Source organism: Marinimicrobium locisalis, from assembly GCF_039822625.1.
GTDB lineage: Bacteria > Pseudomonadota > Gammaproteobacteria > Pseudomonadales > Cellvibrionaceae > Marinimicrobium > Marinimicrobium locisalis.
Genome location: NZ_JBDLLG010000006.1, coordinates 1 through 57,671, shown reverse-complemented (window position 1 = coordinate 57,671; position 57,671 = coordinate 1). Strand labels below are relative to the sequence as shown.

The window sequence follows — 57,671 nt, the reverse complement described above, 5'->3', positions numbered from 1 at the left end:
CGTAGACTTTGCCAAACACTCCGGCGTAGGGAATGGCGATGGCCAACACCCCGGTGAGCGGGTGCAGCCCGAAGAACTGCAAGAAAATCAGTGCCCAGAAAAGCTCGTGAATGGCCCGGATAAATGCGCAAAATGTGCGCACAATGCGAGAGCCAAAGACCATGGCCAACAGAAACCCGCTTATTGCGCCCAGCCCAACGCCGACAAACGCGAAAGCCAGCGTCCGTATGAGCGCCTCGACCAGATAATCGCTTTGGGTGAAGTCGGGGGTCACCAAGCCGGAGAACAAACGGGCGAGCTCGCCCCAGGGGTCGTGAGCGCTGATCGTCAGGTCGGCGAAAAAAACACACACCACGGCCAGGGCGACAAACCACAGGCTGGTACGTACGCTGGCCGAGCCCCTCATATCACCTCTGATCAGTACAGTGCCAGCAGGTCGGATGCCTGCACGCGGTGGGTGGGCTGGTCCAGCGCAATGCCGCCATTGGCGATGCCGACCACGCGGTCGGAAAAGCGTAGGGCCAATTCGACATCGTGCATGGCTAGCACGGCCGTGTCGTAGGCCTGGGTGAGCGTTGCCAGCACGGTTTCGGCCATGGGCCCGTCCAGAGCCGAGGCGGGCTCATCGGCGAGTAAAATGTCACCGGCCTGAAAAATTGCCCGGGCGGCGGCCACCCGTTGGCGTTGCCCACCGGAGAGCTCGCCCGCCGCACTCCAGCATTTATGCTCGATCTCGAGCGTCTTGAGCAAGGGGCGAACTTGCTCCACATCCCGCCGGTAGGGCCGTGCAAGCGTGACCAGGTTGTGCCAGCGGGAATACCGGGCCAGGCCGCCCATATATACGTTGTGATAAACACTCAGGTTCGGCACCAGCCCCAGGTCCTGGGGCATGAGCGCGACCCCGTGGGTGCGCCAACGCTGGTGCATCAGGCTTAAAAGGGTCGACTTGCCGGCGCCGCTTTTACCGACCAGCGCCACGGTTTGCCCTCGCACCAGCTCCAGGCTTAGCGGGCCGAGTACTTCCAAGTCGCCATAACGGGCGACAACCTCGTCCAGTGCCAGTGCTGTCATTCGTCGATTAGACCAATCTGTTTGGCGACATTTTCGATGGTCTCGTAGTCGCTGTTGTCGGCGGGAATAAACTTGGAGCGTGGGAAGCTCTCCAGCAGCTCGGGGTCATCCATATTAAGCAACGCCTGGCGAACCTTGTCGGTGAAGCCTTTGCCGAAGCGCTTGTCCACATCACCGCGAATGGTCCATTGGTAATCCGGGTAGGGCGGTGTTTCCCAAATAACATTGACCTCTTCGGTATCGATGTTGCCGGCTTCCACCTCATTCTCCCACACCGTATAGTTCAGCGCGCCCAGTTGATAGGCACCGGTGGCCACGAGTGAGGCGGTACGGCTATGGTTGCCACTGAAGCCGACTTTCTCGAACACCTCATCCGGTGCGGCGTCGTAGGTTTTGCGGAGGTAATACTCGGGCATCAAGCGCCCCGAGGTGGAACCCTTGGAGCCGAAAGTAAAAGTCATGCCCTTCAGTTTGTCGGTCAACCCCGAACCTGGCTTCAGGCCGGTGCTCTTGTGGGCGATAAAGTAGGTGACGAACTCGGCATCCTCCGCGCCCTGAGCCAGGGCTTGTGAGCCGGGCACCCGAGCTCGGGCCTGCACTCCGGAGAGCCCGCCGAACCAGGCCAGTTGAACCTGATCGTTGCGAAAGGCACTGACGGCGGCGGCGTAAGACTTAACCGGCACGAACCGAACCTCGACGTCCAGTTCCGTTTCCAGATAGTCCGCCACGGCCTGAAAACGTTCACGCAAGCGGGTCTCGTCCTCGTCCGGGATGGCGGTGAATACGAACGTTTGGGCGCTGGCGCCGAGGGCGGCCAGGCAGAGTGTTAAGCAAAATGCAATGCGTCCCAACATAGTATGTCCTCTGTTATTACAATGAAAACTCGGCGAATATGGTAACGGATTTCGTCGATCCATGTTCACGGTCGGGCCGGTATGCCGTTGTTTTGGATCGTGCTAATCTTTTTGGGCCGGCAACATCGGCGCCAGAAGGCTCCTTAAGAAAGGCCCCTTAAGAAAGGCTTCTTAAAATGGGCCCGCTGAGTTTACAGATTTATGAAGGAGAGGCCGTGCCCCACAAACCTCACATCGTGTTGATTACGCCAGCCGCCGCGGGTTCTCGCGCCGGTAACCGGGCAACCGCCACGCGCTGGGCCGGCCTTTTGCGCTCCCAAGGCTATCGCGTTTCGGTCCGCCTTCCGGACGCTGCGCCCAGCGGGGCCCCCGAGCTGATCCTCGCGCTTCACGCTTGGCGCTGCCACGGCGCCCTTAAAGCGTGGAAGCAAGCCTTCCCTCTGTGCCCAGTGGTTCTGGCCCTGACAGGGACCGACGTGTATCGGTTCCAGTATAGCCATCCGACCACCGTATACGACAGTATGGACGAGGCGGATGTGTTGATTGGTCTGCACGATTGCCTGGAGGAAAACCTACCGGAGCGCTATGTGAGTCGCTTGAGGGTGGTGCACCAATCGGCTCGGCCATTGCCGCCCCAGGTCTCAAAGCCCGGGCGGCGGCGTTTCGAGGTCCTGGTGGCCGGGCATCTGCGAGAGGAGAAAGACTCTCTGCGTGCCGCCTATGCGGTGCGTGACTTGCCACGGGCCTCTCGTTTGCAGATTATTCAAATGGGCGGGGCCCACAGCGAAGCGTGGGCCCGGGCCGCTCGCGAGGAGATGGAAGGCAACCCGAACTACCGATGGTTGGGCGACCAGCCGCAGTGGCGTGTTCGCCAGGCCATGGGCCGGGCGCGGTTGATGGTGATCAGCTCCCTTATGGAGGGGGGCGCAAACGTGGTTAGCGAAGCTTGCGTGGCGGGCTTGCCGATTATCGCCTCTGATATTCCGGGCAATCGAGGGCTGTTGGGGGCCGATTACGAGGGCTACTATCCGGTGGAAAGCACCGAAGCACTGCGCGCTTGCCTACTGAGGGCCGAAGGCTCCCCGGATTGGCTGGAAGACCTGGGCCGACAGGTCTCCGCCCGCGCCCCTTTATTCTCGCCCGAGCGCGAAGCGGCACACTTGGCGGCGGTGGTGGCCTCGGCAATGGAGACAGGCAGCTCCTCGGAACACGCCTAGGCTACCGTAGATACCACTCGGGGCGGCGCTCCGAACCCAGGATGGTCTTCAGCGAATAGCGTTCGGCGTCCGCCTCGGTTAGCTGGTGTGACCAAGAGACCCGTTCAGTGGAAGCGGCGCCGGGGCCCAGGCTGTTGTGCTCGGCGTAAAAGCTTTGCCGTTCGGCCTCGGGGTTGGACCAGTTGTGCCAGCCTTCGGGGCGTATATGCTCCCCCATCTGGGTGTTGATAAACACGATTTGCGCGTAGGCCCGCCAGGGGCGGCCCAGGTATACGGACTCCACGTCGGTGTTGGCGGTCAGAGTCGCATCGAAGAATACCAGGCCGTGGTCTACGTCCTGTGGTGTGGAAGCGGCGGTAATGTAGGAATCCGCCAGGGAGTGGAGTTGGCAACCCTCGAACACCGCGGTGGCCCGCCCGAAAATGAAATCGGTCGTGCCTTCAATGTAACAGTCCTTGAAGTACTGCTTTTTCCCTTCGCCGGTGACGTACACTGTGTCCTGATGACCGAGAAACCGGCTGTTATAAAAACTGACCCGGTCGGCGTTGATCGCCAGAGCGATGGCCTGTCCGATGGGGCCGGCGGTGTTGCGGATAGTCAGATTCTCCCCGTGAAAATCGTCGCCGTTAACCTGTACCGTCGGCGTATGAAAGGTACTGTTGCGCCCTTTGTTGATTTGCTTGAAATGGCTGCCCCAGGTAATCACCGTGCCTTCCGCGCTCTCGCCAATGAGGGAGACCATCGGGTTCCACTCGTATACCTTCACCGGCTCGTGGTAGATGCCATTTTTCACGTGAATGGTGATGCGTTTGTCCGGAAAGGCCTTGGTGGCATCAATGGCGGCCTGAATGCTTTCAAAGTCGCCGCTGCCGTCCTGGGCGACGGTCATTTCATAGACAACCTGAGCATGGCCGGTAAACGGTAGCGCCACTAGCAGGGCGAAGAGCAGAACAGTTCTCATAGCGTGAAAGTCCTTGGTTGATATTGTTCTCAACGCGTAGTGTAGGACATTCAGTATACGGGTGCTTCGCTCGCTCAGTTTTCCAGTCAGTCGCTCAATCCTTCGCCCGCGCCTTCGTCTCGGCTCAGCCAAACAGCTTAACGGCCAAGCTCAGGGATACGAGCGCGAGAATAAGAGAGGTACCTTTCCAAAACAACACCGGGTCACGCTCCAGCAGCGGGGGTTGGGTTTTCTGAACGTAGCGGGGGTTGGGGTGCTCCAGGTCGTAGACGAACTCCGAGAGCGCCTCATAGCGCTTGAACGGGTCGACGTTCAAGGCCCGTTTGAGCGTTTCATCCACCCAGGGCGGTAGGGTCGGGTTGTGGGTCAGCGCGGATTGGTAGCGCAGCCTGTGTTGCTCGGCTCGGGTTCGAGCCTTGGCCACCTGGGTGCCGTAAGGCAGCTCCCCGGTGAGCAGCTGGTAGGCAATCACCGCCAGGGAAAACTGGTCGGCCCTGGGGGTGGGCGGCTCGCCCACAAAATACTCGGGAGCGGTGTAGGCCGCCGTGCCCAATATCTCATTCGTTTGGGTTCTTAGCTCCGTGAGTCCAGCCACGCGGGTGGAGCCGAAGTCGATAATTTTTGCCGTGCCCGTGTTATCGATCATGATATTCGCTGGGCGCAGGTCCTGATGCAGCATTTCCAAACGGTGGAACGCTCTTACGCCCTTGGCAATCTGAGCCACCAGGTCTCGCACCTGAGGCAGGGACGGGGCTGGGTTGTCATACGGCCACTGCTGCAGCGTTTGGCCTTCGATGTATTCCGTGACCGTATACAAATGCTGGCGAGCTCGGTTGGGCAAGCAGGGTTTAACCACATGAGGGTTGTCGATGCGCCGGGCGATCCACTCCTCCATCAGGAAGCGTTCCTGGTGGGCGTCTTCGTGTTGTAGCTCGGTCGCCAGGGTTTTTAGCACTAGCGGTTGCTCGGTTTCCAGGTCCTTGGCCAAATACACATGGCTGCGGCTGCTGGCGTGAAGCTGGCGCACAATGAGGTAACCCTCGAACCGCATGCGGGCGCTCAGCGGTGGGGGAAAGGGCAGGTGTTTCAGGTCCCGAACCATCTCGGTTTGCTCACCGCCGGGCAGCCCCTCCACCCGGACCAGCTGCGCGGTAATGTTGTCATCACTGCCGTTGTCGTAGGCCAATTCGCCAAGGCGGCGCGCCGCCTTATCCAAGTCTTCGCCACAGGCATCGAGTGTCTCAAGCACCGCCTGCTCGCTGACAAATTCGTAAACCCCGTCCGTGGCCAGCAGGAAGGTGTCCCCTTCTTCCAGAGCCAGAGTCCGGTAATCCATTTCCAGATGGTGGTTAATGCCCAGTGCCCGGCTCAGGTAACTCACCTCCTTTGACACCCACAGCCGATGGTCTTCCGTCAGCTGCTCCAGACGCCCACCACTGAGGCGGTAGATGCGGCTGTCGCCGATATGAAACAGGTGGGCCGTGGTGGATTTGAGAATCAACGCGCTGAACGTACAGACATAGCCCCGGTCCATGTCATAGCGATATTGGCTCTGCCGCGTCTGGGCGTGGAGCCAGGAGTTGGTGGCCATCAACACCCGTTGAGCGGACTGTTTGACCGACCAAGTTTCCGAGGTGCAGTAATAGTCCGCCAGGAAACTGCTGACGGCCGACTCGCTCGCGACCTGACTGACATCACTGCTGCTGATGCCATCGGCCAGCGCGATCACCACGCCCTTGCTGGTTCGATAGGGTTCCTTGGCCAGGTAGGCCCCGTGGAAATCCTGATTAAGTGCCTTGCGGCCCTGGTGGGAATATTGCCCCAGGCGAATCGTTAGTGAGTCGGCCATAGAAAAAACCACCGCCCCGGCGCGAAGGCGCCGGGGCGGTTGGCGTCAGCTCCTTAGGGTATCAGGACAGAGCCCGTTGCGGCGCGGTGCGCACATGAGTGGTGTACAGTGTCAGCCCCGTTAGCGACAGACCGCCGATTAGGTTGCCCAGCACTACCGGAATCTCGTTCCAGAGCAGATAATCCATGATGGAGAAGTTGCCCCCCATAATCAGCCCCGAGGGAAACAAAAACATATTCACCACCGAGTGCTCAAAACCCATGGCAAAGAACAGCATGATCGGCATCCACATGGCGATGACCTTACCACTGACCGTGGTGGAAATCATCGCCCCCACTACGCCGAGCGACACCATCCAGTTACACAGTACCCCGCGAATAAAAATAGTCGCCATGCCACCCACGCCAAACTCCTTGTAGCCAACGGTCCGGCCTTCGCCAATATCCCCGATAATCTGACCGACTTTATCCGGTTCCGTGGAAAACCCGTAGGTGAACACAATGGCCATCAAAAAGGCCACCGTCAGCGCGCCCGCAAAGTTACCGGCAAAGACCACGCCCCAATGTTTGAGAATTCTGGGCCAGGTAATGCCCGGACGCCGGTCAAACCGCGCCAGCGGCGTCAGCACAAACACCCCGGTGAGCAAATCGAAACCCATCAAATAAAGAATACAGAACCCCACCGGAAAAAGCGCCGCCCCCACAATGGGGTAGCCGGTCTGCACCGTGATGGTGACCGCAAACACAGCCGCAATGGCCAAAATGGCCCCGGCCATATAAGCCCGAATCAACGCATCCCGGGTAGACATGTAAAGCTTAGCTTCACCGGCATCCACCATCTTAGTGGCGAACTCCGAAGGCAATAAATAAGACATAGCGAGCCCTGATTTCAATCAATGAATAGAAATGGCACTCCAGAAGAGCGTCCTGTGTGTTGTGGTTAGGGCTAACGCAAAAAGTGAACCAGATGCCCCCTTTTTGTTGTAAGTGTTTGAAATAAATGTACTTTCATATGGTTTGGTGCAGGGCGAGCATTCGTGCCGGCCAGTTCCGGGGCTTACATTTGGTGCATTTAAAATTTGAGGGTGATCACTATTGGGGCAAAAACACACCATCGCTCGCGGCCGGGCAGCACCGCGGCGTAGCGTCATAACAGGGCGCGCGGCCCAACAGTGGTGCAACACCGGCTTCAACGCTGCTATTCTTGCGTTGCTCACCACCAACCGGACAAACCGAGAGCCAACGCGCGAATGCAACCGCAAAAACGGCACACAGAACAAACCGCCCCCATCGGCATCGTCCTGGCCGCCGGCCAATCCAAACGCTACGGCAGCGACAAACGCCAAGCTCGCCTCCCAGGAGGCCAAACCCTATTACAAACCACGCTGAGCAAAGCCCAACGCCACTTCACCCAGCTCATCCTCGTACTCGGCCACAATGACAAAGCCCTTGACTTGAACATTCCAGCTGCCATTACCATCGTTCACGCCCCTGAGGCCCACACTGGTCTGGGCACCAGCATCGCCAGCGCCTTCCAATACCTGCTCGACACACAAAATGACGCCTCGACCGCCGCCGTCCTGCTGGGAGACATGCCGTGGGTTCAAGGCGACACCGTTGAACAGTTAAAACAGAACGCCCGTGCATCGACCATCGTAAGGCCGATACACCAAGGCCACGCTGGGCACCCGGTGTTTTTCGGCAACGCCTTTTGGACGGAATTGTCAGGTCTTTCAGGGGATGACGGTGCAAAGTCAGTGGTGCAACGACACCGAGAGAAGTGTGAGTTTATCCAGGTTGATGATGAAGGGGTTTTGAAAGACGTGGATCGGCCGGGGGATTTGGAACGTTGATTGTTGGGTTTATATAAGGTGTGGTTTACAGGTTTAAAGGAAGCCTTGTGCCGGATGCGGCTGGGCCTTATCCGGCCTACGCGGTAGTGTGCTACAACGTGAGGAGGGCCGGTGTGGGGTGGACCTTTCACAGACCGTGGAGCGGGGGACCCGCGATTCGAGCCTACACGGATGTATTTACGGCGTGTCTGTGAAAGGTCCACCCCACATCGGGCCGGACGCGATGCGACAACTAAAGGTGAATAAAACCTCAAACAAAACCCAAAAAATGATTACGCTTTCAGCGCTTTCAAAACCTCCTCGGACCGAATCGGTATATCCCGCATCCGAATTCCTACCGCCGCAAAAATCGCATTCGCAATCGCAGGCCCCACCACCGTCGTCGCCGGCTCACCCAATCCGACCGACGTCTCAGTACTCTCCACAAACTCCAACTCCATCGCCGGCACATCCCGCATCCGCATTGGCGTATAACCGTTCAAATTCTGATCCCTCACCTCACCATTCTCCAACATCGTCCCCTCATGCAACGCCATACTCGCACCCCACAAAGCCGCCCCCTCAACCTGAGCGCGAGCACCATCGGGATGCACCACCGTGCCAGCGTCCGTCACCAACGTCAGCTTCTGCAGCGTCACCTTCCCCGTCTCCCGGCTCACATGCACCTGCGCCACACAAGCCGTCCAAGTGGGCATATTCCGCTCCTGGCCGTAAGAGGTCGCCACACCCAGCCCGGTATCCGCCGGCATCGACTGCTCCCAGTTGGAAAGCGTTCGGACCCGGCGCAACACATTCGCCTGCCGGGATGCACCGCCCACCGAATTGGGCGCCGAGCCGGCATTCTTTCCTTCGGCCTTCAACAGCGCCAGGCGAAACTCAATCGGGTCCTTGCCCACTTGGTGGGCCGCCTCATCCATAAATGACTCCAGCGCCCAATTCACCCAGCCGGAACCGACCGAACGTAACCATCCGGGGCGGAACGTCTCATTCGCCAAATCATTGGAAATGGCCCGTAACCGATGGGCACCCACCGAATACCAATGGGCCGAGCCCTGAATGGCAAAAGGATCAAACTTTACCCCGTTGGATGCCTCCGGCATAAACGCGGGCACCATCACCTGGGTGGGCCAGCCCGCCGTGGCGTGGTGCTCCATGCCGGTGGGGTTGCCCTCGGCATCAAAGGCCATGCGTACCCGCTGATAGGCGGGGGAGCGAATCGAATCAAAGCGGCAGTCGTCCTCCCGGGTAAACACCAGCTTCACTGGCCGGCCGACAGCCTTGGCCGTCAGGGCCGCCGGCACGGCGTAGTCCCCATTAAGACGACGGCCAAAACCGCCACCGAGCATATAAGTGCGCATCACAATATTTTTTTCGGGCACATCCAGCGCGGTGGCCAGCACCGGCAGAATCAAGGACTGCCACTGGTTGCCCGTATGAATTTCCCACTGCCCGTCTTTTTCAAACGCGAGGGCGTTGACCGGTTCGAGCTGAAAGTGCAGCACACTGTGGGCGATATAGTCCTGCTCCAAAGTGGTGTCCGCATTGCTAAAAGCCTCGTCCACTCCGTCTTCATTGACCACCAGCGCGCCTTTGTCCGGGGTTTCGATCAGCTCCCGGCCGTGCTCGAGAATATCCCGTTCACTCACATTAGCCGTTTTGCCGGGACTCCAGTCCACCTTTACTTTCTGCGCGGCTTTGTTTGCCGCGTGGAAAGAGGTGGCCACCACCACGGCCCAGCCGGGCACGGTGCCGCTGGGGTCATCGAGTGTCACTGTCTGTAAATAACCGTCAATGTCTTTGGCGGCGCTGTCGTCGATGCTATTAATGGACGACCCCAAGCGGGTGGGGGGAATCAGCGGCCGGGCATAGACCATGTTCTCCACAGATGCATCCAGGCCATATTGGCTGGCCCCGGTGGTTTTGTCGGGAATGTCCAGGGCCTGGGTTTCCTTGCCGATCAAGCGTCGCTCCGAGGGCGGCTTGATGGGCATTTCCTTAAGCTGCTCTTCGCTAAATGTACGGCTGAGCTTGCCTTGTTGCACAATCTCGCCATAGCTAATGGAACGTTCTCCGGCGGTCACCCGGCTGTTGCGCGCGCGACACTGGCTGGGCGACACGCCCAACAGCTTGGCCCCCTCTTCGATTAGGGCCATGCGCCCGGCGGCGCCGGCGCGGCTAAGCGGATCGAAATTCTGCCACACCGACCAGCTGCCGCCGGTGACCATCATGCCCCACTTGGGATCGCTGTCCACGTGATGCAGCTCGACCATGGACCAGTCCGCCTCGAGCTCATCGGCCACGATACGGGCCAGGGCCGTGCCCACGTGTTGGCCCATTTCCGCCTCGGCGATGTTCACCACAATGCGGCCGTCCGGATGAATGTGATACCAGATGGTGGGCTCGAAGGTCTGGTTTTCCACTGCCTCTTCCGGCTGGGCGAAACTCAGTCCGGGGGTGAAAAACGCCATGGTAAAACCGCCTGCGGCGGCGCCGATCAAAAAGCCGCGCCGGCTTATCTTCGGCGGCTCGGCCGGGGTGCCCTGCTCTGGGTTTAGGAGGGAACGAAACAGTTTATTCATGAGGCCGCTCCTTCGGTGGCATTCGCACCGTCGTCATTCTGACCGTCACTTTTCTCATCGCCTTGAGCGTTGTCGCGCATCTCGGCTGCGGCCATTTTGATGGCTTCGCGAATGCGCACGTACGCCATGCACCGGCAGAGGTTGCCGCTCATCACCTGGTTGATCTGCTCATCCGTCGGGTCGGGAAAGTCCTTTAGCATCGCCGCTGCCTGCATGATCTGGCCCGACTGGCAGTAACCGCACTGGGGGGTCTGGGTTTTGACCCAGGCTGTTTGCAATGGGTGTTCGCCATTCGGGTCCAGCCCTTCGATGGTCGTGACCGCCGTGCCGGCCACCTGTTTCGTCGGTGTAATACACGAGCGCGTGGCCCGGCCGTTGATCAATACGGTGCAGGCGCCGCACATGCCGATGCCGCAACCGTACTTGGTCCCGGTCATACGCGCGTCATCGCGCAGGCTCCACAGCAGCGGAGTGTCGTCGGCCACCTCCAGCGTGACCTTTTGGCCGTTGAGGGTAAACGTGGTGCTCATTGTTCAGACTCCGTATTGGTCGCGACCTTTTGGCGCTGCCGTTCGATCTCATCTTCCAGGTTGTCCCAGGCTGGCCGGTCGGTGTGCGTCGCGCGCAAAAAGTGCAAAAGGGCGCTGATATCGGCGTTGCTCAATTCGGCAAAACCCGGCATGACCACGCCCGGTAAGCCTTCTTCATTGCCGACGCCTTCGAGGGTGACGCGGATCAGGTTCATCGGGTTGTCCGCCCGCAGCGCTGTGTTCAGGCTCAGATCCGGCCGAAGGGCGCGGGGGTTGTCCGGGTCGTTGTAGTGGCAGGAAGCGCAGGCGTAGGTAAACACTTTCTCGCCGTAGCCGAGTGTGTCGGCGGTGCGCCGCTGTGCGCTTTGAATTGTGGCGGTGGCCGTTTGCCGAGCCTGTTCGTCGCTTCCCGGCTCCGCCATGGCGCTAAAATAACTGGCCAGCGCGCGAATGTCCCGGTTCTCCGCCTCTCCCAGGCCCCGGTGTACCACATCCGCCATGGAGCCCACGGCCACGCCGTGGTAGGTGGAACCCCCGGAGCGCAGGTAATCGTAAAGCGACGCTTCGGTCCAGGCCACCGGCGCCCGGCTGTCGGTGTTCAGAGCAGGCGCATACCAATTGTCGATGACCGCCCCCTCGTAGGCGAGGTCGGTCCGTTCCGCTCCGAATTTATTGCGCGGGGTGTGGCATGCCGAGCAGTGCCCCAGCCCCTGCGCTAAATAAGCACCCCGGTTCCACAGCTCGGGGCGGGCGTCTTCCGGCTGATAGCGTTCCTCTTCAAAAAACAGCAGCTTCCACCCCGCCTGCAATAGCCGAACGTTAAACGGAAAGCGCAACTGGTTGTCCGGCGGCTCGGCGTTCACCGGCTCGCGAGTCATCAGGTAGGCGTAGAGCGCATCCAGATCCTCGTCCCTGACTAGGGTGTAGTGGGTATACGGAAAGGCGGGAAAGAGATGAGCCCCATTGCGGGCGACGCCCTGGCGCATGCCCCGGTGAAAGGCCTCCCGGGACCAGGTGCCGATGCCGGTGGCAGGGTCCGGGGTAATATTGGTGGAGTAGAGGGTGCCGAAGTCCGTGGGGAAAGGCCGGCCCCCCGCCAGCGGCCGCTCCGGGTCCACCGTATGGCAGCTCTGGCAGTTGCCGATGCCCGCCAGCGCACGGCCCTGCTCAATCATCGCCTCGGAGAAATCCCCTGGGGAGGGCGGCTCCTGCTCCGGTATCGAAGGTTCCCAGGCGTAAATGAGAAACACCGCCAGTACCAGAATACCCAGGCCGACGAGAATGGCCGTTATGCGCTTGGTCACCTTGCATCTCCTTCGTCATACTGCCTCAAGCTGTACGCTCAACCGGCAAGTGAGTGGCTATACGGGTGCTGTGTTTTTGGGTTGGGCACTCAATACTACCCGCCGGTTTCTACGGCGGGTGTCGGCGCTCTGATTTTGTTATTTCTCCATTGTAGACCAGCAAAGGCGACATGTCGTACAAAGCCGCACAGTGAAGCTATTTCTTTACAACCTTTGCCAGAATCCCCATGTGGTCGGTGTAGGCCGCCGCCCGGCTTGCGGTAAAGGAAAATTGCGTGAAGTATTTCACCTCAATGGATTTTACGGTACTGGTGTTGTAAACGGCGACATCGAATTTTTTATTATTGGCGGAGTTTGTTCCCTTGTGAATCACCGCTCCGCTTCCCACCCAACTGTCGGCGGGGCTGGTATAGGCTTTGTCGGAGTCGGCATCCCGGAAGGCCTTGCCCAGCGCCTTACTGATAACTTCCGGGCTAAATTCCTCCCTGGACTGGTTGGTGTCGCCCATTATTAGGTCAATCACACCGCCTCCCTCAGTGTTAAGCAGGGCCGTTTGAATTTTCTGATAAAACTGCTCCATATTGGCCGTCTGCTTTGCGATGCGGTTGGGCACATGGACAAACACTGTCAGCACGCCGTTACATCGGGCCGCGCACCATCCTTCTCCCTCTCCCAGCACGGTCATCGTCCCTTGTTGGCGGGAGCTGTGCAGGCTAAAGCAGTTGCAGGCTCGTGTTTTCATTCCCCCGACGGCTTTTAGCTGCTTTCCGGCGGAGGCTGGGATCGAGTTCCATTCCGGGTGAGCCGAGTCCAGTTCTCCAAACACGATCAGGTCGCAGCTCAAAGAGAGCTCCCGGTGGGCTTGTTGATAAATCTGCAGCGACTTGCTTTTGACCATTTCGAGCGTTCTGTCGAGGGCTTCGGCGTACTCGGGTTCGGCCTCGGAGCGTTTTCGTTTGAGCGACTGCTTGGGCTTTTTAACGTTCACGGCGTCGGCATCGGCAACCGACACCAACTCCGCGGGGCCCTGTATTGCCTCGTGAGGTTCGGCCTTTGGGGTGGTGGGGTATTTCAGCGCGCCGCTGTTGCCTTCATACAACGGTGCCAATGTCTTTTGCGCGTGACGTAGGTGCGTTTGGGAGGTACTGGCTGCGAGCCCATGCTCCAGGCTGGAACTGGAATTCAATGATTGGTAAGCGATAACGGCCACCATATAACTTCCTCGCTGTTTTTGAACAAAACCGATTTTCAATCAGGTTGGTTTTCACCCTCCCTGACTGGAAAGACATTGTTGATTCTGATGCTTTCTAACACATTGAGTACGATAACCCAGTGAAGTAAGTCGCAAAGTCAGAAGAGGTAATCTGGAATGGCATTTATATTCGCATAAGGTGGCGCCTCTTAAGCACTCATTGTGCAGAGCTTAGCGATCCGCACCTGAACCGGTTCACTCCGGCAACACTCGCACAATCACCCGTCCCCAGCGCCCGCAATGCCAGAGCACAGGGCTGGAGCCGATCGGCCCGCACGTTGGCCAAAAGACCCCAGGGCTTTCTGCAAGATTCCCTGCGCACCCAGCAGTTCAATGAGCGTTTCGCCCAGTCCGCCTTTGAGCTTGCTAGCCTCAGACTTAAGCGTCTTCAAGTTTTGTCGGAGCGTAGGGGCGCGCTTGATGCGGTGAGTTTTCTGGTGGCCTAAGCTAGTGCGGTGGCAATGGCTGAAGCTAATTTCCTGCCGATTGCTCGGCCCACAAGTCGCTGAGCGGGGTCATTCAGTAGTTTTTTGGCTGCTTGTTCTAGGTCCTGCTTTATCAACGTTTTCAGGGTCGTTGCTTGTGGGGTTACTCCTTCAGTTTATGGTAATGCTTTGGGCGGTTAGCGCTTTGTCCTTTTCAAACTCCTCAATATCGTCCTCCACGAGCTGATAGACCGCGAAGGCGCTCCCGGACTGAACGGGGAGGTCGATGATGGTCAACTCAAAATTGGACTTATTAAGCATCGTTTGAGTCCAAGTCAGGCGTTTGGCGGGTAGACCGTTTACCGCAAAGGACATTCGCTTATAGCCACTGATTGATTCGCTTTCATTCAGCCGTAATTGACGCTCAAAGAGATCAGCGGCCGACTGTAAAGATCGCTCTTCGTCCATGATCATGACCCGGAAGGTGGAGACATCGGAAACGTTTAGGCCGATTTCCCGGTCTGCGTAAATGCCTGGCTTGTCGTCGAAATTTATGTTCCAGGAGTCAGGGTGGGAAAAGCTAACGCCATTATTGCGGTACTGCGTATAGTTTAATGGGAGTTTATCCCGGCTACTTTTTCCCGCTTCTGGGGGCTGCGAGTCACAGGCCGACAGTAGCAGGGCTAACATTGCTAGTAGCGCCGCCGCAAGCGTTGATAGGAGGGAGCTCATTCTCAGTCCTTTATATGAATTTCGGGGTTTCCTGAATCAGGCCGCTTGGTTGATGACTCACCATCATTTGATGGTTTTGATCTTAAAGGCATAGTAGCAAAAGACTCAATACCCTATAACTAATTTATTGCTACAACATGAAACTTCTGTGCTAGCTGTCACATTGGCGGCCATCATATGCCGCCGAATGTCCGACCGCCAAACGACCTGCGACTTAACATCACCAATAACCCATGCTTTCAGTCAGGTGCTTGATGAATAACCAGAACTCATTGCTCTTCCTGTTATCGGTCTTACTCCTGTCATCCTGCAGCATGGCGGAAATGCCCGAAGCGGATGATGCCTTTCTTCCGTTATCCATTGACCAGGTGGAAACCTACCGCGTAGAGGATCTCTTGCTGCGGCTGATAAAACACAATATGGAGATTGAGCCGCGTTTCGAGCTGGAGTTGATCAAGCCGGGGGGGCGAAAAGGCGTGGATCGGCGGGAAGTCACCTCGATTACCCTGGACGGCAAAACGCTGAGCTTTACCGAGTCAGCGGGTGTGTATGTCGAGTCGATGGGAGCCAATAATGAGGGAGCGACGCTGGTGCTTGAATACTTTCACCTTCAAGGCAGCGCCGTGATGATTGAATGCACTTTCCCCGTTGTTAACCAAAAGATTGAGCCGCCCCAATGTCAGTCGGAGTGAGGGCTGCTGGTCACTGCCTTAGCTGAATCGGTTCCAGCGCCTCTCCCTCCGGCAACACCCGCCCGATCACCCGCGTGTGGGGGTACCCCAGGGCCTGCAGGGCCAGCACGCAGGCCTCTACCTGTTCGGCGGGTACGCTGGCTAGAAGGCCCCCGGCGGTTTGCGGGTCGAACAGCAGCGGGTAGCGCGGGTGGTCCATCCATTTTTCCTGTTCTTTGATGGCCCGGCGCAGGCGCACATTGGCCGGTTGCAGGGAGCTGAGAATACCGGCGGCGACGGTTTCCTCGGCGCCGTCCAGCAGCGGCAGTTCGGACAGGTTCAGCTCCGCATCCACGCCGGAGGGGCGGGTCATTTCCACCAGGTGGCCCAACAGGCCAAAACCGGTCAGGTCGGTGCAAGCGGTGGCGCCGTGCTCACGCAGGCACTGGGCGGCCAGGCGGTTGGACAGGCACATGCTCTCCAGCGCCCCGTCGATCCAGCGGCCCTTGGCCCCGAGCCGGGCGTGGGCGGCGAACAGGGTGCCGGTGCCGATGGGCTTGGTGAGAATAAGGGCCTGCCCTGGTTGCAGGGCGCCTTTGGTCAGCGCCGTCTCGTCTTCTCCCATAAGACCGTTAACCGCAAACCCCAGCGCCAGCTCTTTGCCCTCACCGGTGTGACCACCCACTAACGCACAGTTGGCGTCATTGAGGACGTCCAGGGCGCCGGTCATCATCTGGAAAACGGTATCTTCCACTTTGGATTCCAGCCCTTGGGGCACCGTGGCTACGGCGGTAGCGCTCTGGGCTTCGGCGCCCATGGCAAAAATATCGCCGAGGGCGTGGTTGGCGGCCACTTGGCCGAAAATATAGGGGTCGTCGATAAACGCCCGGAAAAAGTCGATGGTATGAACGGCGACTTTGCCCGCCGGCACGCGCACCACGGCGGCATCATCCGGGGCGTGGAGGCCCACCAGTACCTCTTCCCGCTCCACCGGCTGCAAGGTGGAAAGCGCTCGCGACAAGACCGTCGCGCCTACTTTGGCGCCGCAGCCGCCGCAGCGCATGGCCACGGCGGAGATGGCCTGGCTCTGTTCCTCCTGGTCGAGGGGGATCCGGCTCGGGCGGGCCTTGCCCATGGTGTTCTCGTCCATGGGCGGCAAGTCGTTGAATTTGGCCATAAAGCGCCGGTCGATGCTGTCCTTCCAGCGCCAGACCCAGCGCCCGGCGCAGGAAAAACCGCCGCGCGAGGCCACGGCGTATTGCTCGCCGGTGCTGATCAAGGCGAGCCAGCGTTTTTGGGGGCGGTAGGGTTTCAGCGGGCGGTTCAAAATCGCGGCCCGCAGGTTGTCCGCCAAGGGCCGCCCTTGGCGCACGGCGAATACACCGGCTTTCTCGCGCGGTTGGTTCACCTGAGTGGCAATGTCCCCAGCGGCGAAGACGTTTGGATCGGTGAGCGTCTGTAGGGTGTCGCTCACCCGAATAAAGCCGCTCTCATCCAGTTCCAGGCCGGTATCCTTCAGCCAGGCAGCACCGCCGGCGCTGGTTACCCACACAATCTCGTCCGCCTCGTGCCAGTGGCCGTCGGCGGTCTGAAGTCGCCCGGCCTGAACGGTGGTGACTTCGGCATTGGTGTGCAGATTAATGTCCCGGTAGGCCAGGGCCTGATGAAAATGGCTGCGCACCCGCTGGCTATGGGTGGGGAGAATTTTCTCATCCCGAGTAAACAGGTCGAACACCAGCTCCTCCGGGTCCCGCCCCATGGCAGCCAGCTCGTTGCGCAGACGGTAGTGCATGGCCAGGGTGAGCTCCACGCCCCCCGCGCCGCCGCCCACCACGGCGACCCGGGTGGTGCCCGCGTGGTGGGTAATACGGTCCAGCAACTGTTGCCACCGGTCATTAAATTGATGGATGGGCTTTACCGGCACGGCGTGTTCGGGCTCGCCGCCAATGGAGCGCATCTGCGGGGTGGAGCCGATATTGATGGAAACCCGGTCGTAGGGCACCGGTGGACGGTTTTTGCACAACACCGTTTGTTGGTCTCGATTGAGCCCGACCGCTTCGTCCCGAAAAAATCGCGCCCCCGCGTATTCGGCCAGCCGGCGCAAATCGATATGCACGTCGTCATAGCGGTAGTGGCCGGCAATATAGCCCGGCAGCATGCCGGAATAGGGCGTGTGGGTATCCCGGCAAATGACCGTCAGCCGCACGCCGGGCTCGGGTTTCATGGCAAAGCGTTTCAGCACGCCCACATGGCTGTGGCCTCCGCCGATCAGGACGATGTCGCGCAGGGTGGGCTGCTCTGGGTATCTCATGGTGCGGACTCCGGCGTCAGCTAGGAAAAAGATCTAACATCGAGAGGTTATTATGCGCCAACCGTTCGTTCTGTGCATCTCTAGTTGCCTATATTTTGTAAATGAACGTTTTGGTTGTCAGTAAAAATAATAGAAAAGAAGAAGCATCAACGGTATCAACTTTTAATACAATAGCATTGAAAATATAGGCGCCATAAGGCCGAGATGCTGCGCTTAATGATTTCTGCTTGACGGAAAGTTTAAAAATTTTCTCAAGTGTTGTTGACTTCAGTTTCGGTAGGGAGATAAGATTTACGCACTTCTAGTCAATAAGAATAAAAGGTTGGAGCAAGAAAGGATTGTAATGGAATGAGTACGCTATTTAGAAAACAGGCAACAGAGTTCAAAAAGGATCGTTTGCATGGAGAGCTCCTTCTCCTGCCGCGAATCTCCCATACATTATTAGTCTCGTTGCTCGTTATTTGGGTCGCTTTGCTCGCCGTGTGGCTGACATCGAACAGTTACGCGCGCAAGGAAACCGTGTCCGGGTGGGTAGAGCCCCAGTCTGGATTGACCAAGGTATATTCAAGCTCGGTCGGAATAGTGAAGAGGGTTCTGGTATCAGAGGGAGAGGTCGTTTCTGAGGGGCAGCCACTGGTCATTGTCAATGGCGACCGTTTTCTCGTTGGCGGTGGAGCGTTGGAGCAGGAGCTTATCGACGAATACGAGAATCAGAAGCGCCGGCTTTCAACTCAAGTTCAGAGGACGGAAGAGCTGTATGCGGAACGTCAGACCGATTTATCCCGTCAAGTGGCCTCGGCGAAATCCGACCTTTCTCTAATTGGGCAACAGCTAAAAACCATTGCCGAACAGAAGAAAATCGTTTCCGAACGCCACTCCCGTTTTGAGCAGTTGTTAAAGGGAAATCATGTTTCTCTGGATGAATATAACGGCATCCGTTCTCAGCTACTTGAAGTGGAAAGCGAACGACAAAGTTTGATTCGTGCAAGAATAAATCAGAAAAATGAGTTGGAGCGCCTTGAATCTCAATTATCCCTTTTGCCAATAGAAAAGGAAAACGAGCTTGATCAGTTGCAGTCAGCTTTAAGCGATATTGCCCGACAAATGGCAAGGCTGCACGGGGATAGAGCTTATGTGGTGAAGGCGCCAAAACCTGGGGTTGTCAATAATCTTCAAGTGAAGGCCGGCCAACAGACTGGCACGTCTGCTACTAAGCCGCTGCTGACCATTGTTCCTGAGAATTCGGAGTTGGTCGCTGAGCTTTTGGTTCCTGTTAGAGCCGCTGGTTTCGTCGGGGAAGGTCACACCATTAAAATTCGGTATGATGCTTTTCCATATCAGAAGTACGGGTTCTATGACGGCAAGGTCTTGGATGTCTCCCGAAGTGTGATGCTGCCAAACGAACTATCTTATGTTCCGTTCCCGCTTCAGGATCCGGTGTACGTTGTCAAAGCTAAGCTGTCGGAAGAATCTGTTCGAGCTTTCGGAAAGAAGGTCGACTTAAAGCCGGGAATGACATTGACCGCCGATATTGAGCTGGGGCAACGGACGATTCTGGAGTGGATCTTTGAGCCTCTCTATAGCTTAAAAGGAAGCGTTTAAGGAAGTTTTTTAAAGGAAGCGGTGTAATTGTGAGCGACTCTATGTCCAGCGAAGCGGTAATGCGTCCAGACAGCCTGCTACATTTCGGTGGGCGAAATCGAGTGCCGGTCATTCTGCAAACCGAAGTGGCGGAATGCGGCCTGGCCTGCATCGCCATGATTGCTGGGTTCCACGGCTTTAATACTGATTTGGCGGCGCTTAGAAAACGGTTCAGCATATCCGTTCAGGGAGTGCAACTAAAGCAACTGATGGATGTGGCAGCCAGGATGCATCTGGCGCCTCGGGCCCTGAAGGCGGAACTTGAGGATGTTCCGAAGCTACAATGCCCGTGTGTTCTGCACTGGGGAATGAACCACTTTGTTGTACTCAAGGCGGTTAAGCGAAACCGGTATCTAATTGTTGACCCCGCTGTCGGGGAACGATCTTTAAATGAGGAGGAGTTTGGCAATCACTACACGGGTGTAGCGCTTGAATTGACTCCAACCTCGGACTTTCAGGAAGGGGAAGATAAGAGTGTTCCTAAGCTGAGCCAATTTTGGACTCGCGTGGTTGGGCTAAAGCGAAACCTAATACAAATACTGCTTCTGTCTCTGCTGCTACAGCTGTTTGCCGTAATATCACCGCTTTACATGCAGACGGTTATTGATGATGTGGTTCTAAGAGGCGACACAGACCTTCTGACGGTGCTGGCCCTGGGGTTCGGTCTGTTGCTCCTGATCGAGACAGGCACAAGTGCTCTTAGGCAGTTTGTTCTGATTAACCTGTCTAACCGAATAAATATTCAAATGGCTGCGAACGTGTTCAGGCATCTGATTCGTTTGCCGATGGACTTTTTCGCCAAGCGCCATATGGGGGACATTGTATCCCGATTCGGTTCGTTGCAAAGCATAAGGGAGCTCTTAACGACTGGCTTAATTACGGCGATTGTCGATGGCTTTATGGCTATTATTACTTTGGTGGCAATGTTCATCTATGATAAGAAGCTGGCGTTGATAGCGGTTGGCGTGGTCGCGCTTTACGCGCTGTTCCGTTGGGCGGTGTACCGACCGTTCAGAATGTTATCAGAGGAGAGTTTACTCGCTCATGCGAAGGAAAATAGCCACTTCATGGAATCCGTTAGGGCAATTCAGACGATCAAGCTGTTCCAGAAAGAGCCCGATCGACAAAGTCACTGGCAAAACCATTTGGCCAGCGCAATGAACCGGGATATAAAGCTCTCCAACTGGGGGGTGGGATATCAAACGGTCAACAGTCTTCTTTTTGGTGTGGAAAACATAATCATTATCTACTTTGGCGCAATGGCGGTAATAGATAATGCGTTAACGGTGGGGATGCTGTATGCGTTTATGAGCTACAAAAATCGATTTGTTAATTCCATGGATAGCTTTATTAGCCAATGGATAAAGTTCAAAATGCTTGAGTTACACCTGTCCCGCTTGTCAGATATCACGTTTACTAAGGCGGAAGACCTTGACAGTACTCCTGACTGGGGAGATGTTGAAGAGGGAGACTGCTTAACGACGGGGGAGCTGAAGGGGCGAGTTGAGGCGGTTAATTTGGGGTTTTCATATAGCGAGTTAGACAGTCCTGTTTTTAGTGGTGTAAATCTGGTTATACAACCTGGCGAGTCGGTGGCCATTGTTGGCCCGAGCGGATCAGGGAAAACCACTCTATTAAAGTGTCTTATGGGGTTGATAGAACCGACTGAGGGGGAGGTTCTAGTGGACGGGAAACCAGTAAGGAACGTTCCTGGATATCGTTCAAAGATCGCAAGTGTTATGCAGGATGACCAACTTCTATCTGGTGATATATCCGACAATATTTCCTGTTTTTCAAATAAAGTTGATATGGAAAAGGTGGTGCGCTGCGCCCAGCTGGCATGTATTCATGATGAAATTATCAAAATGCCAATGCAGTACAACACGTTGGTGGGGGATATGGGGACAAATTTAAGTGGCGGACAAAAACAAAGAATTGTGTTGGCTCGCGCACTTTATCGCGAGCCGCGCATCCTGTTCATGGACGAAGCTACCAGTCATTTGGATGTTGATAAGGAGCTTGAGGTTAATCAGAACCTAAGATCCCTATCAACAACCAGAATTCTGGTGGCTCACCGGCCAGAAACGGTCGAATCGGCAGGACGCCGAATACTTTTGGAAACTAATCTTTAGTAAAGGAGATCTTTTATGAGAGAGCTGAATAACGCTGAACTAGACCAGGTGAATGGCGCAGGCTGGGACGATTGGGCACGAATTGCCGGCGGTATTGGTGCCGTTGCCCTTGGTACTGGCTACGCCGTATCTACCGGGGGCGTAGGTGCAATAGCTGGTGGTGGTGCTGTCGTGGCTGGAGGAACGGCGTCCATCGCTAGTGGCATGACCGGCCTTATGAATGAGTGGTATGGCTAATTGCTCTATACGCCCAGAAAGCTCTCTTGCTTAACTGCAAGAGAGCTGTCTTTCTAAAAATTGGTGAAGGTCTTAAAAGGAGGAACTCTATATGAAAAAGTTGCCAAAAACGGGTAAAAGGCTGTTGTTGATATATCTGTTCTGCGCTGTGGGTGCGTCCTTTGTTCTGGTTCGAGGGCTGTGGAGCGGTGACCGGTTGAGTCAGGGTGATTTTTTGGTTTTTGGAGTTTCCTGGTTGATTGCTTCTTTCGTGGCAACAGTAGTTGTAATTCTCATGAGAAAAAAGTTGGACCGTAAAGCAGGTGACCGTATTAGAGAAAATTGAGTGGTGGTAGAAGGATTGATGTTGGCTGTCTCTTTGGGACAATCGTTGCATCTTTAGCCCGAAAAACTTCCTCTCCATAAGGAGGTGGCCACTTCGTGGTGAGCGCTTTTCATACGTGCTCTTCTAGTTTGGCGCGAAAATAAACGTCCTTGGGCGTGGTCATGAGTGACAGGCTTGGTCTGTTGCAAAAAATAGGCTCATGTAATGTCTCGGTTGAGGTTTCCCCGGTTTCCGTATTGAGGTGAAAGCCGTATTGGGGAATTAACTTTTGGGCCAACGGCTACTGTGTAGACACCGTTGGAGTGGGCGCTGAGATGGTGCGTGGGTATGTAAAGTATCAGCAAACGCAAGAACGGCCTAAAGTTCAAATGGATCCGCGCAGGTGAGATGAACTGGGACAACTTGCAGCCAGCCTTCTAAGAGGGCTGTCCTTTAGCCCCTCCCCCCCACCACCCCCTTTTTTTATAGGAGGCGGAGATCAGCTCTGGGTCATTAGAGTTCGGATGTTTGCCATATTCTTGAGTGGTTTTATTGCAAATATAAGGAGTTAGGAAATGCTTAACAAAGAGGACCGAGTTTTAAAAAAAGACTTCGTCTCCTTTATTTCGCACAAGCTCAGTGGTGGGAAAGTTATTTGGAGTCTAAAAGAAAGCGGAAAGGCTGGAAGTGACAATGACTTCTATCAAAAGTATGCTTACGTCGCTTCAGAGTCGCCTTGCTTTTCAGGCGTTCGTCTAATTGAATCTGATCGCTGTGAAATGTACGCAGAGCCCTATGGTGGTATGGGCGTTGGAAGCAATGGCGGTGGCGGGCGTTGTGGAAATATTGGCGCTCAACAAGTAAAAGGTGTTGGTATAAATCCATTAGTCGGCGATCACGATAATTCAGAGCATGCCTACGGTGGGTTGGATATTCGGAAGGCGACCATTGAAACCGTATACTCACTGGTGCTTGATGATGTTCTGCCAAAAGGGGTCGTTAAGGTTTGGGGTCTGATATTTATTGGCTATGACACTGCCAGAGAGGGAAGCAAAAAGGTGTGGGGTGGGTTGATGATTCGGGATCGATGCATCCGGCCAGGACATTTTATGAGGAGTCCTTATTTTAAGCCGCGAGGGGGAGTGAAGGCACTGGTGAAAGGAGATCTGCAGCGCATTCGACTGCTTTATAAGAGGATGTCTGAAGAGCTAGAAGGAGATAGTTCAAGTTTCATAAAGTGGCTAGGCGGATATCTCAGAGACGTTGCCAGTCAATTTGCGTTTGCTCGTGTCATGAGAATAACCCACGGGACAATGACGGCATCCAATATCGCTTGGGATGGAAAATGGCTGGACCTCCCAGCCTGCAGCTTCCTCTCAGGGGGCGTCAATTACAGTATATGGAGCCAGTTCTATGAAGAGCATAATATGGCACTTAGCTACGCCATGGAAATACTTCACAATTTCTCTAAATACAACCGCGTGCCCCTAAACCCTGTGCCTTTAGTATCGTACTTCTATGAGCAGTTTCAAGAGTACGGGAAGTACTACGTTGGATATGCGCTAGGCCTGAATCTCAACTACGTGCTTGAGCTTCCAGAAGTGAACTGGAAACAGGTTTCCGAGACGTTTCTCCAGGTAATTCATTCTGGGAAGAGAGTTGAGCCCAAGCGGCCTAGCTATGATCCTCAGGACCCGGTGATTTCTTTGACTGCGGCCTTTTTTATGGCTCACTCTGGATCTAGCGCTTTCGCCACTTACGCTAAGAAAGCGGGACTCGATGAGTCGGAAACGGCTCGCTTTAAAGAATCTTCTATCGAAGTATTGAATACCTATGTGAATTTAATCAGCTCTAATGGTGCAGAGAAGGAGTCGTTGTTTATGAGGTCTTTCTTAACCGCCATGAAAAGAGCTTTGCTCCCCGAAATGTGGTACCTGCCAAACGTAGAGGGGCAAGTGACAAGAATTTGCAGCCAGGGATCGCCGGATGAGATTGGCCCCTATATCGATAAGCACCAAGAGGTCGCTGAATGGGTTTTTGAGGAGCCCGGTGATGAGGTGACTTTGTTGAAGGAGGGAAGAAAATCTGTGTTCTATGTGATGAGTAAGGGGAAGTTTGGGTGCTTCGATGGCCGTGAAGCTCGATACTTCTCCTGTTATGATCAGATTTATGACCATGCGTGCCACAATATAAATGCTATTGAGCCTGTCATTTATGATTTTTCAAAATTTCTTGAGAGGTTGGGAGTAGTGCTACGTGATCTGGGGCATAGTGATTCGGCTGAAATAACTGACGAGGAAGCTTATGTCTAGAGTTATGGCCGAACTCTGCTCTCTGCGAAGTCGGAGAATGCTCAACACAGCGCCTCAGGAGCTGTCAATGCTTGTAACCAGCGTCGAGGGCGACAGGGTAAATGTATTTAAAACAGCCGGGGGCGAACCCATTGGCTATATGGCGTGGATGTCTTTAACCCCCGAATCCGTGAGGTATGTCAAGGATTATCGGGCCCTTCCTCCCTATTCTTACGAGTGGTCAGAGGGTCGGCTTATGATGATTTTTGATGTGGTGATAGCACCGGGTTGGAGCAAAGTAGTGTTCGACCAGATGGCCCAGAGGCTGTCAGCTCAGAAAGTGGTGTCTTATTTCAAGCGCGGTCGCCTAAAGTTTCTGGACAGAAAGCTATTGGGAAAATATCTAGCCAACAAGTCCATATATTAAACAGGAGAAGGACTTTATGAAAAATGATAAGTTTTATAAGCCGTCATGGATTAGCGCCGCAGTGCTACAGAATCCCTGCTATAGAAACGGTGTGTTGCAGAAGGGGGCGATTATACTGAATCAAGTAGACCCAGTGCTGGATCTTTATCCGAAGCTATCGGATATATTTTTTATTGTGGAAAGGCACGGTTGGTTTGGAGTGAATGAGGCTACTCGTGCCGACCTGATGTTGGTGGAGGACCTGTCCTGTTGGGAGTTGGTGGCGCGGCAGTCGCCAAATTCGATTTTGCTGGATGTGGGACCGTCTGACTTCGTGGATCAGGATGCGTTTATTCCGTCTCCCGAAATTGAGACGACGTATGACGTGATCCAGGTGTCCTGCTGGAGCCGGAGGAAAAGAATAGAGCTGTTTATCGAAGCGGCTGCTAGGATGCCTGAGTTGTCATTTGTCCATATGGGACACTTCGAGAATAACGGAAGCAATGAAGAACTTGAGTATAAGAGGGAGTGTTTGGAATACGCCAAGAACTATGCGACAAACATCTACTTTCCTTATGAAAATGTTGATGACAACGATGGTTTGAATCACTCCAAAACGGTTATGAATCAGTGGGTTAACAGGGCAAGAATAGGCGTGTTAACCACTCAAAGCGAAGGCATTAACCGCTTTAAAATGGAGTGCTTGGCTGCCAACAGGCCTTGCCTGGTCCCGAATGACGTGGCGACCCCAACCCGCAAACATATTGAGCCGTCGACGGGCGTTTTCTATACGCCAACAGTTGATGATCTTATGGAGTCAATCAAAGGAACTCTTGATCGAATCGAGGAGTTTCGGCCTAGAGAGTATGTTTTAAATGTCACCGGTAAGGCTAACACACTGCCCAAGCTGAGGCGAGCCCTCAACGAGCTGGCGGCTAAACGGGGGCAGGTTGCTGGATTTGATGCCGTCAGTTGGGATGGCCGTAACGCCAGCCTGGCCTGGGGAGAGGAGGCTGTAGACCTTATTGAAGAAAACCTGGCTCAACATGCGCATGGCAAGCCTCAGGTGGTTGAGGCCTACTGAAAGACACAGCTGGGCCAATTCTTCTGTTTGAGGTAACTTTCGTGAGTGCAGTGAGTCGTGCTTGATGATCAAGTATTCTGGTGGTCTCCTTCTGGAGACCTGGCAGGAAAAGACAATGTTGGAGATACGTTGGGGCCTGCGATTGTAAATAGAATCGCTAAAAGTCAAGGCTATAGGCGCTGGCGTCCGGCGTTTAAGAGTAGGCTTTTTGCAGTTGGGTCAACACTGCATTATGCGGACGATAACGATGTCGTTTGGGGAGCCGGCGTTAATGGGAAAATATCGGAAGAATCCCATCGATTCAGAGCACTGGATGTCAGAGCGGTAAGGGGGCTACGCACTAAACAGTTTCTGGAACGTCGGGGGTTCTCCTGTCCAGATGTTTTTGGCGATCCCGGTATCCTGTGCTCCAAACTCTGGCCCTTTGAAAGCTCGTCGTCCCAGGAGCGCATCACCTATGTGCCGCACTTCAGAGAGGATATGCGTCGCCATGGAGATTCAGAGCTTAATGGTGTGCAGGTCTTAAGCCCGTTTAGCGCGATGTCCCGATTTTTCCAAACCGTCGCTTCTTCTTCTCTGGTGCTGTCCTCGTCGTTGCACGGAATCGTCGTTGCCGAATCTTACGGTGTGCCTGCGATCCTCGTGGAGAACCAGAGCGGAGAAACTTTGTTTAAGTATGCCGACTACTATGAAGGAACCGGTCGAAAGGAGTTCTTGGTGGCCAGGAGCATAACTGAGGCTCTACGTTACAACGTTGAAGCGCCGGATTTATCTTCCACGCAAGAGTCGCTTCTAAAGGCGTTCCCGTTTGATCTCCTTCGGCGATGAGCGTGGCTATGCGTATTAAGGTCTATCCCGAGCAGAGTGGAGAGAATCAGTTCATCCAGAACATAAGGCGTCAACTTAGTGAGGTAGACGGTGTCCGGGTGGAAGGAGTTCCGCTGAACCATCGCAAGCTTCTCATGAGGCTGCCCTACGATCTTATATGCAGATCCGATTATACGGTCGTCAATTGGCTCGAGAACAACGTATGCGCCAGAAGCGGTAAGCTCTCGGTTCTCGGATGCCTGAAGTTTTTAGGGCTGCTGTTGCTGTTTAGGATAACGTGTAAAAGGCTTATTTACGTAAGGCATAACCTCTATCCGCATAGGCTCAAGTCACGCTATTCCCGTACTGCTCAGGCTTTGGTCGACAGGGCAACACTCTTGCTCACCGAAAGGGTTGCTCTCTCGGAGCATATGGTAAATAGGGGGTATAGATATGTTCCTCATCCGCTATACCGATTGCCTGACCCCGGCTCCCTTGGGCAGCACTGTGGTGATCTTCCAGGAAATGAGTACTTCGTTATTTTCGGCACTATATCGCGATACAAGGGAATCGATAAAATTGTTCAGCTCTGGGGTGGTGGGCATTGCTTGGTCGTTGTTGGAAAGGTGGGTGATGCCGGCTATCTTAGCGAACTAAAGATGCTCGCTAAAGGTAAAAATGTAACCATCAGGGGAGGGCTTCTTTCCGACGCTGAGGCATCTCGCATTATCTCTGGATCAATGGGGGTTATTCTTCCTCATGATAGTGATGAAATGATTGTGAGTGGTGCCTTCTTTTACTCTTTGGCTCTTGGGGTGAGAGTATACGCTATAAGGAACGAATTTTACGGGTGGATTGTGCGAGACTGTCAATTCCCGGGTCTGGAGTTGTTTGATGATGCAGAGAATATCGTCGAGCGGCTGTTGTGCGATCCCGTTGAACCCTCCCCGGTTGACCGAGAAACGATAAAGAAGCGCGCTAGCGAGTGCTTTGGGGACGAGGTTGGAGTCGCTTCGTGGGAGAAAGTTATTTTTCAGTATTAATATTCCCGGAGGCCTTTTCCAGTTCTTCTGGAAACGTTTTCCAATTGACGTGGCGTGGGAGCGAACGCCAATCGCTATTGAGTTTCATTATAAATCCAAATGCTATGTTAAAAGAGGGGGGCATTAAGTGCCAGTTCCCCCTCGTGCATAGAGTCGCTCAATCAATGATTGAGCCGGTGTGCCGTCATCCGGCCTCGGTACTCACAGCCATAGGGGCTGGTGGTCTTGCTCTCTGGTCTCAGTGAGATGGAAAAGGTAATGTCAGGCCCTTCGCGGCGGGTGTCCAAGTGCTTTTGATAGCGATGGGTTATTTGGTCCGAAGATAGGGTGACTTTATCTTCCGTATCCATCCATTTCAGCGTGGCGAGAGGAGCGTCGCCGTTAATAGCCAGAATGGTCGCCGTGGCATCGTGATAAAACTCCAAAATATAGGTGCTTTCACATCCTCGCGAGACGAATTCGGCATCGGTAAGGTTAAATGGGATTTCAGGCAACGCCGCCTCGTTGCTCGGTGTTTCTGCATGCTCCGCTTTCAAGTACAGCCCGACGTGGCCGGGAGTGTAGTGGTGATTTTTTGCTTGCCTTACCTGTAAGTTTTCCGTCACGTACTCAGTGCTGTCCAGGGCGAGACGAATCCTCTCCAGCTGGCGTTCGACCCCGATAAATGGATGGTAAATTAGGGTGTTTTCCTCAAAAGGCGATGGGTTTTCCCGAGTTTTTACAGTGAAACCCTCCGCCACAAGCGCCTCGCGAATCGCATTTCGATCCCGGGGGGACAAGGTGTTGGCATGAAGGTGTACCACGTCAATATCTGAGTAGAAGCGTTTGGTATTCGCGCACCCCGATAGCTCGGAACCGAGAAAAACCGTTGCGGCGATAACGACGCACCGCCAGTGTTTTTTCATGATCACTTAAACCTTCTTCCCTTGGGCCGGTATGGTTTGATCAGTGTAAAGACGGGCTCCGGCTTTTCCTGCTTTGTCAGTCATGCTTGAGACTGTTAGCCAATCTGAGGCAGGTGAAGATTGAATTGGGTGATCGCCCAGTCCGAATCGTCGGCGATGGCTACCGGCTCGCCAAACTGACCGGTTTCATCATCATAGCTTAGACGAATCTCCAAGCCGTTACTCTCGCAACGATAGATTGACATCAAGCCCGAGGCATCTTCTTTAGAGAAGTCTGAGCCGCTGAGTTCGATAACGTCGCCGTCCGGGTTCTCAAGAACCAACTGGCCGGCCAAGGTTGACGCTGACATGGGTTGCTCCTTTAGGTTGACGTTGCAAGCGTGTTTCGCCAAAGGCTGACCTCGGCGAGGGTGTGTTGATATTTGCGAGCCGTCTCGCGAATCACAAAAGGAACATCGCGGGTCGGTTCTATCAATGTAAAGGCGGGCTCCAGGTGTTGGCGCAGCCCGTCGAGCATTCGAAGAGGGCGGCCCTCGGTTTCGAACCCCCCAATCCAATTTTCGCGCGGCGTGTATTCGGGCAGCAGGGTATAGGGGGAGCTGATCACCAGCAGGCCGCCGGGTTTGATCAGGCTTGGAAGCTGGGCAAGAAACGCGGCCGGGTCCGGCAGGCGGTCGAGCAGGTTGCCGGCGAATATCAGGTCAAAAATACCCAGGTTGGCATTCAGCGCGCAGGCATCGCCCTGTTGAAACAGAACCCGTTTGGCGGCATCGCTCAAGCCCAGCGTGGCCAGTTCCGCCATTTGTTCGCTTCGAATCTCTCCCTCGTCTCTCACTTGGTAGGCCAGCCGTCCAGTTCTGGCCAGTTCGCTCGCGCTGTCGATAAAGCGGTGAGAGAGGTCGATGCCGATCGACTCGTCAAAGGTTCGAGCCAGCTCCAAGGTGCTGCGCCCCACGGCGCAGCCCAGGTCCAGGGCGCGCTCGCGTTGGCCGGTATGGGTGGCCAGGGCCAGCTCCACGCAGGCACGAGGGTAGTTGGGGGTGTGGAAGTGGCTGGGGCCGTAGTGAAAGTCCAGGTACTGGCCCAGCAGTTCGTCGGTCTCGTAGGGATTCATGCCTTGGGCTCCGGATTAATCGTTAGCACAGGTGCGAAAGCCCACGAAGGCGTCGCTGCGGTCGGGCATATAGGCCTGGCGGTAGGTGCCGCGAATCAGACGCGACGAAGTGGCGCAGGAGCCGCCGCGGGTGACCTTGTGGCTGCCGAACTGCAGGGTGGACATAAACACGTACATGTCCACGGCAAAACCGTCGTAGGGGAGAAACTGGTCGCTGGTCCACTCCCACAGGGTGCCCTGCATTTGGCGGCAGCCGAAGGGGCTTTCCCCCTGGGGTAGGGCGGTAACCGGTTGGCTCGCCAGGCCGATGCCGTCCATATCCACGCGGGTGGGGTCCATTTCATCGCCCCAGGGGTAGCGGCGCAAGGGCTGGCCCGAGCGGTTGCCCAAGGCGGCCACCTCCCACTCGATTTCTGTGGGAAGGCGACGGCCGGCCCAGCGGCAATAGGCCTCGGCTTCCCAGTAGGTGACATGTTTGACCGGGCAGTCTTCGGGCAAGGGGCGCCACTGGTCGAAATGGCGTTCCTCCCAGCCGTTGGGGGTTCGATGCCAGTAGTAGGGGTGAGTCTGGGTGCCGATTCTGGGCGACTCGGCGGTGCCGAACGCCAGGTCTCGCTCGGTATCCAGCCATTTGCGGCCCCCTTGGCTCCAAAGCTCGCGCCGTCGGTAGCCGCCGTCTTCGACAAAGCGGCGGAATTCGCCATTGCTGACCAGGGTGCGGGAAATGCGGAAAGCGGGCACCTCCACCTCAAAACCGGGCTTCTCGTTGTCGAAGGCGAAGTCGTGGCGAGCATAGTCAGGGGAGCCTTTCGGCATACCGATACGATAGCGCCCGGCCGGGACCAGGGCGTCACCGGTGGCTTCGGGGTCGGCGGCGGGCGCCTCTCGTGGGTCCAATCGGGCCGCGGGCGGGGCAGGGTAGCCCTCGGTCTGGCGGCACCAGATCATGGACTCAATGTGCATGTTCTGGTGAAAAATGGCGTACTTAATGAGGTAGTGGGCCTCATCGGTCAGCGGCTGCTGCTCGATTCGCTCGCGCACGGCCCGGTAAATCGCCTCGGCATAGGCCAGGGTCTGTGCCATGCTTGGGAATAGGTCCGGGTTCCAGCGGTCTTCGTGATCCAGATGGAACGAGTCCCAGATTTCGTCCATGGTGGGGTCGTAGGAGCCAACGCCATCCAGCGGCTTGCGCACGAAGGTCTCGTAGAAGAAGGCACAGTGGCCCGCCTCCCAGACCGGCGGGTTCACGCCCGGGTGATAGGGAGCGTTGAGGCGCTCCTCCCCCAGGGTGTCAATCAGCGCCCGCATGCGCTTCTGGGTGTCGTCCAGGGCGAGCAAGAGAGTCTCTTTGTCGTCCATACTCAGCCTCCTACCGTGGGCTCGACGATTGAAACCCGGTAATTGCAAAAGAGTGTGTTATACGCCGACAGGGGCGCCGGCCGATCAACGATAGCATAAAACAGGAAATTCCCCGGCTCCCTTGCTATAATCCCGCCCTTTTTCCGGTTCCCGGCTCGGCCCGGGGCGGGGTTGCCCGCTCTGGGCGGTGTTTATTGGAGTCTTGCATGGCTAACAAAGTGGCAATTGTGATGGGTTCGCGTTCGGACTGGCCGACCATGTCCGAGGCGGCGACGATTCTGGATACCCTGGGCGTGTCTTATCACGCCGAGGTGGTGTCCGCTCACCGCACCCCGGACAAAATGTTCCGTTTTGCCGAGCATGCGGCGGAGAAAGGCTACAAAGCCATCATCGCCGGGGCTGGCGGTGCGGCGCATCTGCCGGGCATGATTGCCGCCAAAACCACGCTGCCGGTGCTGGGCGTGCCGGTACAGAGCAAGGCTCTCAATGGCCAGGATAGCCTGCTGTCCATCGTCCAGATGCCCCGTGGCGTGGCGGTGGGCACTCTCGCCATTGGCGGTGCCGGAGCGTTCAATGCCGGCCTGATGGCCGCTCAGATTCTCGCCACCAGTGATGCGGACCTGACTCGTCGAATTACCGACTGGCGCAATCAGCAGACCCAGACGGTACTGGACAACCCGGACCCGCGAGGCCAATAAGCGCGATAACGACGCTAGCCCTGAAACCACGCAAGCCCGAAACCACGCAAGAGAGACAAGTGACTATGGTGCCACGCATTATCGTTGCCGGTAACGGCCAACTGGGCCAGATGCTGCAGCAGGCCGCCGCCCCCATGCAGGTGCGCGTCATGCCCGTGAACCCCGCGGGCGAGGAGCCGCTAGAGCTGAACGATAGCGATGTCATAACCGTGGAGTTGGAGTATTGGCCCGATACCCCTCGTGGCTTGCAGTTGAAAGACCACCCCAACTTTCTCAACGCCACCACCCTGCACTCGGTGATCGATCGCCAGCGTCAGAAAAGCCTCTTGGATCGCCTGGGGGTGCCTACCTCCCCGTGGGTCTCGCTGGGCGCGGCGGAGGGGATGGCCGAGCAGCTCGAATCCCTGGGCCAGCCGGCCATCGTCAAGCGGCGTCGCGGGGGCTACGACGGGCGCGGCCAGTGGCGCTGGCAGCCGGGCGAGACGCCCCTGCCGGAGTGGGCCGATGAGTGCATCGCCGAGGCGATGATTCCCTTCAGCCACGAAGTCTCCCTGGTGGGCGCCCGAAACCGCGCCGGGGAAAAGGTGTATTACCCGCTGACTCGCAACTGGCACCAAAACGGAATTCTGCGCGCCAGCGTGGGCAACCTGCCGGTGCCCGCCGAGCAGCAGCGCCTGGCCGAGCAATGGCTGGGAAGAATTATGGATGACCAGAACTACGTGGGCGTAATGGCCATGGAGTGTTTCGTGGAAAACGGCCACTTGCTGGTCAACGAATTGGCCCCGCGCGTGCACAACTCGGGGCACTGGACCCAGGCCGGAGCGGACATCAGCCAGTTCGAGCTACATCTGCGGGCGGTGGCGGATCTGCCGCTGATTACTCCGGAAGTCTACGGCGTGACTATGATGTACAACCTGCTCGGGCGGGATTGGCAGCCTCGCTGGCTTTCGGTGCCCGGTGCCCACGTGCACTGGTATGCGAAAGAGATTCGCCCGGGCCGCAAGGTGGGCCACGTGAACGTTCACCGCCCCGATGTTTCCGCCTTAATGGCAAGCCTCAAGGCATTGCGCGAGCAGGTGGCCGAAGCAGATCAGTGCGTGTTTGATTGGGCGCTGGCGCAGGTTTAAGGGCGCCAGGGTTACACCAATGAGCCTTACCGACTACCCCCATGGCGGTATGGCTCGATGGGCCTTTGGGCAGTAGATTGGAGTATAGAAACGGCGGGCGCGAAACGCTCCGAAACCTGGATTAGCCCTCTGTATTGAGGGGGCGGCCGCGCTTCATACGGTCGGCCTAGCGCGCAGCGTATCCGACAAGGCACCGTCACTTGACGGATATCAATGCGCCGCCTCCGCCGGTTCCCTAAGCTTCTGCTCATCCAAACAACCCGAGCCGCGCCATGTCTTTGTATCAAGAACCCCTCGCCTGGGATCAATCCGTTATCGACCGCTACGACCTGAGCGGCCCCCGGTATACCTCTTACCCCACCGCGCCCCAGTTTCGCGATAGCTTCACCCGGGAAGAGTGGCTTGCGGCGGTGGCGCGCAGTAATCAGTCGGAAAAGCCCCTCTCGCTTTACTTTCATATTCCCTTTTGCGACACCCTGTGCTTCTACTGCGCCTGCAATAAAATCGTGACCCATAACCGCAGCCGCGCCATGCCCTACCTCGAGCGGGTGGAGCGGGAAATGGCGCTTCAGGCCGAGGTGTTTGACACCGAGCGGCCGGTCAGCCAGCTGCACTGGGGCGGCGGCACGCCCACCTACATCAGCGAAGAGGAAATGTCCTGGCTGATGAACGCGACGGCCCGCCACTTCCGGTTGCTGGACAACGATGAAGGCGAGTACTCGGTGGAGCTACACCCCGGGCGCATGTCCGTGGGCAAGCTGGTCCACATGCGCGAGCTGGGGTTTAACCGCGTCAGCATGGGGGTGCAGGACTTCAACCCCCGGGTGCAGGAGGCGGTGAACCGCTACAACAGCGTCGAGCAGGTGGACGAGCTGATGCGCGCGGCCCGCGTTCACGGTTACCGTTCCATCAGCATGGATCTCATCTACGGCTTGCCGCTGCAAACCCGCGCCACGGTAACCGAGACCCTGAACCAGGTAATCGACCTCGGGCCGGACCGCCTGTCGTTGTTTAACTACGCGCACCTGCCGCACCTGTTTAAAAGCCAGCGGCTGATCCATGAGTCCGAGCTGCCCAGCGCCGAGGAGAAGCTGGACATTCTGCACTCAGCCATTGAGCAACTACAGAACGCCGGCTACGTCTATATCGGCATGGACCACTTCGCCAAGCCCGATGACAGCCTGGTGAGCGCCCAGCAGCAGGGGCGCATGCAAAGAAACTTCCAGGGTTACTCCACTCACTCGGAGTGCGACCTGATCGCCTTCGGCGTCTCGGGCATCAGCTATTACGGGGGCACCTATATTCAGAACGCCAAGCGCGTGGAGGAGTACCAGGCTTTAATCGACGAAGGCAAACCGGCCCTGGTCAAAGGGGTTCCGCTCACCGAGGAAGACCACCTGCGCCGGGCGGTCATCAACCAGCTGATCTGTCACTTTCAGTTGGACTTTGAGGCCCTTCGCCAGCGCTTTGGCATCGAGCCGGCGAGCCACTTCGAGGCGGAGCTGCGGGACCTTCAGCCGATGGTGGAAGACGGCCTGATCGAGCTGAACGAGCGGGGCATACGGGTACTGAACCGGGGCCGCTTGTTGATTCGCCGGGTCTGCATGGTGTTTGACCAATACCTCAATACCGGGGCGCAAATACGTTACTCCAAAGTGATTTGACGCCCCCACGGTGTACAATGCCTTCCATTACCCAGCGGGAGGCAGTCAGTGGCGCTTTTTTGGCTTTTTGTGGTGACGGTCGCCCTGGTGGCGACCTTGGCCTTCGGGCCCGTGTGGCGTTATCGTCGCCGCCGGGCGGAGTCCGCCAAACCCCTGCCCGCCTCCTGGCAACAATGGTTGAATGACCGTTGGTGGCTCTATCCCTACCTGCCCGATGCGGTTCGGGCGGCCCTGCACCGCCAGCTTCAAGTGATGGTCGCCCACACGGATTTTTACGGCTGCAATGGCCTGACCGTGACCGAACCCATGAAGGTCCTCACCCTTGCGCAAGCGGCGCTGATGAACACCGGCCGGGGCCGGATGCAGTGGTCCGGCTTTCCCGTGGTGCTGCTCTACCCGGAAGCGTTTGTGCGGGAAGGGGAAGTGGTCAATGAGCTGGGCGTGGTCAGCTATGAGCGACATGAGCTACTGGGCGAATCCTGGGAGCAGGGCAAAGTGGTGCTCTCTTGGTCTGATATTGAGCAGGATCTGCGCGGCCACGACAGCCACTGCCTAGTGATTCACGAATACGCCCATCAACTCGACGGCCGTGACGGTGTTATGGACGGCACCCCGCCGCTGTTGGACAAGACCCAGCGCCGCCGCTGGGCGAAGGCCATGCAGGGCGCCTTCGACCATCTGCGCGCGGTGCTCTCCCGGCCGGGCCTGAGTCAGGGGGAGGTATTGAGCCAAGCGTCCATTGACCCTTATGGCGCGACCAATCCGGAAGAGTTTTTCTCGGTTATTTCGGAGTACTTTTTCACCGACCCGGAAACGCTGGCCTCTCGTTACCCCGACGTTTATCGGGAGTTGCGGCGCTTCTACCGCCTCAACCCCCAACAGTGGTTCAAGCCCCTTTAACTTACCTCTGGTGGCTTCCTCTGGAAGGTAAAGCGCATCGAATTGCGAACTCCGCGCCCCCAACTACACTCAAAGTAAGTGGTAGCCGCCCGAGCGGTTGGCCGCCGCCATTTTCGGGACTCGCCGGACGCTGTTCACGGAGTCGTCCCTCGGCATAGGAGGGGGCTCATATGAGTCGAATTCATGCCCTGCACAAACCGGTGGACTGGCACCTGTACCGGTTGTTCGACTTGCCGCTGGGTGCCCGTATACCTTGGTGCCTGGCGGCGGTGGCCGTCCTGCTGGCGGTGGTCACTTATCTGGTCTATAGCACCGGCGGTACGGCCTACGCCTATCCCTACCTGACTTTAATCCCCGTGCTGTTTGCGGCGGCTTGGTTTGGTTTGGCCGGCGGAGTGATCTCGGCGCTAGTGGCGGGCGCTCTCATGGGGGCCATGCCGCTGGATGTCGAGCGCGGCATCTCGCAGCCGCTGTTTAATTGGGTGCTTAGAATCGGGCTCTACCTGTTGATAGGTGGGGTCGCCGGCTGGCTGTTTCAGTCCCTGCGCCAGGCTTTCCGTGAACGGGAGCGGATTGTACGCGCCGACCCTCGCTCGGGCCTGCCCAACCAGGTGGCGCTGGAGCAGGATCTGCAGCGCTGGCTGATCGACAGCTACGCCCAGCGCGAGCCTCTGAGCCTTCTGATAGTGCGAATGAGCGACGCCACGGATATCCTGGAGGCCATGGGGGCGGATGCCTCGGATGAGCTTATTGCCCGGCTGGGGCAGAGGCTCAAGCACTTGGTTGAACCCCTTGGGAAGGTCTACCGGTTCAGCGAGTCTGAAATAGCCATTCCGGTAAAAGACTGTGGGAGTGTTCGGCTTTCGGCCTTGGTGCGCACCATTGTCGAGGCCGGTGAGGAAAACCTGCAGGTCAAGGGCGTTCCCGTGCGGGTGCAACTGGTGCTTGGGGCCAGCACTACCGATGTGCGTCTGCGCCCGCCCGAGTCTGATCACCGTCACGGGGCGTTCTACCACCATAGCCTTGATTACTATCGCCAGTGCCTGGATACACTGCTCAGTGAGGCCCGTATCGCTTTGCTGGCAGCGATAGAGCGGCACTTGAGTTACTGCCGGTTTGACCCGGCGCTGAAGCGGAAAACACAAACAAACCTCCAGTTAATCGCCCGTGTGCGCCAGGCGCTGGATCGCAACGAATTCGAGCTGCACTACCAACCCAAAATACGCCTTCGGGATGAGGCGTTGGACGGCTGTGAGTGCTTGATCCGCTGGCGGGATAACCGGCGGAAAATGATTCCCCCGGACCACTTTATGCCCAAGGTGGAAGCCACCACCTTAATAGCGCCGGTGACGGAATTTGTGAGCCAGCAGGGCTGCCAGTTTATCCGGCGGTTTCAAGGCCCCACCAGCATTAACTTTTCCTCTCGAAACCTGGTGGATGAACGGCTTCTGAACTACGTCGAACGCTTAGTCAGCCGGTGCGCCATCGACCCGGAACTGGTGGAAATTGAAGTGACCGAAAGCGCGTTGATTCACAACCTGGATGCGGCGCGACAAGGCATTGAAAGGCTGCGCGGTTTTGGCTTCAAGGTCAGTATCGATGACTTCGGTACCGGCTTTGCCTCGTTTGACTATCTGCGTCGTCTTCCGATTACCGGCCTTAAAATTGATCGCGCCTTTGTTACGGGTATCGACACCAATGAGCGCTCGAGGAAGTTAATCGGTTGCATGATTGACCTGGGGCATGCACTGGACTTGACCGTGACCGCCGAAGGGGTCGAAACCCAGGCGCAGTTGAAGGTCTTAAAAGCCCTGGGGTGTGATTTGGGCCAGGGTTTTCTCTTTGCCAAAGCCATGCCGGGGCCGGTGTTTATGCAGTGGTGCGCACGCTACCGACCACTCGTTGGCCCCGACCACTAGCGGTTTTCCAAACGATTGTAATCCAGGAGCCCGCCCGACACGCCGTTGCGTTGGCGGTATAGAGCGTGAATCTCATCGCTGATGGCCCAAAAGTTGGGGTCGCTCCGGCGCACGCCGTAACGGTCTTTGAGTCGGCGATAGTCCTCTTCGGTTTCCAGCGCTTCCACGGCCTCCACGAATTGAGGAATGGCCTCCTCACTCATCATCAGAAAGCTATTGGGGTAAGTGCCGATCACGCCGCCGGCGATGGTCAGGTCGTCTTCGGCGGGCAGGCGCCGGGCCTGCTCGGAAAACAGGGAGGAAAGGTTGCTGTAGGCCGAGTTGTGCGTCAGCGTAAACAGAGCCCGGTGGGGAATATAGACGACCGTGGTCGGGGGCAATAGGGCGAGCGAGCGCCCCTGTTTTTGGTTCAGGCGACTCAGCGCTTTTTTTGAGGCCTGGCTGAGCTTGAGGTCGGCCACCGAGTGGTGGCGGTTCAGCACCGGCGCTAAATGCTCGGCCATATGGCGGTACAATTGCTGTTGCGCGTTGCCATCCCCATACGCCAGGCCGGTGCGTACGGTCAGGTTCCCACGGTAGATGCTCAGGTATTCCTTCAGTTCTCCCTCCGCATCCCGGTACCAATGGGCGATGGTCGGCTCCTGGCTGGCCTCGGGCAGGAAGCTGACAAAGTTCATCTCCCCCTCCATACGCAGAAAGTCCATGTAGAGCCGGCTCAGTAACTGGTGAGAGGCGTTGCCATAGACGTCAAAGCCGGCCACCAGCAAGTAATGAATACGTTCAAGCAACGGGTAGTCGATGACCCAACTGGTCTTCGGTTGCTGGCCCACAAACCCTTTGTGAACGCTGGCGCTATCGGCATGGCGGAAGATCGTCAGGGCGGCGTTGCGGTTGTGGCCATCCCCATCCCAGATCATGTCCATCGTCAGAGGCTCGCGCGTGCCCAGCCTGCGGGAGACATAGGCGGCTTTCTCCGCCAGGTATTCCTTCTGCAGTTGGGAATAACGGTGCCAGTGGCTCAGTGGGCGCCAGGTGTTACCCACGCCGGCGGGCAACTTCAGGTGATCGCTGTTGGCGGCCAAAAACTCGGCGCCCGTCTCGTCGCTACTGTACTCCGGCTCGACGAAGGTCACCCAGAAGTGGTCCTGAATAACGTTGAGCGCGACCTGCCCCCGGCATACCGGCCCCTTGATGAAGTTCATGATAGTGAACTCGGCCTCATCCAGCAGAAACCGGTAGCGGCTCTGCACCGGCATATCGACAAAGGTCTCGAACGGATTGGCGGCCCGCTCCGGCTCATAGTCGGGCAGACGGGAGACCTGGTAGTCCGCCTCAAGAAACCATTGCCGCCAACGGGCCCGGCGGGCATCGGTCAAGGCGTAGGGCAGGTGATTTTTGGCCACGATGCTGCTCGGGTCCCGCCACAAACGGTAGTAGACCCGGTCCACGCCCGGGTCATCAAACGGCCGGCGGGTACTGATGCGGTCGATGGGCTCGCCCGGCGGCGTGCGGGAGCGAACCAGCTTGAAGTACGCCTCGGGCGTGTCGTTCAAGTGTAGGTTGGCGAGAAACAGATGCTCGTAAAGATAGCGGCTCATCAGCTGGGCCTTGAGGCTGTCGCCGTTGAAGAATGTCTCCCAGCCCGACATGGCTTTTTTCACGCTCTGGCTCAGCGGAGCGGGCGGGCCCGCCGGCGCGCCGTCTCTTAGCCACTGCATCAGGGTGTCGTGTTCATCCTCGGCGAGGGCCGGCAAACCGTAAGGCATTCCCCATAGCGGATAGTCGCGGGCGTACTGGTCAAAACTTTCAATGCGTGGGCACTGCCACTCGCGGTTCAAAGAGAAGTCGAAACTTTCCGGGAGAATTCGCTGCGTCGGTAGCGGGTGGCGCCGCTTCAGCTGCAGCATCTGGGCGAGCACGCTCGCTTCAACGTTGGCTTGGGGGTTCTGACGGCGCTCATTGATAACCGGATAAAAGCCCTTCTCCCGCCACTGCTCGGTGCTCTCGGCGTCTTCGAACAGTCGCGTCAGCTCGGCGCCGAACAGACGGGTGCCGTCGTACACTTTTTCTTGGTGCGCGCCGCGAAAGAGCCCTTCACGGGCTTCCATTTTCAACTGGCAGGGGGCGTCGTAGCAGCTGTGGCAGACGGTACAGCGCTGCTCAAGCAAGGGTTTGATGGTGGACTGAAACCGGTTGTCGGTGGAGGCTTGAGACACCTCTCGCGGCTCGGGCGATCCATACTGGTGATTCCACCATTGGTGGCCGATGGTGCTACAACCTATGGCGATCAGCGCGAGGGTGGCCAGTGTCCCTCTGGAGAGCCAGCGTGAGCGGGGCATGGGGTGTCCTGTGTCGAAAAGCGAAAGCCCTGTGAACGGAAAACGCCGTTAACGAAAGCGCATTGGAGTATATCAGCTATGGGCGGCCCCACTCTGCGGCACGGTTTACATCAAATGTCGAAGTCGGGATACTGGGCCATACTGTCATTGACCGTGAATCATCCAAGAGACTGAATGCCTGTGAGCCGAGACTCGTCCGCCGAGCGGGAACCCCTGTATCCCGACTACCCGCGCCTGAGCCGCATTTACGAACAACTGAACGATGACGAGGACGCCCGCGTCTGCAAAGACATCCCCGAGGGCGCCTGCCGGCACCAACCCCGAAACTTTTTCGCCTATCTGGTGGCCAATACCCTCAGTAAAGTGGCCGACGAACTCTCCAGTGCCCGCCTGATTCTGCCCTGGCTGATCGGCGCTGCGGGAGCTTCCGCCGGCTTCGCGGGGTTTTTGGTGCCCATTCGGGAAGCCGGCGTGCTGGTGCCCCAGCTGGTGGTGGCGGCGTATATTCGCCGGCTCGCCCAGCGCAAGGTGGTGTGGCTGGTGGGGGCGCTGCTCTCAATGCTGGCCCTGGCGGGCATGGCCGCCGCGGCGGGCGTTCTTGAGGCGACGGCCATGGGGTGGGCCATCGTGGGGCTATTGGTGCTCTACAGCCTTGCCCGTGGCTTGTGTTCGGTGGCGGCCAAGGATGTGCTTGGAAAAACCGTCTCCAAAACCCGGCGTGGTACTCTGATGGGCTACAGTGCCAGTGCCGCCGGCGTGGCCACCTTCGGCGTCGGCCTGTATGCGGAATTCGCCGTTGGGGGGGAGGGCGTCAATCTCACCCTGTTTCTCGCCGCGGCGGCTCTGTTGTGGCTATTCTCCTTGCTGGCCTTCAGCCGCATTGAGGAAGCGCCCGGGGCCACTGAGGGCGGCGGCAACGCCCTGGCGGTGGCCGTTAAAAGCCTGGGTATTTTATTCAGCGACCGGGCATTCCGGCGCTTTGTATTGGCTCGCGGGTTATTGCTCAGCATCGCCCTGGTGCCGCCCTTTTTTGTATTGCTGGCCCAGGAGCGGGCGGGTAGCGGTGCCGCCGGGTTGGGGCTGATGATTATCGCCAGCGGTCTGGCGGCGAGCCTGAGCTCCCCGGTGTGGGGGAGGCTCAGCGACCATTCCAGCCGCTGGGCCATGTTTTGCGCCTCCCTGGCCGCCGCGCTGCTGTGCGCCCTGACAGCGGGTCTCGCCTGGTGGGATGGGGCGCTGCTGGAATCGCCTTGGCTCCATGCACTGCTTTTCTTCGGCATTAGCATTTGTCATGGTGGCGCCCGCTTGGCTCGCAAGGTGTATTTGGTGGATATGGCCAACAGCGACAACCGCGCCCAGTATGTGGCGGTGAGCAATACCGTCATCGGGCTGTCCATGCTAGTGCTCGGCGCGGTGGGGCTGCTGACCGGATGGATCGGCGTTGCCGGCGTTATCGCGCTTCTTGGCGCCGTATCGCTGGTGGCGGCGGTGTACGGTTTGACCTTAAAAGAGGTGAGTGGCTGAGGCCACTCGCCGGTAACACATTTGAAGTTGTAACGTCTGTGAACGGCAAGGACCTATGAAGTATGGCGAAAAGAGAGGCAAATAAGCTGGGGCAACCCGGCGCACACCTAACCGTGCGCAACGCCACGCTGGCGGATGTGCCCGCGATTGTGGCGCTGGCGGATCGAGTCTATACCCCGCTCAAAATGGAAGGGTATAACAGCGCGGCCATTGTGGGTCAGATCAATAACTTCCGGCAGGGCCAGATTGTGGTCATGGTGGGGGACGTGCTGGTGGGCTACTGCGCAACCTTCCGCATCTCCGGAGACGTGGCACTCAAGCCGCACAGCTGGAACGAAATCACCGGTAACGGTTTCGCGTCGCGCCACGATATTCACGGCGACTGGCTCTACGGGATGGAAGTGTGTATCGACAACGCCTACCGGGGTTATCGCATCGGTCAGCGGCTTTACAACGAACGGAAAAAGCTGTGTCAGTCCCTGGGCCTCAAGGGCGTGGTCTTCGCCGGTCGGATGCCGAACCTGGCCAAGCGCTTGAAAAGGGTTGGTTCGGTGGAAAACTACATCGATCAAGTGGTTCACAAAAAAATCAAGGACCCGGTGCTGTCGTTTCAGCTGCGCAATGGCTTCGAAGTTCTTGGCGTAATTCCCAATTACCTGGACGATGACGAGCAGTCGCTGAATTATGCCGCGCATCTCGTATGGTACAACCCGAAAGTACCCCAGGAAGATGAAAAGCCGGTCAAAAAGTACGGCGTGCGCATGCCCGATGTGGTTCGCATTGCCACGGTGCAGTATATGCAGCGGCGGGTGACATCCTTCGGCGAGTTTTTGAAGTACATCGAATACTTTGTTGATGTGGTGGCCGACTATAAGAGTGACTTTGTGGTCTTCCCCGAGCTCTTTACCTTGCAGCTGCTGTCGATTGAAGACCAGGAGCTATCGCCATTCGAGTCCATTGAAGCGCTAACGAAGTACACGCCGCGGCTCAAAGAAGCCTTCCGTACCATGGCGCTCAGCTATAACGTCAATATCGTCGCCGGTTCCCATCCCACCCGTGTGGAGAACGGCCGGATTGAAAACATCTCCTACATTTTCCTGCGCGACGGACGGGTATTTGAACAACCCAAAATTCACCCCACCCCGAACGAGCGCTACTGGTGGGATATTGAAGGCGGCAGTGACCTGACCGCCATCGACACCGACTGCGGCCCCATCGGCGTGCTGATCTGTTACGACTCGGAGTTCCCCGAGCTGGGGCGCCACCTGGCCGACCAGGGCGTGCAGATTCTGTTCGTGCCCTTCTGTACCGATGAGCGCCAGAGTTACCTGCGGGTGCGCTATTGCTGCCAGGCCCGGGCGGTGGAAAACCAGATGTACGTGGTTATGTCGGGCAATGTTGGCAACCTGCCGGGGGTATCCAACATGGACATTCAATACGCGCAGAGCTGTATTCTGACTCCGTGCGATTTCCCGTTCGCCCGCGATGGCATCGCCGCTGACACCACGCCCAACGTGGAAACCGTTGCCTTCGCCGATTTGCGCCCGGAATCGCTTATTATGGCGCGCAACAGCGGCACCGTGCAGAATCTGAAGGACCGCCGGCACGACCTGTACCGCATGCGGTGGCGGGGCAATACCAAAACGTAAAGAATTTTCCTCACAGGGAATGTGAGCGTCCGCGCTTTGCGATGGCGCTACGGGCGGCTCCGAGGAGTAGAATGCAATGGGCGGGAAAAGTTAATAAACCACCGTTAATGTAAAGGGCCCTGCGGCTGCGATCCGGGCGTTACCGCATCGTTTCCGCAGAGCCCCTTGGTGGCGGAACATTTGCTTTCGCTCGCTCCTGAGTCGAATAACCCTAGCCTGACGCGCCGGGTATTAGTTCCGCAAATGTTCAAGGCGCCAGATCTCCATTGATCCCCATTGTCAGAGAGGAGGTTTTCGGCCCACGACAGCAAAAATGATCGCAAGAATGATACCGACGACAAACAGTACCCAGGCAATATTGGTGGCGGCGCCTGCAATCCCGCTTAAGCCCAATATGCCGGCAACAATGGCAATAATCAGGAATAAAAATGCCCAGCTAAACATATGCAAACTCCTTTGACAGTGGTAGTGCAAACTAACTGTAGCCAATTGGCGAAGGCCACAGTTGCTTTGATACCGATAAGCCAAAAAGTTGCATATAGTTACTCTAGAGCGTGAAAGTGCTCCCACTTTAATGTTTTTTGGCATTACCCCTGTTGAATTATGGCAATTCGTCCTAAGATCATGGGTGTACTGCAGCGGCTTTTAGTCGAGACTGGCTGGCTGAAGGTCAAGTTTGCATTTTTTGTTGACTGGGACGTCAGCCACTCGGTGCTGCGGACTTCACAGGGGCATCGATAAGCCCCCCTTTAACGAATTGAAGGAGTCAACATCATGAATGAAGAAAACCTGCTTACCAAGCGTCTGCGCTCACTGGCCCTGGCATTTTTTATGGTGATCGGTGGCGGTGCGTTTCTCACTGCCTGTGACCAAGGTCCGGCTGAAGAGGCGGGAGAAGACATCGACGAGGCCGCCGAGGAAACCGGTGATGCCATGGACGATGCCGCTGATGAGGCGGAAGACGCTGTGGACTAAGTAAGATAGTGTTGGCACGGACAGGCCGGGCAACCGGCCTGTCTGGGCTCTAAAGCATTTCTCCCTTCCCGTGATCCCACTCTCTGGGCTGTCACTCCTGAGCGCTCGCTTGGCTTGGATTCATCAGGTGCCGCGTTAACGTTCCTCAGCCTTTTCCCCGGCAGACTCCGTTACTCTCTCTCAATACCCCTCGGCCCAGCCCGTTCTTAATTCTGAGTGCACCAATATAGTGCAAAATGAATGATCCTGCACCGTTAGGGTAAGGGGATAAGCGCGGCATTCACCGGCCATTTTTAGCTAAGCAACTGTTTTAACGCAACTTTCTGTAACTGGCATCGCAATTGCTAAAGTCATGGCATAGAGGATTCAATGGGACGGCCCATTGGAGCAACTCAGCAAACAATTGGGATAAGGCGTTGCCGTTGATGGTGCAGCGCTGAATAGGCCGCTAGGGTTCCGGCGCTGATATCGACAGCGCGCCTGGTCCGAGAGCAGCCGACCTTTTGCGGGAAGCTTCTGCGAAAGGTTACACGGCGGGACAAAAGCCCGGGAGGTTCGAAATGGCGTTGGCGCCATTGAATCCTCTTTCATCAAACCGTGTAACCCCAGGAGGTTCACCATGATAGCCAAGACCGCGACCTTTTTAGTCTCTCCGACCCACTGTTGTGGCAAGTTAAAAACCATGGGGTTTTTACTTGCCACTTTTTTTTGTGTCTTCGCTTTGCCCGCCAGCGCTCAGGAACGCGATAAATTCAGCATCTGCTGGTCGATCTACGTCGGCTGGATGCCCTGGGGTTACGGCGCCAATGAAGGCATCGTGAAAAAGTGGGCCGACAAGTACGATATCGAGATCGATGTCGTTCAGATCAACGATTACGTCGAGTCCATCAACCAGTACACCGCGGGCCAGTACGACGGTTGCTCCATGACCAACATGGATGCCTTGACCATCCCCGCCGCCGGTGGTGTGGATTCAACCGCACTGATTGTAGGCGACTTCTCCAACGGCAACGACGGTGTCGTGCTTAAAGGCGAATCCGACCTCAAGGCCATCAAAGGCCAGGACGTGAACCTGGTCGAACTGAGTGTCTCTCACTACCTGCTTGCCCGTGCCCTGGAATCGGTGGACATGACCGAGCGCGACGTCAATGTCGTGAACACCTCTGATGCCGATTTGGTCTCCGCCTACACCTCCGATGATGTCACCTCAGTCGTGACCTGGAACCCCCTCCTGAGTGAAATCGTCAGCATGCCCAAGAGCGAACTGGTCTTCGATTCCTCTCAGATTCCGGGTGAGATTATTGACCTGATGGTCGTGAAAACGGACGTTCTCAAGGCCAATCCCGATTTCGGTAAAGCCCTGGTGGGCGCCTGGTACGAAATCATGAGCACCATGAGCGGTGACAGCGCTTCGGCCAAAGCTGCCCGCACGGCCATGGGCGAAGCCTCCGGCACGGATCTGGCCGGCTACGAATCCCAGCTGGCGTCCACCCGCATGTTCTACACCCCCGTCGCCGCTGTGGAGTTCACTCAAAGCGAGGATCTGAAAACCACCATGCAGTACGTGGCCGAGTTCTCTTTCCAGCACGGCCTGCTCGGTGAGGGCGCTCCCGATGCCACCTTTATCGGTGTGGAAACCCCCTCGGGCGTTTATGGCAACACCGGCAATATCAAGCTGCGCTTTGACCCGACCTATATGGAAATGGCCGCAGACGGAGAGCTGTAATCCGGCCCTGATTGATACACCGACACCGAGGCGATAATGAAACGACTGATCAACCAACAGCCCAATCGCGTGGCCCGCTGGCTGCTGGGGCTACTGCCTTTCCTGCTGTTGCTCGCGCTCTATGTAGGCGCCAGCAATGCCCGTCTGGCGGAGAACCCCAATGACAAACTGCTGCCGTCCTTCGACAGCTTTGGCAGCGCGATTGAGCGGCTTGCGTTTGAACCCAGTCGTCGCACCGGGGAGTATCTGTTCTGGCAGGATACCCTAAGCAGCCTGCAGCGCCTGGGCATCGGGGTGGCTATCAGCGCCTCCTTTGCCCTGGCGTTCGGTGTCTTGACTGGTGCCATTCCCTACGTGCGGGCCAACCTGTCACCGCTGATGACCGCGGTATCGCTGGTGCCACCCATGGCGATACTTCCCATTCTGTTTATCGTGTTCGGTTTGGGAGAGCTCGCCAAAGTGATGTTGATCATCATCGGCATTGCGCCGTTTCTGTGTCGGGACCTGCAACAGCGCGTCACGGAAATTCCCGACGAGCAACTGATCAAGGCACAGACGCTCGGGGCCAGCAGTTGGCAGATCATCCAGAGAGTCATCCTGCCGCAGATCCTGCCGCGACTGATTGCCAGCGTTCGACTCTCGCTTGGTTCGGCCTGGTTGTTCCTGATTGCCGCCGAAGCCATTGCGTCCACCGACGGCCTGGGGTATCGAATCTTTCTGGTTCGCCGCTACCTGTCGATGGATGTGATTCTGCCTTACGTGGCCTGGATCACCATTCTTGCGTTCATCATCGACCTGCTCTTGCGGTTGCTTTCGCGGCGATGCTTCCCCTGGTTCCACGCACAGACTGGCAATAACTGAGGTTCCATGAGCTACATAAAGATCGACAAACTGTGGAAACGCTACGGCGACACCGTGGTGTTGGAAGACCTCAATAAAACCGTGGAGCGGGGCGAGTTCATTACCATCGTCGGTGCGTCCGGTTGTGGCAAGACCACCTTCCTCAAAATGCTCCTGGGTACCGAGAGTCCGACGGAGGGTGCGATTGTTCTCGACGGCGTACCTCTGGTGGCCGAGCCGAGCGAGGAACGCGGTATCGTCTTTCAACGCTATTCGGTCTTCCCGCATATGACCGCGTTGGAAAATGTCATGCTCTCCCTGGAGTTTGAGCAGAGTCCACTGTTGGCGCGACTGTTCGGCGGTGCAAGAAAAAAAGCCCGACAGACCGCGAAGGACATGCTCGAAGCCGTGGGGCTGGACCATGCCCTGAACAAATACCCTCACGAACTCTCCGGCGGCATGCAACAGCGTCTGGCCATTGCCCAGTCCCTGATCAAGCAGCCACGGATCCTGTTGCTGGACGAACCCTTTGGGGCACTCGATCCTGGCATCCGAAAAGATATGCATGAACTCGTGCTCAAGTTGTGGCGAGAGCTCAACCTGACCGTCTTCATGATTACCCACGATATCCAGGAAGGCTTCTATCTGGGCACCCGCCTCTGGGTGTTCGATAAGGAGCGGATCGACCCTCACGCACCGGAAGCCTACGGCGCGAAAATTACCTACGACCTGCCTGTCGAGCAGGCGGACGATGCACTTTTGCAGCGTATCGACGAATCCCTGAATCAAACTGAACAGAAAAAGGAGACGCTACACCATGGCCAGTGAAGCGCTTTACGAATACACCCTGCCGTCGGCCAGCCACTGGTCCCTTCGCCTTCGGCGCGGCACGGCGCTGGAACTCACCGACCTCGAAGGTGACGCCAACCTCGGGATGCTGTTCTACAACCCCGAAAACCTCTTGGAACGCTACAACGCGCCGGACACCCTCAAGTGCCAGCACACCTTCAAGCTGACCAGAGGCCACTGCCTCTACTCCGACATGGGCCGCATCTTCGCTTCCGTGGTGGAAGATACCCTCGGCTGGCACGAAACCCTGTGCGGCACCAGCAACGCGCAGCGGGTGGCCGAACGCTGGGGCAAGCGAGACTACCAGAACGACCAGAACCAGTGGCACCAGGACGGCCTAAGCAGCTTCCTCGTGGAACTGGAAAAATACGGCCTGGGCCCCAAAGACATGGCCGCCAACCTCAACTGGTTCAGCAAAGTCGCCCCCGATACTGACGGCAACCTGAGCCTCGCTCAGAACCACTCCACCGCCGGCAGCAAAGTTGTACTGCGTTTCGAAATGGACACCCTGGTGGTCATGCACTCCTGTCCCCACCCCATGAGCGAGGCAGTCGACTACCCCCGCAAGCCGGTGGGCATTCGGATACTGAAAGCCGACCCGGTCAGCGATGACGACTACTGCATGAACTTCCGCCCCGAAAACCGGCGCGGATTCGAAAACAACCGCCTGTACCACCTGGGCGCTTGAGGAGGCGACATGATCAAAGAAAGCCAACTCCACCCGGAAAACGCCACCTTTCGAGAAACCGTCGGAGCCGGAGACTACTTCCTGAAAACCGTTAAAGCCGGGCAGACCTTCCGCATACTCGATCTGGAAGGCAACCAGGCGGCGGACACATTGTTCTACAGCGCCGAAGACCCCACCGAACGCTACAGCGCCATGGACACCATCCGCGAGCAGGGCAACGCCTACCTCACCGCCGGCACAAAACTGCGCTCCAACTACAACCGCGTGATGCTCGACATCGTCGCCGACACCTGCGGCCGCCACGACACCCTCGGCGGCGCCTGCGCCACCGAAAGCAACACCGTGCGCTACGACCTCGACAAACGCCACATGCACGCCTGCCGCGACAGCTGGATGCTCGCCATCGCCGAACACGACGAACTGGGCCTGAGCAAACGGGACATCACCCACAACATCAACTTCTTCATGAACGTCCCCATCACCCCGGACGGCGGCCTCACGTTCGAAGACGGCATCTCCGCCCCGGGCAAATACGTCGAAATGAAAGCACAGATGGACACCATCGTATTGATCTCCAACTGTCCGCAATTGAACAACCCGTGCAACGGATACAACCCGACGCCAATTGAAATTTTGGTGTGGGATTAATTGAACAATGGGTGGCACGGAGGCCTGAGGAGGGCACGCCCTTTCAAGACCGTGGAGCGGGGGACCCGCGATTCGAGCCCCCAGGGACGGGTTCACGGCGTGTCTTGAAAGGGCGTGCCCTCCTCAGGCCGGACTAGACCACTGCCTCACACGTAACAAAAAGCCCCACCGGGACGACCCGGAAAGGCAACGAACCACGCGGGACGACCCGCACCGACATCGAGAGCCTGAGCGATGTTCACAAAAGTACTGATCGCCAACCGCGGCGCCATCGCCGTGCGAATCATCCGCACCCTCAAAAAACTCGGCATCACCTCCGTCGCCGTCTACGCCCAAGCCGACGCCGACTCCCTGCACGTCACCCTCGCCGACGAAGCCCACTGCCTGGGAGACGGTGCCGCCACCGACACCTACCTCAACCAGGAAAAACTGTTCAACCTCATCGAACAATACCACATCGACGCCGTCCACCCCGGCTACGGCTTTTTGAGCGAAAACCCCGACTTCGTCAATGCCTGCGAACAACGCGGCGTCGCCTTCATCGGCCCCACCCCCGACCAGATGAATGCCTTTGGTCTGAAGCACACGGCCCGCGCCCTGGCCGAAGAAAACGACGTGCCCCTACTACCGGGCACCGACCTGCTGAAGGACGTCCAAGAGGCCGTCGTGGCCGCCGCCGGCATCGGCTACCCGATCATCCTCAAAAGCACCGCCGGGGGTGGCGGCATCGGCATGCAGACCTGCTACTCCGAGACCGACCTTCTTAAAGCCTTCGACAGCGTCAAACGGCTCAGCGCCAACAACTTCTCCAACGATGGCCTGTTTGTCGAAAAATACATTGAGCGCGCCCGCCACATCGAAGTCCAGGTCTTTGGCGACGGTCAGGGCACCGCGGTGGCCCTGGGCGAGCGGGACTGCTCCTCCCAGCGTCGCAACCAGAAAGTCGTTGAAGAGTGTCCCGCGCCCAATATGCCCGAGACCGTCCGGTCAGAGTTGCACCGCACCGCCGTCCGGCTGGCCGAAGCGGTCCACTACCGCAACGCCGGTACCGTGGAGTTCATTTACGACGCAGCAGAAAACCGCTTTTACTTCCTGGAAGTGAATACCCGGCTTCAGGTCGAGCACGGCGTTACCGAACAGGTGTACGGCGTGGACCTGGTCGAATGGATGCTCAAGCAGGCCGCTGGCGAACTGGGCGATCTGAAAAGCGCGTTTACGGCGCTTACCCCCTCCGGCCACGCCGTTCAGGCCCGGATCTACGCGGAAGACGCCAACAAAAACTTCCAGCCCAGTGCCGGCCTGCTGAGCGCGGTGGAGTTTCCCGAAAGCGATGGTCGGTCAATGCGGATCGATACCTGGGTGGAGGCGGGCCTGACGGTCTCTCCGTACTTTGATCCAATGCTGGCCAAAGTCATTGTCTGGCGGTCGGATCGCGCGACTGCCATCGAAGCGCTGGACGCGGCGCTGGCCGACACCGTGATCGAAGGGATTGAAGTCAATGCGGATTATGTCCGGCGCATTCTGGAAACCCCTGAATTCCATGCTGGTGAAATTCATACCCGTTTTCTGAATACCTTGCCCTACACGCCGGCCACTATCGATGTGCTGTCGGCCGGCACCATGACCACCGTGCAGGACTATCCGGGGCGGGTCGGTTACTGGGATATCGGCGTGCCCCCTTCGGGCCCGTTTGACGATTACGCCCTGCGCCTGGGCAACCGGGTTCTCGGTAACGCCGAGGGCGCCGCCGGGCTGGAGCTGACGCTGAACGGGCCCACGCTCAAGTTCAATGTCGACACCGATTTCGTCTTGGCCGGTGCAACGCTGGAGGCGAGCCTGGAAGGCGACGCCGTGCCGTTCTGGCAGCGGGTGCGGGCGAGTGCCGGTCAGGTTCTGAAGCTCGGGAAAACCACCGGCAACGGTGCCCGCGCCTACCTGTTGGTAGCCGGAGGCATCCAGTGTTCGGACTACCTCGGCTCCAGGTCCACCTTTACGCTCGGCCAGTTCGGCGGCTTTGCCGGCCGCGCGCTGCGTACCGGGGATGTGCTTCATCTGGGCCCTCGCCCTGTGGCGACGCAATCTCTGGAAGTACCCGAGTCCCTGCGTCCTCGCGTCGATGGCAACTGGCAGTTGCGCGTGATTTACGGGCCGCACGGCGCGCCGGACTTTTTTACCGAGCAGGACATGCACACCTTTTTCGAGCACCGATGGGAAGTGCACTACAACTCCAGCCGCACCGGCATTCGGCTGATTGGTCCGAAGCCCGAGTGGGCCCGCCGCGACGGCGGCGAAGCCGGGCTGCACCCATCGAACATTCACGACAATGCCTACGCCATCGGCACGGTCGACTTCACAGGCGACATGCCGGTCATCCTCGGTCCCGATGGACCCTCTTTGGGTGGTTTTGTCTGTCCGGTGACAGTGGTGGCAGCGGACCTCTGGAAACTCGGGCAGCTCAAGGCCGGCGATCGGGTGCAGTTCACCCCGGTGACCTTGGCGGAGGCGAATGCGCTCGAGCGTCAGCAACTCAAAGCGCTGGAAACCCTGACCGATATACCCGGGCCGGACATTGAACCGCCGCAGATCGACCAGCTGATTCGCGCAACGCCCATTCTGAAAACCCTGTCGGGCGACGACACCGGTGTTCCGGTGGTCTATCGCCCCTCGGGCGACAAGTACTTGCTGGTGGAGTACGGCCCGCTGCAGTTGGATATCCGCCTGCGCTTCCGTGCCCATGCGCTGATGCTGTACCTGCAGGAGCAGGGCATCGACGGCATTCTGGAAATGACCCCGGGCATTCGCTCTTTGCAGCTGCATTACGATAGCCAGGTCATTTCTACCGATCAGTTGCTGGGGCTGCTGGAAGCGGCGGAGCTGAAGCTGCAGAACATCGACGAACTGGAAGTGCCCTCGCGCATCGTGCATCTGCCCCTGAGCTGGGACGACCCCGCCTGCCGAAAGGCGGCGGAAAAGTACATGCAGTCGGTCCGCAAAGACGCGCCCTGGTGCCCGGACAACATCGAATTCATCCGTCGAATCAACGGCCTGGATTCAATCGACGAGGTGAAGAAAATCCTGTTCGAGGCCAGCTATGTGGTCATGGGATTGGGAGACGTGTACCTGGGTGCACCGGTAGCCACACCGCTGGATCCGCGCCACCGATTGGTCACCACCAAATACAACCCGGCCCGCACCTGGACCGCGGAAAACTCCGTGGGTATCGGCGGCTCTTACCTGTGCGTGTACGGCATGGAAGGGCCCGGCGGTTACCAGTTTGTCGGCCGTACCTTGCAGATGTGGAACCGCTACCGGAAAACCCGTGAATTCACCCAGCCCTGGCTGCTGCGTTTTTTCGATCAGATTTGTTTCTATGAGGTGAGTCACGATGAACTGCAGACCATCCGCCGGGATTTCCCCAAGGGTCAGTATCCGCTGAAGATCGAGGAGACGACGTTCAAACTCTCGGATTATGAGGCGTTCATTGAGAAGCATCAGTCTGAAATCGATGCGTTCGTTGAGCATCGAAATAAAGCTTTCAATGAAGAACTTCAACGCTGGATCGATAACGGTCAGATGAACTTTGACAGTTCCGGTCAGGAAGCGGCGGCGGAGCAGGTGGATGCCTTGCCGGAGGGAGCCACGGCGGTGGAGAGTCATGTGGCGGGGAACATCTGGCAGTTTATGGTGAAGCCGGGTGACCGGGTGAAGGCGGGGGATACGGTCTGTATTCTGGAGTCGATGAAGATGGAGATCGAGGTGACGGCGCCGGAGGATGGTGTGGTGGATTCTCTTTCTCGCGAAGAGGGACAGTCTGTGAATGCGGGAGATCGGCTTTTGGTGCTTAAGTAGAGGGTGTTTTTTGGAGCTTCGTATTGGAGTGCTCCGCCTGAATATACCCTTGGGAGACACGCCGTAAACCCATCCCTGGGGGCTCGAATCGCGAGTCCCGCGCTCCACGGTCTCCCAAGGGTATATTCAGCCTCCGCAGTGTCAGCGTGGCGTCCGGAGAGATAGCACCTTAGATTTTCAAGTACGTAGGGCAGGTAAGGCGTTAGCCGCCACCTTCCACCACCACAACTTTTCCTTTTGTCGCGGTTTTTGGCAGGTGGCGGCTAACGCCTTACCGTGCCCTACGTGCTCATAGAAGCCCGAGCAGGTGAACGGTACCAATGAGGTCAAGTGAGGGAATGCCCTTCCAAGACCGTGGAGCGAGGGACTCGCGATTCGAGCCCCCAGGGGCCGCTCTATGGCATCCATGCCATCGCGGCATTAGTGAATCCCTTCACGTCATGGGTTCACGGCGTGTCTTGGAAGGGCATTCCCTCACTTGACCGGGCGTGATGCAGGCACACAGGTTGGTACACCCGCTCCCGCCCGGACGTGATGCCACAGCGGATCAAAAACCGAATAGCCTCCATGGTACAATGACGGTTTTGCAACGATCGAAACCCAGGCGCCATGGCCAAAAAGAAACCCGAAGTCAAACTCCATAGCTGGGGCATCTACACCCCGCTCGACCCAAAATCCAAAGACCTCCCTCAGCTGATCAAAATGACGCGGGACATCCCCTGCGAGCTTGATATCGAATTTGGCTACATCGTCAACATCAAAAAAGCCAAAAACAAAAAACTGCAATATTGCATCTACCACCCAGACATCCCCGACGAAGACGGCAACCCATTGCCCCCGTTTGACGGCGAAGTCTACATCAAACAGAATGACTGGGACTTCTTCATCGGCGACACCATCTGGAAACCCGTCGAGAACAAACAGGGCCCCTGGCGCATTACCCTGGCCATTGAAGGCCAGCTGATCGCCGATGAAACCCTGAACCTGATTCTGCCTCCTGGGGAATGAAGGGATGGGAGCGCCTTAAAGCGCTTCCCGCAGCCGCCGGATTGTCTGCACGCGGTTGATAAACTCCTGCATGATCAGCGTGTAGAGTTCATCCCCGATGAACTCATCTTCCACGCCGGCGTCGATGCTGGGGTTGTCGTTCACCTCGATCACCACCACCCGCTTGCCGCTCTGCTTCAGGTCCACCCCGTAAAGTCCCTTGCCGATCAGTCCGGCGGCTTTAATGGCGGTGTCGATCACCTTGCGCGGGACCTCGTAGGTGGGCATGGTTTGGTAGCCGCCGGAGGGGTCGGCGACATTGTTGTGATCGTAAATCTGCCAGTGACCGCCCGCCATAAAATATTTGCAGGCATAGAGTGGCTTGCCGTTCAGCACCCCGACTCGCCAGTCGTAGTCTGTGTACATAAACTCCTGGGCGAGTAGCAGCGCGGACTTTTTCAGAAGCTCCGTGGCAGCGCTGTCCAACGCCTGGCGGTCTTCCACCTTGATCATGCCCCTTGAAAAAGAACCGTCCGGGATTTTCACAATCATGGGAAAGCCCAGCTCGTCCGCGACTTTGTCCAGAGAGGCCTTGCCGTTGGTGGAAATCAGGCGGGTATTGGGCGTATCAATCTTTCGGGCGGCAAAAAGGTCGGCCAGGTACACCTTGTTGGTGCAGCGGATAATGGATTGCGGGTCGTCGATGACCGCCAAACCTTCGGCTTCCGCGCGGCAGGCGAACTGAAAGGTGTGGTGGTCGATGTTCGTGGTTTCCCGAATGAACAACATGTCGTATTCAGGAAGTTTGCGAATATCCTTGGGGCCGATAAAATCGACGTTGATGCCCAGCCGGTTCCCGGCCTTCACAAATTTCTTTAAGGCCTTCTCGTCGCTGGGGGGGAGCTTTTCATCCGGGTTGACCAGAAGGGCCATTTCGTAGCGGCTAATGGTTCGGGTTTTCGCCTTGCGCCAGAGTTGCGCGCTGAAGCGGTCCAGCGCGTTGGCAAAGGCTTCCTGCTCCTTGTCGTTCAGGGTGTGCACCGGCGCCACCTTTAGGCGGCTGATACGCCAGCCTCCCTCCCAGCTGAGCTCCGCGCGTAGAATCGGGCAGGGTTGGTGCTCAAACAGTTCCCGGGAGAGTTTCTTCAGCTCCGGCACGCTGCTTTCGCCGAAGAAAATCCAGAAGCTATAGGTCTTTTCCTCCCGGTTGGCCAGCTTGTTCAGAAATTTTTCCGACTGGTTGTGCAAGTGCTCGGAAATGACCGAAAAGCTGTTTCGGTCACGCAGGTCATTCAGGGTTTTCACCGACGGAATAACCGAATGCCCTCGCGCCTCGGCCAACAGCGAGCAGTAATACCCCTTGCTCAGGTAACTGAACTTTCGGCACAGGTTGATTACCCGCGTCCGGTTGGCCTTGGCGCTGGGCAGCTGCAGGTAGTCATCGAAGGTGATGACTTGCTCGCTGGGGAAATAGGGTGCCCAGTCCTGGGCGGACTCCACCACGATAAAAAGTCGGGACATTCAGGTTCTTTCCTCAGGGCCGCCTTCGGGCGGCTTCTAATCGGTTTCCACGGGGGTATCAGGGTGATTGCCCCACTCGGACCAGGAGCCGTGGTACCCCTTGATATCAAACCCCAGGCTTTTGCCCACCAAATAGGTAAAGCCACTGCGGTGGTGGCTCTGGCAGTGGGTCACTATGCGCTTGTCCTTGGTTAGGCCGCGCTCGGCGAGGAAGGCCTCGGCGTCGGGACGAATGCGCAAGCCGTTCTGGTGGTCCATCAGTTGGGTCCACTCCACATTCACGGCGCCCGGAATGTGTCCGCCTTTTTGTGCCAGTACCTTCTCGCCCCGGTACTCCGAGGGGCCGCGGGCGTCCCATACAACGAAATCCGGATCTTCGAGGGCTTCCAGAATATCTGGAATTTCCACCACGACACTCGGGTCCAGGCTGACCCTGGCCTCGGTGGGCGGTACCTGCGGGATCTCCCGACTGAGCGGCCGCTGTTCGTTTTTCCAGGCCTGGAGGCCACCGTTGAGGTAGGAGTAGTGGCGATGGCCGATGGCGTCCAGCGTCCAAATAAAGCGTCCGGCCCAGCCGCCGCCTTCGTCGTCATAGACCACAAAATGAGTATCGGGCGTGGCCCCCAGAAACGAGAACAGCCGGTTCAACTGCTCCACCGTGCCAATGCGCCCGGGCGCGGGGGGGATGTTGCTCAGCAGCATTTGAGGGGGGATGTGCAGGGCTCCCTCGATGTGCCCCATTTGATAGCTTTGCTCGCTGCACAAATCCACAATGCGAAGCGTCTCGGGGGGGTGTTCCAATATTTCGGCCAGCGCGGCCGGTTCGAGTATAAGTGGCAGATCGGCCATAGTCTGTGTCCTTCCTAAATACTGCGGTGATGGCATGGCTCACTAGCATAGCGTTGATTGCGCCGGACTCAAGCGGAACTGCCGCACACTGCCGGCAGGCCGTTAAAAAACCGCTGCGGCGGTAACCATGGTTCGCTAGCGAGGCGAGTGCAAGCTGTCGAGAATTTGTTCGCAACTGTTCATTCTCTGGCGGCTGATCTCGCCGGCTTCAAGGGCCTTTTGCAGCGCGCAGCCCGGTTCGCCCCGGTGGGCGCAATCGCGGAACTTGCAGTGCCCCAGGTGGGGGCGAAACTCGACAAAGTTCTCCAGCACCTGGTCCTGGCTCATATGCCACAAGCCAAACTCCCGCACGCCGGGGGAGTCGATCAATTGGCCCCCACCGGGAAAGTGAAAGAGTTCGGCATTGGTGGTGGTATGGTTGCCGGTCTGTCGCTCAGACAGCTCGCCGATTCTGAGCTCCGCCTGGGGCAGCAGCCAGTTGGTCAGTGAGGACTTACCGACGCCGGATTGGCCGACAAATACGCAGGTAAAGTCTTTTAGGTAGTCGGCAAGCTCGCGCATGCCCTCTCCGGTGCTGGCGGAGACCCGCTGCACATGGTAGCCCAGGCCGCGATAGAGCTGCTCCATTTGTTCGATTTTGTCGCGGATTCGATCATCCACCGCGTCGCATTTGTTGATGATCAGCGCCGGGGTGATGTCGCTGGCTTCGGCCGCCACCAGGTAGCGGTCAATCAGGCTGTAGTGTGGCTCGGGGTAGGGGGCAACCACAATCAGAGCGCGGTCGACATTGGCCGCTACGGTTTTCAGGTCGCCGTAAGGGTCGGGCCGGCACAGCTCCGAGCGGCGCGGCATTACCGCTTCCACCACGCCGTAGGGCGAACCGTCGCGCCAGACCACCCGGTCACCGGTGACCAGTGAGCCCAAATTGCTGCGGAAATGGCAGCGTTTGCGCTCATGCTGCTCCGCCAGCGACTCCACCAGTACCAGTGTTCCGAAGTGAGTCACCACTAACCCCTCTTGTTCCGGGCCGAGATTGCTCTCATCCAGTTCGGCGGCCGGCTCCCGTCGGCGCTGGGCACGCTCGCTGCGCTCCTGCTGAATTTTCTGAATGCGCCAGGCCTGGCGGCGGGTCAGTTTGCGCTTACTCATGGATAGGTGATGTCTCTCCCGTGGTCGCCGGTTGTTCCCATTGGGTCGGCGGGTTAGTCTTGTGCGTCTGTCTCAGGCACTTATTGTGCCTGATCCTTTCGGAAAAAGTCTGTAGGGAATCGAATTTATGACCAATGAAACCAATCTGGTCTGGATTGACCTTGAAATGACCGGTCTGGACCCGGATCGGGACGTGATTATTGAAATCGCCACCATCGTGACTGACGCCAATCTGAACATTCTGGGGGAGGGGCCGGTGCATGCCATCCATCAGCCCGGCGAGGTGATGTCACGCATGGATGAGTGGAATACCCGCCAGCACGGCCAGTCCGGTCTGACTCAGCGAGTGAGCGAGAGCAACGTCACCCTGGAGCAAGCCGAAGCAGAAACCATCGCCTTTCTGGAAAAGCTGGTACTGCCGGGCAAGTCCCCCATGTGCGGCAACTCCATTTGCCAGGACCGTCGCTTCCTGGTGCGGGGCATGCCAAAGCTGGAGCGGTTCTTCCACTATCGGAACCTGGATGTCTCCACGGTAAAGGAGCTGGCTCGCCGCTGGCGGCCGGATGTTGTGGAGGGGGTGAAAAAGAGTGGGGCGCACTTGGCCCTGGATGACATCAAGGATTCAATCGAGGAGTTAAAGCACTATCGGGAGCACTTCTTCCGGATGGAGTGACTCGGGGATATGGCGGATGCGCCTTCCGGCTTATCCGCCCTACACTTCGGCATGTGGGGGTTAGGCAAAGCGCACCCACTGCCATACCGGTACCGAGCGAGATGTAGGGCGATGAGATGGTCTCCTCCCCTCTTTAACCGGCATCGCGATGTGCCAAGATAGGGAA

Annotated in this window: 49 protein-coding genes and 1 riboswitch (1 of these 50 running past the window's edge); of the genes, 28 read left to right on the top strand and 21 right to left on the bottom strand. The window is 57.4% G+C overall.

All coding sequences use genetic code 11. From position 1 onward, the window contains the following. The 3 genes in view from AAE514_RS05650 to AAE514_RS05640 are tightly spaced (at most 11 nt apart) and all read right to left on the bottom strand, a layout consistent with a single transcriptional unit that may run on beyond the window. Positions 1-406 carry the beginning of a PhnE/PtxC family ABC transporter permease gene (locus AAE514_RS05650; RefSeq protein ID WP_347330548.1) on the bottom strand. It extends 1,067 nt beyond the left edge of the window, so the window shows 406 of its 1,473 coding nt (coding positions 1-406); its start codon is at positions 404-406; the stop codon falls past the left edge of the window. Between the two features lie 11 nt (positions 407-417). Continuing rightward, positions 418-1,071, bottom strand: coding sequence for an ATP-binding cassette domain-containing protein (locus AAE514_RS05645; RefSeq protein ID WP_347330547.1), 654 nt, complete (start codon positions 1,069-1,071; stop codon positions 418-420). Continuing rightward, on the bottom strand, positions 1,068-1,925 hold the full coding sequence (locus tag AAE514_RS05640) for a putative selenate ABC transporter substrate-binding protein (protein WP_347330546.1): 858 nt from the start codon (positions 1,923-1,925) through the stop codon (positions 1,068-1,070). The genes AAE514_RS05645 and AAE514_RS05640 overlap by 4 nt, the downstream gene beginning before the upstream one ends. 215 nt (positions 1,926-2,140) lie before the next feature. On the opposite strand from AAE514_RS05640, the gene senB reads away from it, so the two are divergent. After that, positions 2,141-3,142 carry a selenoneine biosynthesis selenosugar synthase SenB gene (senB, locus tag AAE514_RS05635; protein WP_347330545.1) on the top strand — a complete coding sequence of 334 codons (1,002 nt, stop codon included), beginning with the start codon at positions 2,141-2,143 and terminating at the stop codon, positions 3,140-3,142. A gap of 1 nt (position 3,143) precedes the next feature. On the opposite strand, the gene AAE514_RS05630 is transcribed toward senB, so the two are convergent. The 3 genes from AAE514_RS05630 to AAE514_RS05620 form a co-directional block, all read right to left on the bottom strand. Next, on the bottom strand, positions 3,144-4,103 hold the full coding sequence (locus tag AAE514_RS05630) for a pectinesterase family protein (RefSeq protein ID WP_347330544.1): 960 nt from the start codon (positions 4,101-4,103) through the stop codon (positions 3,144-3,146). A 124-nt stretch (positions 4,104-4,227) separates the two neighbouring features. Continuing rightward, positions 4,228-5,952: a bifunctional protein-serine/threonine kinase/phosphatase gene (locus AAE514_RS05625; RefSeq protein ID WP_347330543.1), complete on the bottom strand. Its 1,725-nt coding sequence runs from the start codon at positions 5,950-5,952 to the stop codon at positions 4,228-4,230. 61 nt (positions 5,953-6,013) lie between these two features. Continuing rightward, positions 6,014-6,826, bottom strand: coding sequence for a formate/nitrite transporter family protein (locus tag AAE514_RS05620; protein ID WP_347330542.1), 813 nt, complete (start codon positions 6,824-6,826; stop codon positions 6,014-6,016). Positions 6,827-7,201: 375 nt separating this feature from the next. On the opposite strand from AAE514_RS05620, the gene AAE514_RS05615 reads away from it, so the two are divergent. After that, positions 7,202-7,804, top strand: a complete 603-nt coding sequence (locus AAE514_RS05615) for a nucleotidyltransferase family protein (RefSeq protein ID WP_347330541.1) — start codon at positions 7,202-7,204, stop codon at positions 7,802-7,804. A gap of 272 nt (positions 7,805-8,076) precedes the next feature. Here the strand turns inward: AAE514_RS05615 and AAE514_RS05610 are convergent, their stop codons facing one another. The 5 genes from AAE514_RS05610 to AAE514_RS05590 form a co-directional block, all read right to left on the bottom strand. Further along, positions 8,077-10,383, bottom strand: a complete 2,307-nt coding sequence (locus AAE514_RS05610) for a xanthine dehydrogenase family protein molybdopterin-binding subunit (protein WP_347330540.1) — start codon at positions 10,381-10,383, stop codon at positions 8,077-8,079. Continuing rightward, on the bottom strand, positions 10,380-10,913 hold the full coding sequence (locus AAE514_RS05605) for a (2Fe-2S)-binding protein (protein ID WP_347330539.1): 534 nt from the start codon (positions 10,911-10,913) through the stop codon (positions 10,380-10,382). The genes AAE514_RS05610 and AAE514_RS05605 overlap by 4 nt, the downstream gene beginning before the upstream one ends. Beyond that, complete coding sequence (locus AAE514_RS05600) at positions 10,910-12,217, bottom strand: cytochrome c (RefSeq protein ID WP_347330538.1); 1,308 nt, start codon at positions 12,215-12,217, stop codon at positions 10,910-10,912. The genes AAE514_RS05605 and AAE514_RS05600 overlap by 4 nt, the downstream gene beginning before the upstream one ends. Before the next feature lie 196 nt (positions 12,218-12,413). Continuing rightward, positions 12,414-13,430 (bottom strand): hypothetical protein, encoded by a 1,017-nt coding sequence (locus AAE514_RS05595; RefSeq protein ID WP_347330537.1) that lies wholly within the window; start codon positions 13,428-13,430, stop codon positions 12,414-12,416. Between the two features lie 635 nt (positions 13,431-14,065). Continuing rightward, entirely contained in the window at positions 14,066-14,626 is a 561-nt protein-coding gene (locus tag AAE514_RS05590; RefSeq protein ID WP_347330536.1) for a hypothetical protein, read from the bottom strand. A gap of 254 nt (positions 14,627-14,880) precedes the next feature. Between AAE514_RS05590 and AAE514_RS05585 the strand changes: the two genes are divergently transcribed. After that, positions 14,881-15,318 carry a hypothetical protein gene (locus AAE514_RS05585; RefSeq protein WP_347330535.1) on the top strand — a complete coding sequence of 146 codons (438 nt, stop codon included), beginning with the start codon at positions 14,881-14,883 and terminating at the stop codon, positions 15,316-15,318. Between the two features lie 10 nt (positions 15,319-15,328). On the opposite strand, the gene selD is transcribed toward AAE514_RS05585, so the two are convergent. Then, complete coding sequence (gene selD, locus AAE514_RS05580) at positions 15,329-17,608, bottom strand: selenide, water dikinase SelD (RefSeq protein ID WP_347330534.1); 2,280 nt, start codon at positions 17,606-17,608, stop codon at positions 15,329-15,331. A 348-nt stretch (positions 17,609-17,956) separates the two neighbouring features. Here selD and AAE514_RS05575 point away from each other — a divergent pair, with 348 nt between their 5' ends. From AAE514_RS05575 to AAE514_RS05535, 9 genes are all read left to right on the top strand, one after another. Beyond that, positions 17,957-19,210 carry an HlyD family secretion protein gene (locus AAE514_RS05575; protein ID WP_347330533.1) on the top strand — a complete coding sequence of 418 codons (1,254 nt, stop codon included), beginning with the start codon at positions 17,957-17,959 and terminating at the stop codon, positions 19,208-19,210. A gap of 41 nt (positions 19,211-19,251) precedes the next feature. Further along, on the top strand, positions 19,252-21,381 hold the full coding sequence (locus tag AAE514_RS05570; RefSeq protein WP_347330532.1) for a peptidase domain-containing ABC transporter: 2,130 nt from the start codon (positions 19,252-19,254) through the stop codon (positions 21,379-21,381). Between the two features lie 15 nt (positions 21,382-21,396). After that, positions 21,397-21,618, top strand: coding sequence for a hypothetical protein (locus AAE514_RS05565; protein ID WP_347330531.1), 222 nt, complete (start codon positions 21,397-21,399; stop codon positions 21,616-21,618). A gap of 91 nt (positions 21,619-21,709) precedes the next feature. Continuing rightward, positions 21,710-21,943: a hypothetical protein gene (locus tag AAE514_RS05560; protein ID WP_347330530.1), complete on the top strand. Its 234-nt coding sequence runs from the start codon at positions 21,710-21,712 to the stop codon at positions 21,941-21,943. A 554-nt stretch (positions 21,944-22,497) separates the two neighbouring features. After that, entirely contained in the window at positions 22,498-24,234 is a 1,737-nt protein-coding gene (locus AAE514_RS05555; RefSeq protein WP_347330529.1) for a phospholipase D-like domain-containing protein, read from the top strand. A 67-nt stretch (positions 24,235-24,301) separates the two neighbouring features. Further along, entirely contained in the window at positions 24,302-24,640 is a 339-nt protein-coding gene (locus tag AAE514_RS05550; protein WP_347330528.1) for a hypothetical protein, read from the top strand. 16 nt (positions 24,641-24,656) lie between these two features. Continuing rightward, complete coding sequence (locus tag AAE514_RS05545) at positions 24,657-25,703, top strand: glycosyltransferase family protein (protein ID WP_347330527.1); 1,047 nt, start codon at positions 24,657-24,659, stop codon at positions 25,701-25,703. A gap of 57 nt (positions 25,704-25,760) precedes the next feature. Then, entirely contained in the window at positions 25,761-26,531 is a 771-nt protein-coding gene (locus AAE514_RS05540) for a polysaccharide pyruvyl transferase family protein (protein ID WP_347330526.1), read from the top strand. Between the two features lie 8 nt (positions 26,532-26,539). Further along, entirely contained in the window at positions 26,540-27,553 is a 1,014-nt protein-coding gene (locus tag AAE514_RS05535; RefSeq protein ID WP_347330525.1) for a glycosyltransferase family protein, read from the top strand. A gap of 161 nt (positions 27,554-27,714) precedes the next feature. Here AAE514_RS05535 and AAE514_RS05530 read toward each other — a convergent pair whose 3' ends face one another. The 4 genes from AAE514_RS05530 to senA all read right to left on the bottom strand — a co-directional run bounded on the left by AAE514_RS05530 (position 27,715) and on the right by senA (position 30,931). Beyond that, on the bottom strand, positions 27,715-28,458 hold the full coding sequence (locus tag AAE514_RS05530) for a hypothetical protein (protein WP_347330524.1): 744 nt from the start codon (positions 28,456-28,458) through the stop codon (positions 27,715-27,717). A gap of 95 nt (positions 28,459-28,553) precedes the next feature. Continuing rightward, positions 28,554-28,808: a hypothetical protein gene (locus AAE514_RS05525; protein ID WP_347330523.1), complete on the bottom strand. Its 255-nt coding sequence runs from the start codon at positions 28,806-28,808 to the stop codon at positions 28,554-28,556. Between the two features lie 11 nt (positions 28,809-28,819). Next, entirely contained in the window at positions 28,820-29,572 is a 753-nt protein-coding gene (locus AAE514_RS05520) for a putative 4-mercaptohistidine N1-methyltransferase (RefSeq protein ID WP_347330522.1), read from the bottom strand. Positions 29,573-29,587: 15 nt separating this feature from the next. Beyond that, the gene (gene senA / locus AAE514_RS05515) at positions 29,588-30,931 is read right to left on the bottom strand and encodes a selenoneine synthase SenA (RefSeq protein WP_347330521.1); all 1,344 of its coding nucleotides are present in this window, start codon (positions 30,929-30,931) and stop codon (positions 29,588-29,590) included. A gap of 206 nt (positions 30,932-31,137) precedes the next feature. On the opposite strand from senA, the gene purE reads away from it, so the two are divergent. From purE to AAE514_RS05490, 5 genes are all read left to right on the top strand, one after another. Continuing rightward, positions 31,138-31,629 (top strand): 5-(carboxyamino)imidazole ribonucleotide mutase, encoded by a 492-nt coding sequence (purE, locus tag AAE514_RS05510; protein ID WP_347330520.1) that lies wholly within the window; start codon positions 31,138-31,140, stop codon positions 31,627-31,629. Between the two features lie 65 nt (positions 31,630-31,694). Further along, positions 31,695-32,756: a 5-(carboxyamino)imidazole ribonucleotide synthase gene (gene purK, locus AAE514_RS05505; protein WP_347330645.1), complete on the top strand. Its 1,062-nt coding sequence runs from the start codon at positions 31,695-31,697 to the stop codon at positions 32,754-32,756. Between the two features lie 272 nt (positions 32,757-33,028). Then, positions 33,029-34,420 (top strand): oxygen-independent coproporphyrinogen III oxidase, encoded by a 1,392-nt coding sequence (gene hemN / locus AAE514_RS05500; protein WP_347330519.1) that lies wholly within the window; start codon positions 33,029-33,031, stop codon positions 34,418-34,420. A 48-nt stretch (positions 34,421-34,468) separates the two neighbouring features. Continuing rightward, a complete protein-coding gene (locus tag AAE514_RS05495) occupies positions 34,469-35,320 on the top strand; it encodes a M90 family metallopeptidase (RefSeq protein ID WP_347330518.1) in 852 nt (283 codons plus the stop codon). 170 nt (positions 35,321-35,490) lie between these two features. Then, entirely contained in the window at positions 35,491-37,239 is a 1,749-nt protein-coding gene (locus AAE514_RS05490) for a putative bifunctional diguanylate cyclase/phosphodiesterase (protein WP_347330517.1), read from the top strand. Here AAE514_RS05490 and AAE514_RS05485 read toward each other — a convergent pair. Continuing rightward, complete coding sequence (locus tag AAE514_RS05485) at positions 37,236-39,578, bottom strand: fatty acid cis/trans isomerase (protein WP_347330516.1); 2,343 nt, start codon at positions 39,576-39,578, stop codon at positions 37,236-37,238. The two genes, AAE514_RS05490 and AAE514_RS05485, sit on opposite strands and share 4 nt — an antisense overlap. A gap of 174 nt (positions 39,579-39,752) precedes the next feature. Between AAE514_RS05485 and AAE514_RS05480 the strand changes: the two genes are divergently transcribed. Together AAE514_RS05480 and AAE514_RS05475 are read left to right on the top strand one after the other, a co-directional pair. After that, positions 39,753-41,102 carry an MFS transporter gene (locus AAE514_RS05480; protein ID WP_347330515.1) on the top strand — a complete coding sequence of 450 codons (1,350 nt, stop codon included), beginning with the start codon at positions 39,753-39,755 and terminating at the stop codon, positions 41,100-41,102. Between the two features lie 62 nt (positions 41,103-41,164). Next, positions 41,165-42,751 (top strand): carbon-nitrogen hydrolase family protein, encoded by a 1,587-nt coding sequence (locus AAE514_RS05475; RefSeq protein WP_347330514.1) that lies wholly within the window; start codon positions 41,165-41,167, stop codon positions 42,749-42,751. A gap of 279 nt (positions 42,752-43,030) precedes the next feature. On the opposite strand, the gene AAE514_RS05470 is transcribed toward AAE514_RS05475, so the two are convergent. After that, the gene (locus AAE514_RS05470) at positions 43,031-43,195 is read right to left on the bottom strand and encodes a DUF1328 domain-containing protein (RefSeq protein ID WP_347330513.1); all 165 of its coding nucleotides are present in this window, start codon (positions 43,193-43,195) and stop codon (positions 43,031-43,033) included. 330 nt (positions 43,196-43,525) lie between these two features. On the opposite strand from AAE514_RS05470, the gene AAE514_RS05465 reads away from it, so the two are divergent. From AAE514_RS05465 to AAE514_RS05430, 8 genes are all read left to right on the top strand, one after another. Continuing rightward, a complete protein-coding gene (locus tag AAE514_RS05465) occupies positions 43,526-43,726 on the top strand; it encodes a hypothetical protein (protein ID WP_347330512.1) in 201 nt (66 codons plus the stop codon). 437 nt (positions 43,727-44,163) lie between these two features. Beyond that, positions 44,164-44,281: riboswitch (guanidine-I (ykkC/yxkD leader) on the top strand. A 64-nt stretch (positions 44,282-44,345) separates the two neighbouring features. Continuing rightward, positions 44,346-45,452, top strand: coding sequence for a putative urea ABC transporter substrate-binding protein (locus AAE514_RS05460; RefSeq protein ID WP_347330510.1), 1,107 nt, complete (start codon positions 44,346-44,348; stop codon positions 45,450-45,452). Positions 45,453-45,488: 36 nt separating this feature from the next. Further along, positions 45,489-46,313: an ABC transporter permease gene (locus tag AAE514_RS05455; RefSeq protein ID WP_347330509.1), complete on the top strand. Its 825-nt coding sequence runs from the start codon at positions 45,489-45,491 to the stop codon at positions 46,311-46,313. Between the two features lie 6 nt (positions 46,314-46,319). After that, positions 46,320-47,120: an ABC transporter ATP-binding protein gene (locus AAE514_RS05450; RefSeq protein ID WP_347330507.1), complete on the top strand. Its 801-nt coding sequence runs from the start codon at positions 46,320-46,322 to the stop codon at positions 47,118-47,120. Continuing rightward, on the top strand, positions 47,110-47,829 hold the full coding sequence (locus tag AAE514_RS05445) for an urea amidolyase associated protein UAAP1 (protein WP_347330506.1): 720 nt from the start codon (positions 47,110-47,112) through the stop codon (positions 47,827-47,829). Before AAE514_RS05450 ends, AAE514_RS05445 begins: the two co-directional genes overlap by 11 nt. A gap of 9 nt (positions 47,830-47,838) precedes the next feature. Then, positions 47,839-48,477: an urea amidolyase associated protein UAAP2 gene (locus tag AAE514_RS05440; RefSeq protein WP_347330505.1), complete on the top strand. Its 639-nt coding sequence runs from the start codon at positions 47,839-47,841 to the stop codon at positions 48,475-48,477. A gap of 234 nt (positions 48,478-48,711) precedes the next feature. Continuing rightward, entirely contained in the window at positions 48,712-52,326 is a 3,615-nt protein-coding gene (gene uca / locus AAE514_RS05435) for an urea carboxylase (protein ID WP_347330504.1), read from the top strand. Between the two features lie 609 nt (positions 52,327-52,935). Beyond that, the gene (locus AAE514_RS05430) at positions 52,936-53,334 is read left to right on the top strand and encodes a DUF3859 domain-containing protein (protein WP_347330503.1); all 399 of its coding nucleotides are present in this window, start codon (positions 52,936-52,938) and stop codon (positions 53,332-53,334) included. Between the two features lie 15 nt (positions 53,335-53,349). Here AAE514_RS05430 and AAE514_RS05425 read toward each other — a convergent pair whose 3' ends face one another. The 3 genes from AAE514_RS05425 to rsgA all read right to left on the bottom strand — a co-directional run bounded on the left by AAE514_RS05425 (position 53,350) and on the right by rsgA (position 56,832). Continuing rightward, a complete protein-coding gene (locus AAE514_RS05425; protein ID WP_347330502.1) occupies positions 53,350-54,834 on the bottom strand; it encodes a RimK family ATP-grasp domain-containing protein in 1,485 nt (494 codons plus the stop codon). A gap of 36 nt (positions 54,835-54,870) precedes the next feature. Then, positions 54,871-55,683 (bottom strand): sulfurtransferase, encoded by an 813-nt coding sequence (locus AAE514_RS05420; protein ID WP_347330501.1) that lies wholly within the window; start codon positions 55,681-55,683, stop codon positions 54,871-54,873. A gap of 135 nt (positions 55,684-55,818) precedes the next feature. Further along, positions 55,819-56,832: a small ribosomal subunit biogenesis GTPase RsgA gene (rsgA, locus tag AAE514_RS05415; protein WP_347330500.1), complete on the bottom strand. Its 1,014-nt coding sequence runs from the start codon at positions 56,830-56,832 to the stop codon at positions 55,819-55,821. Between the two features lie 127 nt (positions 56,833-56,959). Between rsgA and orn the strand changes: the two genes are divergently transcribed. Next, a complete protein-coding gene (gene orn / locus AAE514_RS05410) occupies positions 56,960-57,505 on the top strand; it encodes an oligoribonuclease (RefSeq protein ID WP_347330499.1) in 546 nt (181 codons plus the stop codon). The last annotated feature ends 166 nt before the right edge of the window (positions 57,506-57,671 follow it).

Excerpts from the sequence above, each read along its gene's own strand:
- AAE514_RS05425 (WP_347330502.1), bottom strand. The coding sequence starts at position 54,834 with ATGTCCCGACTTTTTATCGTGGTGGAGTCCGCCCAGGACTGGGCACCC.
- AAE514_RS05460 (WP_347330510.1), top strand. The coding sequence starts at position 44,346 with ATGATAGCCAAGACCGCGACCTTTTTAGTCTCTCCGACCCACTGTTGT.
- AAE514_RS05520 (WP_347330522.1), bottom strand. The coding sequence starts at position 29,572 with ATGAATCCCTACGAGACCGACGAACTGCTGGGCCAGTACCTGGACTTT.
- AAE514_RS05620 (WP_347330542.1), bottom strand. The coding sequence starts at position 6,826 with ATGTCTTATTTATTGCCTTCGGAGTTCGCCACTAAGATGGTGGATGCC.
- senA (WP_347330521.1), bottom strand. The coding sequence starts at position 30,931 with ATGGACGACAAAGAGACTCTCTTGCTCGCCCTGGACGACACCCAGAAG.
- rsgA (WP_347330500.1), bottom strand. The coding sequence starts at position 56,832 with ATGAGTAAGCGCAAACTGACCCGCCGCCAGGCCTGGCGCATTCAGAAA.
- AAE514_RS05525 (WP_347330523.1), bottom strand. The coding sequence starts at position 28,808 with ATGTCAGCGTCAACCTTGGCCGGCCAGTTGGTTCTTGAGAACCCGGAC.
- AAE514_RS05545 (WP_347330527.1), top strand. The coding sequence starts at position 24,657 with ATGAAAAATGATAAGTTTTATAAGCCGTCATGGATTAGCGCCGCAGTG.
- AAE514_RS05535 (WP_347330525.1), top strand. The coding sequence starts at position 26,540 with ATGCGTATTAAGGTCTATCCCGAGCAGAGTGGAGAGAATCAGTTCATC.
- AAE514_RS05595 (WP_347330537.1), bottom strand. The coding sequence starts at position 13,430 with ATGGTGGCCGTTATCGCTTACCAATCATTGAATTCCAGTTCCAGCCTG.
- AAE514_RS05475 (WP_347330514.1), top strand. The coding sequence starts at position 41,165 with ATGGCGAAAAGAGAGGCAAATAAGCTGGGGCAACCCGGCGCACACCTA.
- AAE514_RS05445 (WP_347330506.1), top strand. The coding sequence starts at position 47,110 with ATGGCCAGTGAAGCGCTTTACGAATACACCCTGCCGTCGGCCAGCCAC.
- AAE514_RS05485 (WP_347330516.1), bottom strand. The coding sequence starts at position 39,578 with ATGCCCCGCTCACGCTGGCTCTCCAGAGGGACACTGGCCACCCTCGCG.
- AAE514_RS05555 (WP_347330529.1), top strand. The coding sequence starts at position 22,498 with ATGCTTAACAAAGAGGACCGAGTTTTAAAAAAAGACTTCGTCTCCTTT.
- AAE514_RS05430 (WP_347330503.1), top strand. The coding sequence starts at position 52,936 with ATGGCCAAAAAGAAACCCGAAGTCAAACTCCATAGCTGGGGCATCTAC.
- AAE514_RS05440 (WP_347330505.1), top strand. The coding sequence starts at position 47,839 with ATGATCAAAGAAAGCCAACTCCACCCGGAAAACGCCACCTTTCGAGAA.
- AAE514_RS05630 (WP_347330544.1), bottom strand. The coding sequence starts at position 4,103 with ATGAGAACTGTTCTGCTCTTCGCCCTGCTAGTGGCGCTACCGTTTACC.
- AAE514_RS05480 (WP_347330515.1), top strand. The coding sequence starts at position 39,753 with ATGCCTGTGAGCCGAGACTCGTCCGCCGAGCGGGAACCCCTGTATCCC.
- AAE514_RS05575 (WP_347330533.1), top strand. The coding sequence starts at position 17,957 with ATGAGTACGCTATTTAGAAAACAGGCAACAGAGTTCAAAAAGGATCGT.
- AAE514_RS05565 (WP_347330531.1), top strand. The coding sequence starts at position 21,397 with ATGAGAGAGCTGAATAACGCTGAACTAGACCAGGTGAATGGCGCAGGC.
- AAE514_RS05585 (WP_347330535.1), top strand. The coding sequence starts at position 14,881 with ATGAATAACCAGAACTCATTGCTCTTCCTGTTATCGGTCTTACTCCTG.
- AAE514_RS05550 (WP_347330528.1), top strand. The coding sequence starts at position 24,302 with ATGCTTGTAACCAGCGTCGAGGGCGACAGGGTAAATGTATTTAAAACA.
- AAE514_RS05530 (WP_347330524.1), bottom strand. The coding sequence starts at position 28,458 with ATGAAAAAACACTGGCGGTGCGTCGTTATCGCCGCAACGGTTTTTCTC.
- AAE514_RS05645 (WP_347330547.1), bottom strand. The coding sequence starts at position 1,071 with ATGACAGCACTGGCACTGGACGAGGTTGTCGCCCGTTATGGCGACTTG.
- AAE514_RS05570 (WP_347330532.1), top strand. The coding sequence starts at position 19,252 with ATGTCCAGCGAAGCGGTAATGCGTCCAGACAGCCTGCTACATTTCGGT.
- AAE514_RS05640 (WP_347330546.1), bottom strand. The coding sequence starts at position 1,925 with ATGTTGGGACGCATTGCATTTTGCTTAACACTCTGCCTGGCCGCCCTC.
- AAE514_RS05605 (WP_347330539.1), bottom strand. The coding sequence starts at position 10,913 with ATGAGCACCACGTTTACCCTCAACGGCCAAAAGGTCACGCTGGAGGTG.
- AAE514_RS05560 (WP_347330530.1), top strand. The coding sequence starts at position 21,710 with ATGAAAAAGTTGCCAAAAACGGGTAAAAGGCTGTTGTTGATATATCTG.
- orn (WP_347330499.1), top strand. The coding sequence starts at position 56,960 with ATGACCAATGAAACCAATCTGGTCTGGATTGACCTTGAAATGACCGGT.
- AAE514_RS05450 (WP_347330507.1), top strand. The coding sequence starts at position 46,320 with ATGAGCTACATAAAGATCGACAAACTGTGGAAACGCTACGGCGACACC.
- AAE514_RS05590 (WP_347330536.1), bottom strand. The coding sequence starts at position 14,626 with ATGAGCTCCCTCCTATCAACGCTTGCGGCGGCGCTACTAGCAATGTTA.
- AAE514_RS05470 (WP_347330513.1), bottom strand. The coding sequence starts at position 43,195 with ATGTTTAGCTGGGCATTTTTATTCCTGATTATTGCCATTGTTGCCGGC.
- purK (WP_347330645.1), top strand. The coding sequence starts at position 31,695 with ATGGTGCCACGCATTATCGTTGCCGGTAACGGCCAACTGGGCCAGATG.
- AAE514_RS05610 (WP_347330540.1), bottom strand. The coding sequence starts at position 10,383 with ATGAATAAACTGTTTCGTTCCCTCCTAAACCCAGAGCAGGGCACCCCG.
- AAE514_RS05490 (WP_347330517.1), top strand. The coding sequence starts at position 35,491 with ATGAGTCGAATTCATGCCCTGCACAAACCGGTGGACTGGCACCTGTAC.
- purE (WP_347330520.1), top strand. The coding sequence starts at position 31,138 with ATGGCTAACAAAGTGGCAATTGTGATGGGTTCGCGTTCGGACTGGCCG.
- uca (WP_347330504.1), top strand. The coding sequence starts at position 48,712 with ATGTTCACAAAAGTACTGATCGCCAACCGCGGCGCCATCGCCGTGCGA.
- hemN (WP_347330519.1), top strand. The coding sequence starts at position 33,029 with ATGTCTTTGTATCAAGAACCCCTCGCCTGGGATCAATCCGTTATCGAC.
- AAE514_RS05465 (WP_347330512.1), top strand. The coding sequence starts at position 43,526 with ATGAATGAAGAAAACCTGCTTACCAAGCGTCTGCGCTCACTGGCCCTG.
- AAE514_RS05420 (WP_347330501.1), bottom strand. The coding sequence starts at position 55,683 with ATGGCCGATCTGCCACTTATACTCGAACCGGCCGCGCTGGCCGAAATA.
- AAE514_RS05615 (WP_347330541.1), top strand. The coding sequence starts at position 7,202 with ATGCAACCGCAAAAACGGCACACAGAACAAACCGCCCCCATCGGCATC.
- AAE514_RS05625 (WP_347330543.1), bottom strand. The coding sequence starts at position 5,952 with ATGGCCGACTCACTAACGATTCGCCTGGGGCAATATTCCCACCAGGGC.
- selD (WP_347330534.1), bottom strand. The coding sequence starts at position 17,608 with ATGAGATACCCAGAGCAGCCCACCCTGCGCGACATCGTCCTGATCGGC.
- AAE514_RS05455 (WP_347330509.1), top strand. The coding sequence starts at position 45,489 with ATGAAACGACTGATCAACCAACAGCCCAATCGCGTGGCCCGCTGGCTG.